At 66.5% G+C, this 55,284-nt stretch carries 54 protein-coding genes and 1 tRNA gene (1 of these 55 only partly in view); 25 read left to right on the forward strand and 30 right to left on the reverse strand.

Going from position 1 to position 55,284, the window contains the following annotated elements; translation table 11 throughout:
- Positions 1-167 precede the first annotated feature (167 nt).
- Positions 168-1,112: an electron transfer flavoprotein subunit alpha/FixB family protein gene (locus tag VE25_RS21295; protein WP_046110698.1), complete on the reverse strand. Its 945-nt coding sequence runs from the start codon at positions 1,110-1,112 to the stop codon at positions 168-170.
- Positions 1,112-1,873 carry an electron transfer flavoprotein subunit beta/FixA family protein gene (locus VE25_RS21300; RefSeq protein ID WP_046110699.1) on the reverse strand — a complete coding sequence of 254 codons (762 nt, stop codon included), beginning with the start codon at positions 1,871-1,873 and terminating at the stop codon, positions 1,112-1,114. Before VE25_RS21300 ends, VE25_RS21295 begins: the two co-directional genes overlap by 1 nt.
- 384 nt (positions 1,874-2,257) lie before the next feature.
- On the opposite strand from VE25_RS21300, the gene VE25_RS21305 reads away from it, so the two are divergent.
- The 3 genes from VE25_RS21305 to VE25_RS21315 are packed head-to-tail and all read left to right on the forward strand — an operon-like array spanning position 2,258 to position 4,847.
- Positions 2,258-3,427 (forward strand): M20 aminoacylase family protein, encoded by a 1,170-nt coding sequence (locus VE25_RS21305; protein ID WP_046110700.1) that lies wholly within the window; start codon positions 2,258-2,260, stop codon positions 3,425-3,427.
- 5 nt (positions 3,428-3,432) lie between these two features.
- On the forward strand, positions 3,433-4,491 hold the full coding sequence (locus VE25_RS21310) for an AbrB family transcriptional regulator (protein WP_046110701.1): 1,059 nt from the start codon (positions 3,433-3,435) through the stop codon (positions 4,489-4,491).
- 53 nt (positions 4,492-4,544) lie between these two features.
- Positions 4,545-4,847: a hypothetical protein gene (locus tag VE25_RS21315; protein ID WP_046110702.1), complete on the forward strand. Its 303-nt coding sequence runs from the start codon at positions 4,545-4,547 to the stop codon at positions 4,845-4,847.
- Positions 4,848-5,038: 191 nt separating this feature from the next.
- Here the strand turns inward: VE25_RS21315 and VE25_RS21320 are convergent, their stop codons facing one another.
- Complete coding sequence (locus VE25_RS21320; protein WP_046110703.1) at positions 5,039-6,679, reverse strand: alpha-glucosidase; 1,641 nt, start codon at positions 6,677-6,679, stop codon at positions 5,039-5,041.
- Positions 6,680-6,835: 156 nt separating this feature from the next.
- On the opposite strand from VE25_RS21320, the gene VE25_RS21325 reads away from it, so the two are divergent.
- Positions 6,836-7,207: a cupin domain-containing protein gene (locus VE25_RS21325; RefSeq protein WP_046110704.1), complete on the forward strand. Its 372-nt coding sequence runs from the start codon at positions 6,836-6,838 to the stop codon at positions 7,205-7,207.
- Positions 7,208-7,400: 193 nt separating this feature from the next.
- Here the strand turns inward: VE25_RS21325 and VE25_RS21330 are convergent, their stop codons facing one another.
- Entirely contained in the window at positions 7,401-8,330 is a 930-nt protein-coding gene (locus tag VE25_RS21330) for a 2-hydroxyacid dehydrogenase (RefSeq protein WP_046110705.1), read from the reverse strand.
- A 179-nt stretch (positions 8,331-8,509) separates the two neighbouring features.
- Here VE25_RS21330 and VE25_RS21335 point away from each other — a divergent pair, with 179 nt between their 5' ends.
- The 3 genes from VE25_RS21335 (at position 8,510) to VE25_RS21345 (ending at position 11,845) form a co-directional block, all read left to right on the forward strand.
- The gene (locus VE25_RS21335; protein ID WP_046110706.1) at positions 8,510-9,931 is read left to right on the forward strand and encodes a circularly permuted type 2 ATP-grasp protein; all 1,422 of its coding nucleotides are present in this window, start codon (positions 8,510-8,512) and stop codon (positions 9,929-9,931) included.
- A 173-nt stretch (positions 9,932-10,104) separates the two neighbouring features.
- Positions 10,105-11,049, forward strand: coding sequence for an alpha-E domain-containing protein (locus VE25_RS21340; protein ID WP_046110707.1), 945 nt, complete (start codon positions 10,105-10,107; stop codon positions 11,047-11,049).
- Between the two features lie 4 nt (positions 11,050-11,053).
- On the forward strand, positions 11,054-11,845 hold the full coding sequence (locus VE25_RS21345) for a transglutaminase family protein (RefSeq protein WP_046110708.1): 792 nt from the start codon (positions 11,054-11,056) through the stop codon (positions 11,843-11,845).
- A gap of 169 nt (positions 11,846-12,014) precedes the next feature.
- Here the strand turns inward: VE25_RS21345 and VE25_RS21350 are convergent, their stop codons facing one another.
- The gene (locus VE25_RS21350; RefSeq protein ID WP_046110709.1) at positions 12,015-12,950 is read right to left on the reverse strand and encodes an AEC family transporter; all 936 of its coding nucleotides are present in this window, start codon (positions 12,948-12,950) and stop codon (positions 12,015-12,017) included.
- A gap of 180 nt (positions 12,951-13,130) precedes the next feature.
- Here VE25_RS21350 and glpD point away from each other — a divergent pair, with 180 nt between their 5' ends.
- Positions 13,131-14,669: a glycerol-3-phosphate dehydrogenase gene (gene glpD, locus VE25_RS21355; RefSeq protein ID WP_046110710.1), complete on the forward strand. Its 1,539-nt coding sequence runs from the start codon at positions 13,131-13,133 to the stop codon at positions 14,667-14,669.
- 145 nt (positions 14,670-14,814) lie between these two features.
- On the forward strand, positions 14,815-16,305 hold the full coding sequence (glpK, locus tag VE25_RS21360) for a glycerol kinase GlpK (RefSeq protein WP_046110711.1): 1,491 nt from the start codon (positions 14,815-14,817) through the stop codon (positions 16,303-16,305).
- Positions 16,306-16,517: 212 nt separating this feature from the next.
- On the opposite strand, the gene VE25_RS21365 is transcribed toward glpK, so the two are convergent.
- From VE25_RS21365 to uxaC, 3 genes are all read right to left on the reverse strand, one after another.
- Entirely contained in the window at positions 16,518-17,024 is a 507-nt protein-coding gene (locus VE25_RS21365) for a CAP domain-containing protein (protein ID WP_052732149.1), read from the reverse strand.
- Positions 17,025-17,046: 22 nt separating this feature from the next.
- The gene (locus tag VE25_RS21370; protein WP_160300016.1) at positions 17,047-17,895 is read right to left on the reverse strand and encodes an aminoglycoside phosphotransferase family protein; all 849 of its coding nucleotides are present in this window, start codon (positions 17,893-17,895) and stop codon (positions 17,047-17,049) included.
- A gap of 253 nt (positions 17,896-18,148) precedes the next feature.
- Positions 18,149-19,567: a glucuronate isomerase gene (uxaC, locus tag VE25_RS21375; RefSeq protein WP_046110712.1), complete on the reverse strand. Its 1,419-nt coding sequence runs from the start codon at positions 19,565-19,567 to the stop codon at positions 18,149-18,151.
- Positions 19,568-19,732: 165 nt separating this feature from the next.
- Between uxaC and VE25_RS23085 the strand changes: the two genes are divergently transcribed.
- Positions 19,733-19,900, forward strand: a complete 168-nt coding sequence (locus VE25_RS23085; protein WP_160300017.1) for a hypothetical protein — start codon at positions 19,733-19,735, stop codon at positions 19,898-19,900.
- Here the strand turns inward: VE25_RS23085 and VE25_RS21380 are convergent.
- Entirely contained in the window at positions 19,897-20,574 is a 678-nt protein-coding gene (locus VE25_RS21380) for a hypothetical protein (protein ID WP_046110713.1), read from the reverse strand. The genes VE25_RS23085 and VE25_RS21380 overlap by 4 nt on opposite strands.
- A gap of 188 nt (positions 20,575-20,762) precedes the next feature.
- On the opposite strand from VE25_RS21380, the gene VE25_RS21385 reads away from it, so the two are divergent.
- From VE25_RS21385 to VE25_RS23135, 3 genes are all read left to right on the forward strand, one after another.
- A complete protein-coding gene (locus VE25_RS21385) occupies positions 20,763-21,437 on the forward strand; it encodes a response regulator transcription factor (protein ID WP_046110714.1) in 675 nt (224 codons plus the stop codon).
- A complete protein-coding gene (locus VE25_RS21390; protein WP_046110715.1) occupies positions 21,427-23,913 on the forward strand; it encodes a sensor histidine kinase in 2,487 nt (828 codons plus the stop codon). Before VE25_RS21385 ends, VE25_RS21390 begins: the two co-directional genes overlap by 11 nt.
- Before the next feature lie 318 nt (positions 23,914-24,231).
- Positions 24,232-24,405: a hypothetical protein gene (locus VE25_RS23135; RefSeq protein ID WP_169749441.1), complete on the forward strand. Its 174-nt coding sequence runs from the start codon at positions 24,232-24,234 to the stop codon at positions 24,403-24,405.
- A gap of 246 nt (positions 24,406-24,651) precedes the next feature.
- On the opposite strand, the gene VE25_RS21395 is transcribed toward VE25_RS23135, so the two are convergent.
- From VE25_RS21395 to VE25_RS21405, 3 genes are read right to left on the reverse strand one after another with little or no spacing between them, the layout of a single operon-like run.
- The gene (locus VE25_RS21395) at positions 24,652-26,196 is read right to left on the reverse strand and encodes a tripartite tricarboxylate transporter permease (RefSeq protein WP_046110716.1); all 1,545 of its coding nucleotides are present in this window, start codon (positions 26,194-26,196) and stop codon (positions 24,652-24,654) included.
- The gene (locus tag VE25_RS21400) at positions 26,196-26,708 is read right to left on the reverse strand and encodes a tripartite tricarboxylate transporter TctB family protein (protein WP_046110717.1); all 513 of its coding nucleotides are present in this window, start codon (positions 26,706-26,708) and stop codon (positions 26,196-26,198) included. The genes VE25_RS21395 and VE25_RS21400 overlap by 1 nt, the downstream gene beginning before the upstream one ends.
- On the reverse strand, positions 26,705-27,649 hold the full coding sequence (locus tag VE25_RS21405; RefSeq protein ID WP_046110718.1) for a Bug family tripartite tricarboxylate transporter substrate binding protein: 945 nt from the start codon (positions 27,647-27,649) through the stop codon (positions 26,705-26,707). Before VE25_RS21405 ends, VE25_RS21400 begins: the two co-directional genes overlap by 4 nt.
- A gap of 166 nt (positions 27,650-27,815) precedes the next feature.
- On the opposite strand from VE25_RS21405, the gene VE25_RS21410 reads away from it, so the two are divergent.
- From VE25_RS21410 to VE25_RS21420, 3 genes are all read left to right on the forward strand, one after another.
- Positions 27,816-28,205, forward strand: a complete 390-nt coding sequence (locus VE25_RS21410; RefSeq protein WP_046110719.1) for a PRC-barrel domain-containing protein — start codon at positions 27,816-27,818, stop codon at positions 28,203-28,205.
- A 160-nt stretch (positions 28,206-28,365) separates the two neighbouring features.
- Positions 28,366-29,295, forward strand: coding sequence for an ABC transporter ATP-binding protein (locus VE25_RS21415; protein WP_046110720.1), 930 nt, complete (start codon positions 28,366-28,368; stop codon positions 29,293-29,295).
- Complete coding sequence (locus tag VE25_RS21420; RefSeq protein ID WP_046110721.1) at positions 29,292-30,053, forward strand: ABC transporter permease; 762 nt, start codon at positions 29,292-29,294, stop codon at positions 30,051-30,053. The genes VE25_RS21415 and VE25_RS21420 overlap by 4 nt, the downstream gene beginning before the upstream one ends.
- A gap of 3 nt (positions 30,054-30,056) precedes the next feature.
- On the opposite strand, the gene VE25_RS21425 is transcribed toward VE25_RS21420, so the two are convergent.
- The 10 genes from VE25_RS21425 to VE25_RS21470 form a co-directional block, all read right to left on the reverse strand.
- On the reverse strand, positions 30,057-30,488 hold the full coding sequence (locus VE25_RS21425) for a hypothetical protein (RefSeq protein ID WP_046110722.1): 432 nt from the start codon (positions 30,486-30,488) through the stop codon (positions 30,057-30,059).
- Positions 30,489-30,498: 10 nt separating this feature from the next.
- A complete protein-coding gene (locus tag VE25_RS21430) occupies positions 30,499-31,332 on the reverse strand; it encodes a TIGR02587 family membrane protein (RefSeq protein WP_052732151.1) in 834 nt (277 codons plus the stop codon).
- Positions 31,333-31,522: 190 nt separating this feature from the next.
- Positions 31,523-33,217, reverse strand: coding sequence for an alpha/beta hydrolase (locus VE25_RS21435; protein WP_046110723.1), 1,695 nt, complete (start codon positions 33,215-33,217; stop codon positions 31,523-31,525).
- Between the two features lie 115 nt (positions 33,218-33,332).
- Positions 33,333-34,082 carry a FadR/GntR family transcriptional regulator gene (locus VE25_RS21440; RefSeq protein ID WP_046110724.1) on the reverse strand — a complete coding sequence of 250 codons (750 nt, stop codon included), beginning with the start codon at positions 34,080-34,082 and terminating at the stop codon, positions 33,333-33,335.
- Positions 34,083-34,110: 28 nt separating this feature from the next.
- The gene (locus VE25_RS21445) at positions 34,111-34,446 is read right to left on the reverse strand and encodes a cupin domain-containing protein (RefSeq protein ID WP_046110725.1); all 336 of its coding nucleotides are present in this window, start codon (positions 34,444-34,446) and stop codon (positions 34,111-34,113) included.
- 74 nt (positions 34,447-34,520) lie between these two features.
- Positions 34,521-35,309, reverse strand: coding sequence for an ABC transporter ATP-binding protein (locus tag VE25_RS21450; RefSeq protein ID WP_152664706.1), 789 nt, complete (start codon positions 35,307-35,309; stop codon positions 34,521-34,523).
- The gene (locus tag VE25_RS21455; RefSeq protein WP_046110726.1) at positions 35,306-36,160 is read right to left on the reverse strand and encodes an ABC transporter ATP-binding protein; all 855 of its coding nucleotides are present in this window, start codon (positions 36,158-36,160) and stop codon (positions 35,306-35,308) included. Before VE25_RS21455 ends, VE25_RS21450 begins: the two co-directional genes overlap by 4 nt.
- Before the next feature lie 3 nt (positions 36,161-36,163).
- Positions 36,164-37,081 (reverse strand): nickel transporter permease, encoded by a 918-nt coding sequence (gene nikC, locus VE25_RS21460; RefSeq protein WP_152664707.1) that lies wholly within the window; start codon positions 37,079-37,081, stop codon positions 36,164-36,166.
- Positions 37,078-38,160, reverse strand: a complete 1,083-nt coding sequence (locus VE25_RS21465) for an ABC transporter permease (RefSeq protein ID WP_046110728.1) — start codon at positions 38,158-38,160, stop codon at positions 37,078-37,080. The genes nikC and VE25_RS21465 overlap by 4 nt, the downstream gene beginning before the upstream one ends.
- A gap of 5 nt (positions 38,161-38,165) precedes the next feature.
- Complete coding sequence (locus VE25_RS21470; protein WP_046110729.1) at positions 38,166-39,767, reverse strand: ABC transporter substrate-binding protein; 1,602 nt, start codon at positions 39,765-39,767, stop codon at positions 38,166-38,168.
- A gap of 231 nt (positions 39,768-39,998) precedes the next feature.
- Between VE25_RS21470 and VE25_RS21475 the strand changes: the two genes are divergently transcribed.
- The gene (locus VE25_RS21475) at positions 39,999-41,279 is read left to right on the forward strand and encodes a Gfo/Idh/MocA family protein (protein ID WP_046110730.1); all 1,281 of its coding nucleotides are present in this window, start codon (positions 39,999-40,001) and stop codon (positions 41,277-41,279) included.
- A gap of 237 nt (positions 41,280-41,516) precedes the next feature.
- Here the strand turns inward: VE25_RS21475 and VE25_RS21480 are convergent, their stop codons facing one another.
- Positions 41,517-41,999: a RidA family protein gene (locus VE25_RS21480; RefSeq protein ID WP_046110731.1), complete on the reverse strand. Its 483-nt coding sequence runs from the start codon at positions 41,997-41,999 to the stop codon at positions 41,517-41,519.
- Positions 42,000-42,181: 182 nt separating this feature from the next.
- Between VE25_RS21480 and VE25_RS21485 the strand changes: the two genes are divergently transcribed.
- A complete protein-coding gene (locus VE25_RS21485) occupies positions 42,182-42,880 on the forward strand; it encodes a TetR/AcrR family transcriptional regulator (RefSeq protein WP_046110732.1) in 699 nt (232 codons plus the stop codon).
- 15 nt (positions 42,881-42,895) lie between these two features.
- Here the strand turns inward: VE25_RS21485 and VE25_RS21490 are convergent, their stop codons facing one another.
- Positions 42,896-43,786, reverse strand: a complete 891-nt coding sequence (locus VE25_RS21490) for an alpha/beta fold hydrolase (protein WP_046110733.1) — start codon at positions 43,784-43,786, stop codon at positions 42,896-42,898.
- Positions 43,787-43,905: 119 nt separating this feature from the next.
- Between VE25_RS21490 and VE25_RS21495 the strand changes: the two genes are divergently transcribed.
- The 3 genes from VE25_RS21495 to VE25_RS21505 all read left to right on the forward strand — a co-directional run bounded on the left by VE25_RS21495 (position 43,906) and on the right by VE25_RS21505 (position 46,255).
- On the forward strand, positions 43,906-44,496 hold the full coding sequence (locus tag VE25_RS21495) for a CGNR zinc finger domain-containing protein (RefSeq protein WP_046110734.1): 591 nt from the start codon (positions 43,906-43,908) through the stop codon (positions 44,494-44,496).
- A 190-nt stretch (positions 44,497-44,686) separates the two neighbouring features.
- Positions 44,687-45,046 (forward strand): hypothetical protein, encoded by a 360-nt coding sequence (locus VE25_RS21500; protein WP_152664708.1) that lies wholly within the window; start codon positions 44,687-44,689, stop codon positions 45,044-45,046.
- Between the two features lie 165 nt (positions 45,047-45,211).
- Positions 45,212-46,255: a hypothetical protein gene (locus VE25_RS21505; RefSeq protein ID WP_046110736.1), complete on the forward strand. Its 1,044-nt coding sequence runs from the start codon at positions 45,212-45,214 to the stop codon at positions 46,253-46,255.
- Between the two features lie 293 nt (positions 46,256-46,548).
- Here the strand turns inward: VE25_RS21505 and kdgD are convergent, their stop codons facing one another.
- The 4 genes from kdgD to VE25_RS21525 all read right to left on the reverse strand — a co-directional run bounded on the left by kdgD (position 46,549) and on the right by VE25_RS21525 (position 50,552).
- Entirely contained in the window at positions 46,549-47,484 is a 936-nt protein-coding gene (gene kdgD, locus VE25_RS21510; protein ID WP_046110737.1) for a 5-dehydro-4-deoxyglucarate dehydratase, read from the reverse strand.
- Positions 47,485-47,515: 31 nt separating this feature from the next.
- A complete protein-coding gene (locus tag VE25_RS21515; protein WP_046110738.1) occupies positions 47,516-48,664 on the reverse strand; it encodes a mandelate racemase family protein in 1,149 nt (382 codons plus the stop codon).
- 110 nt (positions 48,665-48,774) lie between these two features.
- The gene (locus VE25_RS21520) at positions 48,775-49,854 is read right to left on the reverse strand and encodes a mandelate racemase/muconate lactonizing enzyme family protein (protein WP_046110739.1); all 1,080 of its coding nucleotides are present in this window, start codon (positions 49,852-49,854) and stop codon (positions 48,775-48,777) included.
- Positions 49,851-50,552, reverse strand: a complete 702-nt coding sequence (locus VE25_RS21525) for a FadR/GntR family transcriptional regulator (RefSeq protein WP_052732152.1) — start codon at positions 50,550-50,552, stop codon at positions 49,851-49,853. Before VE25_RS21525 ends, VE25_RS21520 begins: the two co-directional genes overlap by 4 nt.
- An 83-nt stretch (positions 50,553-50,635) precedes the next feature.
- Here VE25_RS21525 and VE25_RS21530 point away from each other — a divergent pair, with 83 nt between their 5' ends.
- A complete protein-coding gene (locus tag VE25_RS21530) occupies positions 50,636-51,496 on the forward strand; it encodes an NAD-dependent epimerase/dehydratase family protein (RefSeq protein ID WP_046110740.1) in 861 nt (286 codons plus the stop codon).
- A gap of 107 nt (positions 51,497-51,603) precedes the next feature.
- Here VE25_RS21530 and VE25_RS21535 read toward each other — a convergent pair.
- Positions 51,604-51,678, reverse strand: a tRNA-Thr gene (locus VE25_RS21535).
- 126 nt (positions 51,679-51,804) lie between these two features.
- Here VE25_RS21535 and VE25_RS23140 point away from each other — a divergent pair.
- Together VE25_RS23140 and murA are read left to right on the forward strand one after the other, a co-directional pair.
- Positions 51,805-51,963 (forward strand): hypothetical protein, encoded by a 159-nt coding sequence (locus VE25_RS23140; protein WP_169749442.1) that lies wholly within the window; start codon positions 51,805-51,807, stop codon positions 51,961-51,963.
- Positions 51,964-52,180: 217 nt separating this feature from the next.
- Positions 52,181-53,473 carry a UDP-N-acetylglucosamine 1-carboxyvinyltransferase gene (murA, locus tag VE25_RS21540; protein WP_046110741.1) on the forward strand — a complete coding sequence of 431 codons (1,293 nt, stop codon included), beginning with the start codon at positions 52,181-52,183 and terminating at the stop codon, positions 53,471-53,473.
- Positions 53,474-53,507: 34 nt separating this feature from the next.
- Here the strand turns inward: murA and VE25_RS21545 are convergent, their stop codons facing one another.
- Positions 53,508-54,173: a DNA alkylation repair protein gene (locus tag VE25_RS21545; protein ID WP_046110742.1), complete on the reverse strand. Its 666-nt coding sequence runs from the start codon at positions 54,171-54,173 to the stop codon at positions 53,508-53,510.
- A 258-nt stretch (positions 54,174-54,431) separates the two neighbouring features.
- Here VE25_RS21545 and VE25_RS21550 point away from each other — a divergent pair, with 258 nt between their 5' ends.
- On the forward strand, positions 54,432-55,284 hold the start of the coding sequence (locus tag VE25_RS21550; protein ID WP_052732153.1) for a methyl-accepting chemotaxis protein. It continues 1,190 nt past the right edge of the window; only the first 853 of its 2,043 coding nucleotides appear in the window; its start codon is at positions 54,432-54,434; the stop codon falls past the right edge of the window.

The following is a 55,284-nucleotide window of genomic DNA, read 5'->3' on the forward strand; positions in this document are numbered from 1 at the left end:
GGTGTGGGGGGAGGTCAGGAGGGGAACCCGGCCCGACAGTCCGCACGAACTGCCCTCACCCACCGGGTCATTCCCGCGAAAGCGGGATCCTCTGTTCCATGCCACTGGTCCTGCCAACGGAGGTCCCCGCTTTCGCGGGGATGACCCGGTGGTGGGGGGGGCGTGTGTTAACGACGAACTCCCAGCCGATCCAATTCCCCGATCAGCGCCGGCACCACGGTGAAGAGATCGCCGATCAGCGCCACGTCCGCGAGCTTGACGAGCGGCGCTTCCGCGTCGGTGTTGATGGCGACGATCTTCTTGGCGCCCTGGATGCCGGCGAGGTGCTGCAGCGCGCCGGAGATGCCGATGGCGATATAGAGGTCGGGAGCGATGATCTTGCCGGTCTGGCCCACCTGCCAGTCATTGGGAGCATAGCCCGCATCGACCGCGGCGCGGGTGGCGCCGACTGCGGCGCCGAGCCAGGCGGCGAGCTGTTCCACCAGCTTGAAGCCCTCGGCCGAACCCACCGATACGCCGCCGCCGACGACGATCTGCGCCGTCGCCAGGTCCGGCACGTCGCCCTCCGTGCGGTGCGCGGCGACGAACTTGGCGACCGCCGCCACGTCCCCGTGCGGCACCGGCTCGATCGCCGCCTCGTTGCCGCGCGCGGCGGCGCGGAAGGCGGAGGCGCGGATGGTGAGGACGTGCTTGTCCTGGTTGGAGACCACCGTCTCGATGGCGTTGCCGGCATAGATCGGGCGCTGGAACCGGTTGGGTCCGAGAATGGCGACGACATCGGTCACCGGCATCAGGTCGAGCCGGGCGGCAAGGTGCGGGAAGACATCGCGGCCGACCGCGCCGGCCGAGCCGACGATGTGGGTGTAGCCTTCGGCTAGATCGGCAAGGATCGGCGCCAGGGCCTCGGCGGACTGGCCGAGGAGCCCGGCATCCTGCGCGACGCGCACCCGCCGCACGCCGGCGATGGCCGCGGCTTCCGCCGCCACCTCGTCGATGCCTTCGCCCAGCACCAGCACGTCGATGGGGCCGAGCTCGGCGACGGCGTGGACGACGCGGGGCGTCGCGGGCGAGAGGCGGCCGAGGTCGTGGTCGGCAAGAACGAGCACGGCCATCAGAGCGCCTCCATTCCGGCGATATCCTGCGCGATCGCGGCGGCGAGCTCGGGAACGGAGGCGACGATGCGCCCGCCTTCGCGCTCGGACGGCGGCGAGACGGTCTCGATGGTCAGGCGCGGCGCGAGGCTGATGCCGAAATCGGCGGCGGGCCGCACGGCCAGCGGCTTGCTGCGCGCCTTCATCACCATGGGCAGCGCCGCATTGCGCGGCGTGTTGAGGCGCAGGTCCGCCGTGACGATGGCCGGCAGCGGCACGGAGACGGTGACGCGGCCGTAGTCGACTTCGCGGGTCACTTCCAGCGCGCCCTCCTCGACCCCGATTTGCGAGGCGAAGGTCGCCTGGGCAAACCCGGTCAGGGCCGCAAGCATCTGCCCGACATGGTTGGAATCGTCGTCCACGGCCTGCTTGCCGAGCAGCACCAGGTCCGGCTGCTCCTCGGCGACGACGGCGGCAAGGAGCTTGGCGATGGCGAGCGTCTCGAGCGCCGCCTCGGTCTCGATGAGGATGCCGCGGGTGCCGCCCATGGCGAGGGCCGTGAGGATCACGTCGTTCGACGCCTTCGGCCCGATGGAGACGACCACGACCTCCTCGGCCTTGCCCGCCTCCACGAGCGCAACGGCCGCCTCGACCGCATGCTTGCAGAAGGGGTTCATCGACATGCGCACGCCGCTGGTCTCCACCCCCGACCCGTCGGGGCGCACGCGGATGCGCACATTGTGGTCGACCACGCGCTTGACGGTGACGAGGATTTTCTTCACCGGCCTCAAGCCTCCTCACAAACTCGTGCGGTTTCTGACAAATCGCGGGCGGCACGACAAGCGCGGGAGCGAAAAAATCGCCCATAGGGATGGTGGCGAGGGGAAAAGCCTGCTCGCGACATGGGAGTGTTCGCGCCTTATAGGAGGAATTGAGGACAGGAGCAGGTAAGCCACCGCAGTTTTCTCCAACCACCGGCTGTCATCCCGGCTTTTGCCGGGATGACAGCCGGTGGTTGAGGCGCCCTCGGCGGACTACCATCAACCCGCATCCCTCACTGGGCGCTGCGCGCAGACCCGTCCCAAAACAAAATCACCGCCCAAGTGTTGACGCCCTCCGTCCGGACGGCGACATTGGCGCCCATTCGTTTCCCCTTCGGATTTGTTATGCCCATCCTCAATCGCATTGCCGATTTCCAGGCCGAGATCGTCGGCTGGCGTCAGGATTTCCACGCCCACCCCGAACTGCTCTTCGATGTCAAACGCACCGCCGGGCGGGTGGAGGAACTCCTCAAGCAGTTCGGTTGCGACGAAGTGGTGGCGGGCATCGGGCGGACCGGCGTCGTCGCCGTCATCAACGGCAGGACCGAGGGCGCCGGCCGCACCATCGGGCTGCGCGCCGACATGGATGCGCTGCCGATCACCGAGCGGACGGCCAAGCCCTATGCCAGCACCACCCCCGGCAAGATGCATGCCTGCGGCCATGACGGGCATACCGCAATGCTCCTCGGCGCCGCCAAGTACCTCGCCGAGACCCGCAATTTCTCGGGCAAGGCCGTGCTGATCTTCCAGCCGGCCGAGGATGGCGGGGGCGGCGGGCGCGAGATGGTCAAGGACGGGCTCCTCGAGCGCTTCGGCATCGAGGAGGTCTACGGCATGCACAACATGCCGGGCATTCCGCTGGGACACTTCGCCATCCGCGAAGGCGGGATCATGGCGGCGACCGACCAGTTCGTCATCGACATCGAAGGGCGGGGCGGCCACGCGGCGCGCCCGCACGCGACCGTCGATCCGGTGATCGTCGCCAGCCAGCTGGTCACCGCCATGCAGACGATCGTCTCGCGCAACATCGATCCGCTGCGCCCCGCCGTCCTCTCGGTCACGGTCATCGAGGCGGGCGAGGCGTTCAACGTCATCCCGCGCACCGCCCGGCTCAAGGGCACCATGCGCACCCTCGACCGGGAAACGCGCGAGTTCCTGCCGGAAAAGCTCCGGCAGTTCGTTCCCGATTTCGCCGCAAGCTTCGGCGCCACGGCGCGATTCAACTACATGCCGGGCTATCCCGTGACGGTGAATACGGCCGAAGAAACGCGCTTTGCCGCGGCGGTCGCCGCCGACATCGTCGGCACCGACCGGATCGACGACGCGGTCGACGCCTCGATGGGCGGCGAGGATTTCTCCTACATGCTCGAGAAGCGCCCCGGCGCCTACATCTTCCTCGGCAACGGCGATTCCAGCGAACTGCACACCGACACCTACGATTTCAACGACGAGGCCATCCCGCTTGGCGCCAGCTACTGGGTGCGGCTGGTCGAGAGGGCGCTGCCGGCAGCGTAGAACCGATGAACGCACTCGCGGCGGCCACGGCGCAAACGGCACTGACGTTCGCCATTTCGGCGGCAGGCGGATTCGCCGGCCACGCGCTCGGCCTGCCCGCCGGCTGGCTGATGGGCGGGGCGCTGGCGGTGACGGTCGCGGCCATGGCCGGGGCGCCGGTCGGCATTCCGGACAAGGTGCGCGATGTCGCGTTCGTGCTCATCGGCATGTCGATGGGTGCAACGGTCGCGGCCGACAGCCTGCAGCTCATCGGGCAATGGCCGGTGACGCTGGCCGGGCTCGTCGTCGAGCTCGTCCTCATCATCGCCATCACCGGCTGGGTGATGGCGCGCTTCTTCGGGCTCGACCGGGGAACGGCCTATCTTTCCTCGTTTCCCGGCCACCTCTCCTTCGTCATGGGCATCGCGGCGGCGGGCGTCGGCGATGCGCGCCAGATCGTCATCATCCAGGTCATCCGCATCCTCATCCTCACCGTCGCCGTGCCCATCGGCACGCTCTTCCTGCCGATCGAGCATTTTCCGGCCCCGCCTGCGCCGCAGATCATGGACGTCACGACGCTCCTGCTGCTCGCTGCCGGCTGCACGGCGGTCGGCTGGGCGTTCGACAGGCTGAAGATCCCGGCCGGATTCGTCCTCGGGGCCATGGCGGCGGCGACGGCGGCCAAGCTCGGCGGCCTCTTCGATACGGCCATGCCGCCGCCGCTCGTCACCATCACCTTCGTCATGACCGGCGCGCTCATCGGCTCGCGCTTCACCGGCATCAGCCGCGGCGAGTTCGCCAGGGCCGCCGTCGGCGGGCTGGTCGCGACGGGGCTAACGGTGTGCATCACCACCCTCGTCGCCCTTGCCGTCAGCTTCTTCGTCGCCATGCCCTTCGGGCAGATCTGGGTGGGGCTGGCGCCCGGCGCGCTCGAAGGCATGGGCGCGCTCGGCATCGCGCTCGGCTACGACACGGCGTTCGTCGCCGCCCACCACGTCATCCGTCTCTTGCTCTTGAGTTTTGCTATTCCCGCAGTCGTCGTGCTCATCCGCCTCTCCGAGCGGCGCACGGCGCCGGGTGAATGAGCCGCACTTTGCCACAATTGCGCGCCAAGGTTCGCGCGCCGGAGGTTTTAGCCATGTCCATCAAACGTTTCGCCGTCGTTTCCGCCCTGGCGCTGCTCGCAGCAGCGCCCACCCAGGCCGCCCCCTTTTGCGTCGGGTACGGCGCCCCGGGGCTCGAGCTCGAATTCGGCCTCGAGTTCGGCAGGATGTCGACCGACCAACGCAACCTGTTCGACCTGATGGCGCTGCGCCGCCGCGGCGTCGATGCTTCGCGCGTCGACCGCTGGAACGGCTGCATCCGCGCCTATGTGCGCCAGCCGGGCGGCGGGGAGCGCATGGAGTTCTACGATCCGAACAACTACCAGCAGGTGTTTTGACCAGCCCCTGAAGGGCACGAGTTTACACCACCACCCGCTGTCATCCCGGCGAAAAGCCGGGACCCAGTACACACTGGTTCAACGGAGTGCGCACCGTTGCAACGCAGAAGCCCTATCTGCAGCGTTTACTGGATCCCGGCTTTCGCCGGGATGACAGTCGGGGATGTGCTGGCGATGCGCGCCGAAAGCCCTCAGCCCGCCACCCGCACCTTCACGGGCTTCTCCTTGCCCTCGGCGAGGAATGCATAGCCGTTCGGGCCGAGCGCCAGCGTCTTGCCGTCGAGGGTCGCGGCGTTCGAGACGGGCTCGAGCCCGTTTCGGACACCCGAGACCTGCAGCACCCTCGCCTCGGGCGAGAGGTTGAATAGGCAGAGCAGACTCTGCCCCTCCTCGTCCGTCCGGCGGAACCCCAGCAGCGGCTCGGGCAGGCGCAGGAACGTCGCGTCGCCGTCGACCAGCACCGGGTGCTGCTTGCGCCACGCGATCAGCGCCCGATAGAAGTTGAGGAGCGAGCCTTCGTCCTTCTCCTGCTCGGCGACGGCGAGGACCGAGTGCGGAGGCTTGACCGGCAGCCAGGGCTTGCCGGTGGTAAAGCCGTTGGGCGCCTTGCCCCGCTCCCACGGCATCGGGGTGCGACAGCCGTCGCGGCCCTTGTAGTCGGGCCAGAAGCGGATGCCGGGCGGATCGGTCAATTCCTCGAAGAGGAGCTCCGCCTCGGGCAGGCCCAGCTCCTCGCCCTGATAGATGCAGACCGACCCCTTGAGCGTCATCAAAAGCGCCGCCGCCTGCCGGCCGAGGCTCGCGGGATCGGCGCCGTGCTCGGCCCAGCGCGATATGTGGCGGATGACGTCGTGGTTGGAAAAACTCCAGCACGGCCAGCCGTCGCTCGTCGCCTTGAAGAACTGCTCGACACGGGTGCGGAAGTGCTTCGCGGTGAAATACTTGTCGAGGAAGGCGAAGGAATAGCACATGTGCAGCTTGTCGCCGCCCGAGGTGTACTCGGCCATGATCTCGACCGGCCGGTGGCTGTCGCCGACCTCGCCCACCGTCGTCGTGCCCGGATACTCGTCCATGAGCTTCCTGATGCGCTTGAGGAACGCGACATTGTCCGGCCGGCTCTTGGAATATTTGTGCAGCTGCATGTCGTAGGGGTTGACCGCGTACGGCAAGTGCTCGGGCTTCCTCAATGCGGGGTTCGAACGCAGCTTCTCGTCGTGGAAGTAGAAGTTGACGGTATCGAAGCGGAAGCCGTCGACGCCGCGGTCGAGCCAGAAGCGCATGACGTCGAGCACCGCGTCCTGGACCTTGCGGTTGTGGAAGTTGAGATCGGGCTGCGAGATCAGGAAGTTGTGCAGGTAATACTGCCGGCGCGTGGCGTTCCACTCCCAGGCGCGCCCGCCGAAGACCGAGGGCCAGTTGTTGGGCGGCGAACCGTCGGGCAGCGGATCGGCCCAGACGTACCAGTCGGCCCTGGCGTTGTCGCGGCTCGTCTTGCTCTCCATGAACCACGGGTGCCGGTCCGACGTGTGGCTCAGCACCTGGTCGATGATGACCTTGAGGCCGAGATCGTGGGCGCGGTTGACGAGGCTGTCGAAATCCTCGAGCGAGCCGAAGAGCGGGTCGATGTCGACATAGTTGGAGACGTCGTACCCCATGTCGTCCATGGGCGAAGGGAAGATCGGCGAGAGCCAGATGGCGTCTACCCCGATGCTTGCGATGTAGTCGAGCTTGGCGATGATGCCCGGCAGGTCGCCGACGCCGTCGCCGCTACTATCCATGAAGGAGCGCGGATAGACCTGATAGATGATGCCGCCCCGCCACCAGTCGCCCATGACCTCACTCCGGATTCATTGCTCAGCGGGGCGAGCCTAGAGGATCGCGCGGGCGCAATGGAACCCCGTGCACGTGCATAACCGGTTCCCGGGTGCTGGAATTGGTCGCAATTTGCGCCGAGACTGCGCCGATGCAACACAAGAGGGAGAAGCCCGATGATGCACGTGCTGCGCGCCGCCGAGAGGCCTCCAGCCAAGAGCCGCACGATCAAGTTCGAGGGCGGCGAATACGGCGCCAATGTCTCGTTCTTTGCCGTGGACAACGATCCCGGCCAGGGGCCGGGCCTGCACACGCACCCCTATACCGAGATCTGGATCGTCAAAGAGGGCCGCGCCCGCATCCAGGCCGGCACGCAGGTGATCGAGGCCGGCGTCAACGACATCGCCATCGTGCCCCCCAACGTGCCGCATGGGTTCAAGAACATCGGCGAAGGCCGGCTCGAGATCCTCTGCATCCATGACGCCGGGACGATCGAACAGACCTTCGTGGATGAAGAGGAGAACGCGCTTTACGGGACAGGACGATAGGGCTGGGCACGAAACTGTCCTCCCCTCCGATGTCACCCCGGCGAAGGCCGGGGCCCATCCTTAAACGCGTCAACGCGCCCGGAGGGCTCGGTTGTTGTTCCTGGCCCTTCGATACACCTTGCGGCTGACGAGGCATCTCAGGATGGGTCCCGGCCTTCGCCGGGATGACATTGGTGGTAGTTGAGCTTTTGCGCTACACCACCGCGCTCGGTAAGGGATCGCCGGCGAAATGGGCGTCGAGGTTGGCAACGACCAGCGCGCCCATCGCCTGGCGCGTCTGGTGGGTGGCGCTGCCCTGGTGCGGCGCGAGGACGACGTTGTCGAGCCTCATGAACCCGTCGCGGATGTTGGGCTCGTTCTCGAAGACGTCGAGCGCGGCGCCGCCGAGGGCGCCTGACTGCAGCATTTCCAGCATCGCTGCCTCGTCGACGAGCGTGCCGCGCGCGACGTTGACCAGCATGCCCTGCGCCCCCAGCGCCTCCAGCACCGTCCTCGATACGATCCCCTGCGTACCCTGCCCGCCCGGCGCGACGATCACCAGCCAGTCGCTGTCGCGCGCCATGTCGGCGAGGTCGCTGTAGTAGACGTAGGGCACGCCCTCCTGCCGGTGGCGGCCATGATAGACGATGCGCATCTTCATCGCGGTGAGGCGCGTCGCGATCTCCTTGCCGATGCGGCCGAGCCCCAGGATGCCGGCGGTCTTGCCGGTGAGCTCCGAAAAGAGCCCGAAGGTCCCGGACGGCCACTTGCCCTCGCGCACGTAACGATCGCCCTGCGGGATGCGGCGGGCGAGCGCGATCATCAGGCCCACGGTCATCTCGGCCACCGCGTCGTTGAGGACGTTGGGCGTGTTGGTCACGCGGATGTTGCGCGCCTTGGCGGCGGCGGTGTCGATGGTGTCGTAGCCGACGCCGAAATTGGCGATGATCTCGAGCTTGGGCAGCGCATCCATCAGCTTGCCGTCGACATTGCCGCCGGCGATGGCCCGCACCTTCGGCGCCACCTCGGCGATCAGCGCCGCTTTGTCTCTGGCCTCGTGCAGCTTGTGGACCGTGAAGCGCTCGGCGATGGCCGCCTCGCAGCTGTCGAGGAGCTTGTGGGTCTGAAGCAATTCGATGGGCATGGGCGAGGACCTCGAAGTGAAGTGGCGAACTTTGGTGATAACCTCCACTTCCATACAAGTCGACCCGCAACAAAGGCAAATCCGTCCAATCGCTTGACCGGCAGCGACCCGCTGGACGGCGCGCGACAAATGTGTAGCAATGATGAAGCGAATGGGAGCCGCAACAACATCGGAGCGGAATGGGCGACGCTACGCCGTTTGACGAAATGCACAATCCGGACGGGACAGTCCGCGAACCCTATCGTGCCCTTGCCCAGTGGATCGAGGCGCAGCCGGAAAACGGCCTCAGCCTCATGCAGGCGGATGCCGAAGGCATCTTCCGCAAGCTCGGCATCACCTTTGCCGTCTATGGCTCCGACGAGGGCACCGAAAAGCTCATCCCCTTCGATGTGATCCCGCGCATCATCTCGGCGGCCGAATGGCGCAAGCTCTCGCGCGGCATCGAGCAGCGGGTGCGTGCGCTCAACGCCTTCCTCCACGACATCTACCACCGCCAGGAGATCCTGAAAGCCGGGCGCGTGCCGGCAAAACTCATCCTCAACAACGCCGCCTTCTGCCCGGACATGATGGGCGTCGATCCGGCGCGCGGCGTCTATTCGCACATCATCGGCGTCGATATCGTGCGGGTGGGGCCTGACGAGTTCTATGTGCTCGAAGACAACCTGCGAACCCCGTCCGGCGTCTCCTACATGCTGGAAGACCGCGAGGCGATGATGCAGCTCGCCCCGGACCTCTTCCAGCGCATCAAGGTCGCCCCGGTCGAGACATATCCCGAAAACCTCAGACGCACGCTCGAAAGCGTCGCGCCCGCCAATGTGACGGGCACGCCAAGCATCGCGGTGCTGACGCCCGGCATCTACAACTCGGCCTATTTCGAGCACTCGTTCCTTGCCGACCAGATGGGGGCGCAGCTCTGCGAGGGGCAGGACCTCTTCGTCGACGGCGGCAAGGTCTATATGAGGACGACCACCGGCCCCGAGCGGGTCGACGTCATCTACCGGCGCATCGACGACGACTTCCTCGATCCCCTGACCTTCCGGCCCGATTCGATGCTAGGCGTGCCCGGGCTCTTCAACGCCTACCGGGCGGGCAACGTCACGCTCGTCAACGCGCCCGGCACAGGCATTGCCGACGACAAGGCGGTCTACACCTACGTGCCGGCGATCATCGAGTTCTACCTCGGCGAGAAGGCGATCCTTTCCAACGTTCCGACCTACAACTGCACCGACGACGACCAGCGCGCCTGGGTGCTCGAGAACATCGGCGACCTCGTCGTCAAGGAGGTGCACGGCTCGGGCGGCTACGGCATGCTCGTCGGTCCGACCTCGACCAAGGCGCAGCAGGCCGAGTTCAAGAAGAAGATCGAGGCGCGCCCCGACAACTACATCGTCCAGCCGACGCTCGCCCTTTCCACCTGCCCCACCTACGTCAACGCCGGCATCGCCCCGCGGCACGTGGACCTGCGCCCCTACGTCCTCGTCGGCGACGAGATCCGCATCACCCCCGGGGGCCTGACGCGCGTGGCGCTGAAGAAGGGATCGCTGGTGGTCAACTCCAGCCAGGGCGGCGGGACCAAGGACACGTGGGTGCTGGAGGATTGAGGATGAAGACGCTTGGGTCCTCCGTGCAGGAACGCGGCCGCGGCTCGCTGCACCATGCTGCCGCACTCACCGGAAGGCCCCCTCCCCCTTGAGGGGAGGGCTAGGGTGGGGGGAAGCCTCCGCATGGCAAGACTTCCCTTCCCAACCAGATCGTGGATGGCGGCCAATTGAGAATGCTTGGACGCACCGCACAGAACCTCTTCTGGCTGTCGCGCTATGTGGAGCGGGCCGAGAACATGGCGAGGCTCCTGGAGGTCGGCTACAAGATGAGCCTCACCTCGCGCCGCGAGGGCGGCGAGGCCGAGCATCTCGTTTCGATGATGCAGGCGGCCGAGGTCGACGAAGCCTTCGAAAAGACGGGCCGGGTCGCCGACGTCGACACGGTCGCGCACTTCATGGTGTTCGACGAGGAGAACCCCTCATCAGTCAAGTCGTGCCTGATGGCGGCACGCACCAATGCCCGTTCGGTCCGGACGGCCATCACCAGCGACATGTGGCAGAGCCTCAACGCAGCCTGGCTGGAATTCAGCCAAATCAAGCCGCGCGACGTGCGCGGCGCCCGGCTCCTTGGCCTGCTGCAATGGGTGCGCCAGCGCAGCCACGAGTTCCGGGGGGCGCTCTTAGGCACGATCCTGCGCAATGACGGCTTCGCCTTTTCCCAAGCCGGCAACTTCGTCGAGCGGGCCGACAACACGGCGCGCATCCTCGACATGAAGTATTTCGTGCTGCTGCCGCGCGCCGACCTCGTCGGGGGCGACCTCGACATCCAGCAGTGGACGCTGATCCTGCGAGCGGCGTCCGCCCACCGCAGCTACCGCCACGTCTATCACGACCGCTACAAGGCGCGGAACATCGCCGATTTCCTGATCCTCAAGCCGGAAATGCCGCGCTCGCTGATCTTCTGCGCCGGCATGATCAGGGACACGCTCGGCACCCTCGCCGACCTCTACGGGCAGCGGCTCGTCTGCCACGACGTCGTCGACGACCTCTGCGCCATGATCGAGAACACATCGATGGAGGAGATCTTCGCCCACGGCCTCCACGAGTTCCTGACCGAATTCATCGAACGCAACAACCGCGTGACCGAGTGTCTCTCCGAGAGCTACAATTTCTATTAGGCCCATGCGCATCGCCATCCGCCACACGCTCTCGCTGACACCGCCGCCGGACACCAACAACCTGGTGTTCCAGCTCTTGCTGACGCCGGGGAGCGGCGCGACGCAGAAGCTCGAGCGCTGGAGCGTCGAGGCGCCGGGCACCAGCAACGCGGCCCGGTTTGTCGACGCCTTCGGCAACCTCGTGCACTTCGTCAACCAGATGCGCCCCGACGGCCCCCTCGCCATCACCGCCTCGGGGATCGTCGAAACGTTCGACCGTAACGGCGTCCTCGGCAAGCCGGGCGGCGAGCCCGTGCCGGCGCTCTTCCTGCGCGCCACCACGCTGACCAGGGTGCCGGTGACGCTCTACGGCAAGTTCCGTAGCACCAGGGAGGACCGCATCGCGACGCTCCATGCGCTGATGGCGCGGGTCGGCGAGGTGCTCGGCGGCAGCGAAGCCGGTCAGCAGCAGAGCCAGGATGGGCAGAGCCAGTCCCAGACGAGTGGAGCGCCCAAGGCCGACGCCGCGCTCCTCGCCCATGGCTTCGTCGGCGCCGCCCGCGCGCTCGATATCCCTGCCCGATACGTCAGCGGCTATCTCTTCGGCGCAGACGAAAAGCCTGCGCCCCACGCCTGGGCGGAGGCTTACGATCCGGGCCTCGGCTGGATCGGCTTCGATCCCTCGCTGCAGCTCTGCCCCACCGAACGGCACGTCCGGCTCTCGGTGGGGCTCGACGCGCTCTCGACGACGCCGGTGCGCGCCGTGCCGGATGGCGAAGGCGTCAAGACGCTGGAAGTGAGAGTCGAGGCCGCCTAGAGCGTGTGAGGCTTTATTGGAATCTGCGGTTTCTTCGCCTCCCTCCCCCTTGAGGAGAGGGAATGAGGGTGGGGGTGGGTCCGTGAACCACGCAAGCTTCCCCCCACCCCCCGACCCCTCCCCTCAAGGGGGAGGGGAGCCTCCCGTTTCCGTCAAAACATGACAGAGACTAGAGGCTCAACAGGTAGAGCCACATGGCGATGGTCAGCGCCGAGCCGACCGTGCCGATGAGGATGGTGTTGGCCGCAACGCTGACGCCCCGATTGTAGTAGGTGGCAAAGACATAGGAGTTGATGCCGGCGGGCATGGCCGAGAGCAGGATGCCGTAGCGCGCGGTCTCGAGCGGCACGCGCAGCAGCCAGACCATCAGCACGTAGCAGATGGCCGGGTGCAGCACGAGCTTGGTGAGCGAGAGCACCAGCGCCTGCGACCAGTTCTCGGAGAGCTTGTATTCGTTGAGCGCCCCGCCGATGCCGAAGAGCGCGGCGGGCACCACGGCCGAAGCCATCATGGTCAGGAACGCATCGACCGGCTCGATGAGCGTCAGCCCCATGAAGTTGGCGATCAGCCCCAGCGCGATTCCCCAGAGCAGCGGATTGAGCGCGATGCGGCGCGCGGCGATCAGCAGCGCCTCGCCCAGGGGACGTCCGTCGCGCCGCATCAGCTCCATGGTCAGCATGCCCGCGGTGATGAGGATCGCCCCGTGGACGCCGATGATCGAGAACAGCACCGGCATCGCCCCCTCGCCATAGGCGCGCGCGACGATGGGCAGCCCGACCAGCACGGTGTTGGTGAACATGGCCGAGAAGCCGGAAGAAACGCCCTCCCCCTTCGTATTCCCGTAAAAGCGCATGGCAACGAAGATGCCGACGGCAAAGCACACGAACGCCCCGAAATAGTACGGCCCGATGATGGCGAGGTTGAACGCGGCGCGGAAGTCGCTCGTCACCATCGAATAGAAAAGGAGGCACGGGGTCGCGAAATTGTTGACGAAGGCGATGAGACTGTCGATGCCGCTGGCCGGGAAGAGCTTGAAGCGGACCGCGCAGTAGCCCAGCCCGATCAACGCGAAGATCGGGGCGATGACGTTGACGATGGCGAGCATGGGCCGTCCGCTTTCTGGTATGGTAGCCTTGGCCTAGACCCGGTAGCGGAAGGCGTCAATGGCGGGGCGGCGCATTTGCCTGGATCGCCGCCGGGTCGGCAATTGCACGGCCAGCCGAAAGCCTGTAAGGGTCAAACGAAAGACAATCGCGCACAAAACGAAACAAGGGACGTGCCCGCCATGGCCGAAGGAGAAACCGTCGACGTCTTCGTCATCGGCGGTGGCATCAACGGCGCGGGCGTTGCGCGCGACGCGGTCGGGCGCGGCTATTCGGTCATGCTCGCCGAGATGAACGACCTGGCCTCGGGCACCTCGTCGGCGGCGACCAAGCTCGTGCATGGGGGCTTGCGCTATCTCGAGCACTACGAGTTCCGCCTCGTGCAGGAGGCGCTGGCCGAACGCGAGGTGCTGTGGGCCATGGCCCCGCACATCATCAAGCCGCTGCGGTTCGTCCTGCCGCACCACAGGGGCCTGCGCCCGGCGCTGGTGCTGCGGGCGGGCCTTGCCATGTACGACTACATGGGCGGACGGCGCCTGTTGCCGCCAACCAGGACGCTGGACCTCAGAACCCATGAGACCGGCCGGCCGCTGAAGGACGGCTACCGCACGGGCTTCGAATATTCCGACTGCTGGGTGGACGACGCGCGTCTCGTCGTCCTCAACGCCCGCGACGCGGCCGACCGGGGCGCGACGATCAAGGCGCGCACCAGGGTCGTCTCCGCCCGGCGCGAGGCAGGCGGATGGACCATCGAGCTCGAAGGCGCGGCCGGACGCGAGACGGTCAGGGCGCGCATGCTCGTCAATGCGGCCGGCCCCTGGGTCGACGACGTGATCCGCGAGGCGCTGGGGCAGAACGCGGCGCACAATGTGCGCCTCGTCAAGGGCAGCCATATCGTGGTCAGGAAGCTCTTCGAGCACGACCGCTGCTACATCTTCCAGAACGCGGATGGACGCATCATCTTCGCCATTCCCTATGAGGGCGACTACACCCTCATCGGCACGACGGACGAGGACTATGACGCCGACCCGAAGAATGTCACCATCAGCGATGGCGAGACCGACTATCTGCTGGCTGCCGCCAGCGAGTATTTCGCCGATCCCGTGGCGCGCGAGGAGATCGTCTGGACCTATTCGGGCGTTCGACCGCTCTTCGACGACGGCGCCAGCGCCGCGCAGGAAGCCACGCGCGACTATGTGCTGAAGCTCGAGGGAGACGCCGAGACGGGCGCGCTGGTCAACGTCTTCGGCGGCAAGCTCACCACCTATCGCAGGCTCGCCGAATCCGTGCTGGAGAAGATCGAGAGCGTCCTCGGCAAGCGCGGCGAGACGTGGACGGCCGGCAGCAAGCTGCCGGGCGGCGAGTTCGAACCGCTGGCGTTCGACGCCGAAGTGCGGCGGCTGCACAAGGACTACACGGATTTCGAGGCCGGCTTTATCCGCCGGCTGATGCGCCTCTATGGCACCAAGGCCCGCGCAATCCTCGGCGATGCCCGCTCGCCCGGGGGCCTCGGCACCCATTTCGGCGCCGACCTCTACCAGCGCGAGGTGGATCACCTCATCGCCGAGGAGTGGGCGCGCTCGGCCAGGGACATCCTCTGGCGCCGCACCAAGCTCGGCCTGCGCATCACGCCCGACGAAGCCCAGCGGCTGGAGGGGTATGTGGCGCAAAAAATCGCCGTTTCCCCCGATGTCATCCCGGCGAAAGCCGGGACCCAGTAAACGCTGGTTTCAGTGCCTGACCCCTCTGCTCCCGTGCAAGAATCGCGCTTTCAGTGTGTACTGGGTCCCGGCTTTCGCCGGGATGACATTGAGGGGCGAGGCGAACTCGGGGCAAACCTGTAGCGCCGCAAGTGGAGGATCTTGAATGAGCGGATACGTGCTGGCCATCGACCAGGGGACGACCTCGACCCGGGCGATCGTCTTCGACAAGGACCAGAAGGTGAAGGGCGTCGGCCAGCAGGAGTTCACCCAGCATTTTCCGCAGGACGGATGGGTGGAGCACGATCCCGAGGAGATCTGGCAGAGCGTCGTTTCGACGGTGAAGGCCGCCCTGAAGAAAGCCGACCTTACCGCCGCCGACATCGCCGCCATCGGCATCACCAACCAGCGCGAGACGACCGTCATCTGGGATCGCGCCACCGGCAAGGCGATCCACAACGCCATCGTCTGGCAGGACCGGCGTACGGCCGCGACCTGCGCCATGTTGCGCAAGGCCGGCAAGGAGCCGCTCTTCACCAAGAAGACCGGGCTGCTGCTCGACCCCTATTTCGCCGGCACCAAGATCAAGTGGCTGCTCGACAAGGTGAAAGGGGCGAGGAAGCGCGCGCAAAACGGCGAGCTCGCCTTCGGCACCATCGATGCCTTCCTCGTCTGGCGGCTGACGGGCGGCAAGCTGCATGCGACCGATGCGACCAATGCGGCGCGCACGCTCGTCTACAATATCGGCACCAACGAATGGGACGCCGAGCTTTTAAAGCTCCTCGATATCCCCGCCGCCATCCTGCCGCAGGTCAAGGATTGCGCCGACGATTTCGGCGAGACGGACCCGGCGCTCTTCGGCGTTGCCATCCCCATCCGGGGCGTTGCCGGCGACCAGCACGCCGCGACCATCGGACAGGCCTGCTTCGAACCGGGGATGCTCAAATCCACCTACGGCACGGGATGCTTCGCGCTCCTCAACACCGGGGCCGACATGGTGCGCTCGAAGAACCGGCTCCTGACCACCATCGCCTACCGGCTCGACGGCAAGACGACCTATGCGCTCGAAGGCTCGATCTTCGTTGCCGGCGCTGCCGTGCAGTGGATCCGCGACGGGCTGAAGCTCGTCAAGCACGCCAGCGAAACCGGGCCGCTGGCGCGCAGCGCCGATCCCGGCCAGCACGTCTACATGGTCCCCGCCTTCGTCGGGCTCGGCGCGCCGTGGTGGGACGCGGAGGCGCGGGGCGCCATCTACGGGCTGACCCGCAACACGGGGCCGGCCGAGATCGCCCGGGCGGCGCTGGAATCGGTCTGCTACCAGACCCGCGACCTGTTCGATGCCATGCGCCGCGACTGGAAGGGCAAGGGCAACGACACGGTGCTGCGCGTCGACGGCGGCATGGTCGCCTCGGACTGGACCATGCAGTTCCTCGCCGACATCCTCGATGCGCCGGTCGACCGGCCGGAGATCCTCGAGACCACGGCGCTGGGCGCCGCATGGCTCGCCGGCATGAAGGTCGGCGCCTGGCCCAAGGGCAAGGACTTCGCCAAGCGCTGGGCCCGCGACACGCGCTTTTCCCCGCAGATGGACGCGGCGACCCGCAAGGCAAAGCTCAAGGGTTGGGACAGGGCCGTGCGGCGCACGCTTACGGAGTGAGTGAGCTCCAGTGTGGCACCCTCCCCTCTCCCCTTGTGGGAGAGGGGCAGATTTTCTGTGTCCAGCGGAAAATCAGGGTGAGGGGTCAGCAATGCCGCCGCAGACAAAGTGCCTGGGGAAGCATAGCTGACCCCTCATCCGCCCTTCGGGCACCTTCTCCCTCAAGGGGAGAAGGGAAACCGTGCCTCTCAATCAGGGGAGGCCACAGTTCCCTAGATCCACACCCGCCAGGGATCGAAGCTGCCGCCGGCGATGAGCGTCCAGTAGAGCTTGCCCTTTGGCGCGCGCGAGGCGGCGAGGCCGAATTCGGTGAACTTGTCGGAAAGCAGCGTCGAGCGGTGGCCGGGAGAGTTCAGCCAACCTGCGATGGCATGTTCGATGTCGCTGTGCCCGCCGGCGAGGTTCTCGCCCACCGCGCCGAGATACCCGGCCGCCGTGACCCGCTCGCGCAGCGTGCCGCCGAGCTCGTGGGAGAGCTTGTCGCTGGCCGCCATCAGGTTGGAATGGGTGCGGGCCGCCTGCTCGAGGCTAACGCTGTAACTCCAGGGCGCCAGGCCGTTGGCGCCGCGCACGGCGTTGATGGCGCTCATGATCTCCTGCTGCGTCATCTGCGTCGGGTCGCGCGGGGGAGCCGGCGCGATCGGCCCGGTCGAGGCGCAGGCCGAGAGCAGGCCCGCGGCGGAGAGCGCGAGGAAGGCGCGCCGGTTCAGTGCGTGCATGGAAGAATTCCGGAGGAAGGGCTCATGCCTGGTCGTAGGCGGCGAGCAGTTGCGGCAGCACGGCGAGCTGGCCGAAGATCGGGTTGCCATCCTCGATATCCCAGCAGGCCGAGAGCGCGGCGTGGGCGGCGGCCCAGCCGAGGACGCGCTTGCGGTTGAACCCCAGCCGGCTCGAGAACGCATCGGCGAGCGCGGCGATGCGCCTCGGCTCGGCGGCGAGCTTGTCGGCGCCCAAAGGGTTGAGGAACGTATTGGCGACCTCGTAGGCCGGATCGCCAATCAGCCCCTTGGGGTCGATGGCGAGCCATCCGCGCCCCGAGGAGATGATGTTGTCGTGGTGCAGGTCCCCGTGCAGCGGAATCTGCGCGGACGGCTTGTCGAAGAGCCTGATGGCGATGCCGGTGGAGCGGGCGTAGAGGTCCCGCGCCGTATGGGGCCACGCCCGCACGTCGGTCTCGAAGAGCGAGCGGAAGCGTTCGCGCAGCGGCGTCAGGTCCTCGGGCGCGTCGGGCCTGGGCTTGTGGAGCTGGGAGACGACCGTGGCGATCGCAATCGTCGCCTCGTCATCGCGTCCGTTCCGCGCCGCGTCGCCCAGCGGCACGCCATCCAGCCATTCCATGAAGACCGTGTCGCCATGGCTGTCGAAGACGGTCGCGGCACCCTCCCCGCCATACCAGGCGAGCAGCGCCCCGCCGCGCCGCTCGTCCTCGAAGGCGGCGGGCTTCAGGATCTTGAGGGCGGCGACGTTGCGCCCGTTCTGCTCGACGCGGAAAATCCAGCTTCGCGGCGTCTCGGCGACGGGCGTCGACTTGGTCAGCGACCAGCGGATCATGGCGCGGCTCAGCGCCGTTTCGAGGGGAGACTGATTCACCATCGGGTCAATAGAGCACAGGAATCGGGTTTCTTCGACACTGGCGCCATGGATTCGTGCCGATTTGATGGCGGCGCGGCCGAACATCCCCCTCATCCGCCCTGCGGGCACCTTCTCCCCAGAGGGGAGAAGGGCGGGTGGCCACCAGCTTGACCATGCGCAGTTCTGCACCGTGACATCGCATGAGACACCTCCCCTTCTCCCCTCGTGGGAGAAGGTGGATCGCGCTTGAAAGCGCGAGACGGATGAGGGGCTAATCGATCCTGTAGGCGTCCTTGGCGGCCTGATAGCTCAGGTGCTTGGCGAGCTCCGCGGCCGTCGCCTTGCTCAGGCGATGCTCGGCGACCCAGTTGCCGAGGAACCCGCTGACCTCGCGCCGCCATACGTCGTGACGGGCGGGAATCGAAAGCAGCGCGCGGGTGTCGTCGTTGAAGCCGGCTAGGTTGTAGAAGCCGGCGGTCTCGACCACCTGGTCGAGATAGCGGCGGATGCCCTGGGGTGAGTCGTGGAACCACCAGGGCGGACCGATCATCAGCGAGGACCAGTAGCCGGCCATGGGCGCAAGCTCGCGCGCATAGGTCGTCTCGTCGAGGACGAACATGATGAGCCGCAAATTCGGCTCGTTGCCGCAGCGCGAGAGCAGCGCCGAGAGGCCCCCGACATAGTCGGTCGGGCCGGGAATGTCGGCGCCCTTGTCGGGCCCGCGCTCGGCAAAGAGCGCCGGATCGGTGTTGCGGCGCGAGCCGGCGTGGATCTGCATGACCATGCCGTCCTCGACCGAGAGCAGCGCCATCTCAGTCAGCATCTGCGCGCGGAAGAGCTCGGCGTCATCGGCGTCGTGCCTGCCGGCCAGCACCTTGTCGAGCAGCGCCTGCTTCTCGGCACCCGAAAGATCGGCGGTTATCGCCGTCGGCACGCCGTGGTCGGTCGCGACCGCGCCGAAGCGGCGGAAATATTCGCGCCGGCGGCGGTGGGCGTTGATGAGCCCCGTCCAGCGGGTGATGTCCTCGCCGGTCAGCTCGCCGAACTTCTTGAGGTTCTCGGCGATCGCCGGGCGGCTGGCGTCGGTGACGTCGTCGGGCCGGTAGGTGGTGCGCACCCGCCCAATGAGCCCCTCGCCCGCCATCGCCTGGTGGTGCGGCAGGTCGTCGAGGGCGAATTCGGTCGTCGCGATCACCTCGACCCTGGCCTTGTCGAGCAGGGCGCGCGGCAAGAGGTCCGGGTCGGCGAGGCGAGCGTCGATGATGTCGTAGATCTCGTCGGCGGTCTCGGGCGACAGCTCCTTGTCGATACCGAAGGCCCAGAGGAACGAATGGTCGATCCAGGTCTTCGACGGCGTGCCGGCAAAGAGATGGTAGTTCCGGGCCAGGAGCCGCCAGGCGCTGCGCCCATCGGCCACGGGCTTGCCGTCGCGTCGCGGAACGCCCAGCGCGTCGTAGTCGATTCCCCGGCTGCGCAGCATGCGTAGCACGTAGTGGTCGGGCGTCAGGAACAGCGCCGCCGGATCGGCGAACCGCCCGTTGCTCGCGAACCACGCCGGATCGGTATGCCCGTGCGGGCAAATGAGCGGCAGGTCGCGCACGGCCCCGTAAATCTCGCGGGCGATGCCCCGGGCGGGCTCGGAAGCGGGCAGGAGACGATCGGGGTGGAGATGGGGAGCTGAAGCGGTCATGCCGACTTTGTGGCACGTCCGCCGCGAGGAGGCAATATCTACCATACAAGATTGGAGGCGGATGGAATTTTATGAAAGTTTTAACTGACTAGGCAGGAACTTCCGCCCTCCACCCCGGCTTCGATCTAAGCTCGTCTCGTGCTCATGCCCGTGAGGGAGGCAGAGATGGCCAACATCGATTTCGACGACATCCGCAACGCGGTCGCGGCAGCCCGCCGGCAGGCGCGGCAAACCGGCCGGATGCACGGCACGCAGATCATGCTGACGGCGGCCGGGTTCGCCGCGGCGACCATCATCGCCGTCGCGGCCGTGTTCCTCGGCCAGATGGTTTAAGGCCGCACCGCAAGTCCCGCCTGGGCGGCGACGGCCATGACGAGCACCGTGATCATCAGCGCCACATAGCTGGTGCCGGCGGCGGCGAACGGCGCCGCCCGCGAGCGCGACACCACCGAAAATCCAACCAGCAACAGCGCCAGCGTTCCCAGCCACCAGATGGACTGGGTCTGCGGCACGCCGCGCCAGACGGCGAGGTACGTCACCACCGCCGCGACGAACGCTCCGACGGCGGCGGGAAACCCCGGCAGGCGGTCGGTGCGGCGCAGCCAGAGCGAGAAGAGCGCGACGACGATCGCGATGGCAACGAGCAGCAACGGGCGCGGCACGTCGAGCCCCGTACTTGCACCCAGCGAAAGGAGCGGCACGCAGAACGCCACCGTCGCTCCGGCGATGACGATCTCGGCGATCGCCAGCCCCACCTGGTTGATGATCGCCCGATCATACAAGAGCCCGGCAAGCGCGACGGCCCAACCCCCGACGAGCAGCACGATGGCCGGATAGACCCCGCCGAAGAGCAGCACCAGCCCGGCGGCGCTTGCGCCGGCAACGATCGCCGGCGCCAGCGGCGCCATCGGCATGCGCCAGGCCAGGAACGCCGCCACCGCGCTCGCAACGACAATCGCCAGCACCAGCTCGGTCACGCCCAGCACGATCCAATCGACGGCAAACACCCGGCCTTGTCTCCTGTATCCCCCCACCTTCAATAGAAGGCCATGTCACAAGAAATTGCAAAGGGGACGGGAGGTTGTATTGCCGTAGGCGGCCGCTTGCTCCCCAGCAATTCCACTCCTGACAGCACTGCTGCGAACCCCTATCCTGTCGCGTCACCGCAACCGACACGGGAAAAGCGACAAGCCGCATGCGCATATTGCTGGTCGAGGACCACGAGGATCTGGGCGAAGCCATCGAGAAGCGCCTGCGCACCGCCGGCCATTCGGTCGAGTGGGTGCGCGACGGGGCCGATGTCATGGCGACGGCACGCAGCGAACCGTTCGACGCGGTGGCGCTCGACCTGACGCTGCCCGGCCGCGACGGCATCGCGCTGCTTGCCGAACTGCGCCGGGAGAAGTTCGCCGCGCCCATCCTCGTCATCACCGCGCGCTCGGAGATCGACGACCGGGTGAGCCTCCTCGACCTCGGGGCCGACGACTACCTCGTCAAGCCGTTCGACCTGCGCGAGCTCGAAGCGCGGCTGCGCGCCCTCATCCGCCGCACCGGCGGGCAGACCTCCAGCACCATCGCGGCGGGCAATCTCGAGGTCGACCTCGCCGGCCTTGCCGTCACAGTCGGCGGGCGGCACCTGGAGCTCGGGCGGCGCGAGTTCCGGCTCCTCGAGATCTTCGTCACCCACCTCAACAAGGTGGTGCCCAAGGAACGGCTGATGAACCAGCTCTTCAACTTCGACGAGGCCGTCTCGATCAACGCGCTCGAGCTCCACGTCTCGCGGCTGCGGCGCAAGCTCGAGGGCGCCGATATCGAGATCGGCACGGTGCGCGGCGTCGGCTACATCGCCAAGGCTCCAGATGACCGCTGAGGCGCCCGCCGCGACGTTTTCCATCCGCCGGCGCATCCTGGCGCTGGCGCTCGCCCTGCTGCTGGGGGCAGCAGCGGTGCTCATCGCCTTCATTCATGACTATGCGCAACGCGCGTCCGACCGGGCGTTCGACAGGTTGCTGGCCGCATCGGCCCTCACCATCGCCGGCGCGGTTCAGATCGAGGACGGCAGCATCATCGTCGAGCTGCCGGTAGCGTCCTTTGCCATGTTCTCCGGCCGCGACCGGGTGTTCTATGCCGTCGAGGATTCCGCCGGCCGGCTCGTCACGGGCTACGACGACCTCGCCGCCGCGCTCGGCAGCGTCCAGGGCACTGATCCGAGCTTTGCCGACATCACCTATCGCGGCGAGCTGATGCGGGTGGCGAGCGTCGGGCGGCTGACCTCGGCGGCGAATGCGGCCGACTGGGTCACCATCCACGTCGCCGAGACGCAGAGCGAGCGCGAGGCGCTTTCGGCCGAGATCCTCGGCAACGCCATCGTGCCGGTGTTCGCGCTGACGCTGCTGGCCGTCGGTCTCGTCTGGTTCGGCATCGGGCGCATGTTCGCGCCGCTGACTCAGCTCGAGGAGGAACTGCGCGCTCGCGCCCCCGACGATCTCTCGCCGCTCGCCGTGCCGGCGCCGAGCGAGGTCAGCCACCTCGTTTCCGCCCTCAATGCCTTCATGGCACGGCTCGGCAGCACCATGGAACGCCTCTCGGGGTTGGTCGCGGAAGCCGCCCACGAGGTGAGGACGCCGCTCGCGTCGCTGCGAGCCCAGGCCGAGATCGCCGTCGACGAGACGGACCCGCAGGCGCTGCGCCAGCGCGTGTCGCGCATCCACCAGGGCGCGGTGCATGCCAGCCAGCTCGTCTCCCAGCTCCTCATGGACGCGACCATCTCGCACCGGCTGGAATCGAAGGAAACCGATCCCCTGCCCTTCGGCGCGGTGGTCGACGACGTGCGCCACCGTCTCGACCCGGACGCGGCGCGGCGGCTGGTCGCCGACCTGACCGAGGAAGCGCAGGCCGCGTCACTGCGCGGCGACCGGGTGGCGCTACGCGAAATGCTGCGCAACCTCGTCGACAATGCGCTGCTCTATTCCACCGGTCCGGTCGAGATCGGCGCGCGGCTGACGGGCGGGAACCTGTCCATTTCCGTCTCCGATCGTGGCCCCGGTATTCCCGATGCCGAAAAGGACAAGGCCGTGGAGCGGTTCTGGCGCGGTGGAACGGGCGCGGGCAAGACCGGCTCGGGACTTGGCCTCTCCATCGTCAAGCGCGTGGTCGAGGCGCATCGCGGCACTCTGGCGCTCCTCGACCGCGACGGCGGGGGGCTCACCGTCGAGGTCGTGCTGCCGGTGGTGGCGAAGCGCCAGCGGCCGGCCGGCCGGAAACGGCCAGCTTCCGCGATGCTCGGGCTCCTCGCCGGCATGGTCCTCGCATTCGCGTCGGCGCCGGATGCGCAGGCCATCACCTCGACCTACCCCGCCCCGCGCCCGGACGGAGCCGGAACGACGCTCACCATCGTCGGCACGACCGACACCCCGCTCTTTGCCCGCTTCATCGCCGCCTTCCAGGCGCAGCGCCCGGAAGTCTCCGTCATCTACGAGGAGACCGAGACGCTGCCGATGTACGAGCGTTATGCCGAGGGCACGCTCACGCCGGTGCCGGACCTGATGGTCTCCTCGGCCGCCGACCTGCAGCTGAAGCTCGCCAATGACGGGCACGCCCTCGCCTATGACAGCCCCTTTCTCGACGACCTGCCCGCCTGGGCGCGCTGGCGCAACGAAGTCTTCGGCTTCACCTTCGAGCCGGCCGTCATCATCTACAACCCCGATCTCGTCTCGGCCGAGGAAGCGCCGCGCACGCACCTGCGGCTTGCCGAACTTCTCGAAACGCAGACGGAGCGGTTCTCCAGAAAGGTCGCGACGTACGACATCGCGGTCAGCGGCGTCGGCTATCTCCTCGCCGCGCAGGACCAGCTCATCTCCTCCAACTTCTGGCGCCTCGCCAACGCCTTCGGGCGCGTCTCGGCGCAGCTTTCGGGCTCCAGCCCGGCGATCCTCAACGGCGTCGCCGATGGAAGCCTCGCGCTCGGTTATAATGTGCTGGGCTCCTATGCCTTCGCGCGCCAGCAGGCAGGGGCGAACATCGAGATCATCGTGCCCGACGACTACGTGCTCGTGCTCACACGCGCCATGGTCATCCCGCGCGACGCGCGGAACCCGGAGCTCGCCAAGGCCTTCCTCGATTTCTCGCTCTCGCCCGCCGGACAGGCGGTCGCGGCCGGCGAGACGGCTCTCGGCGCGGTGATCGCCGGTGCGGAAGGGCCGTGGAGCAGCGAGGCGATCGCGGCGCGCGGGCGCGGTGTCATCCAACCCATCGCACTCGGCCCTGCCCTCCTCGTCTCGCTCGACCGGCAGCGGCGCACGAGGTTCCTCGAGACCTGGCAGGAGATCGTCTCGCCGAAGCCGTGAGACGGCGGATACAGCCCCCTCCCCTCTCCCCTTGTGGGAGAGGGACAGATTTTCCGCGTTCAGCGGAAAATCAGGGTGAGGGGTCTGCGATGCTGCCGCGCATGCCGGCGTCGATGGCCGCATGGCTGACCCCTCATCCGGCGCTTCGCGCCACCTTCTCCCACAAGGGGAGAAGGGAGCCGTGCCATATGCGATTTTCCCAGCGGGGGAGGATGGAGGGAGCCAAACCCGCACCCTGCGCATGGCTGGCGTGCACTCCGTGGCCTACCGCTCCGGGCCTTGCGAACCCATTTCTTGGGCATCGCAAGGAGACCCCAAATGACCACCCATCGCAAGACCACGCTTTTCGGCCGCGTCGGCGATTTCCTCGACGTCATCGGCAGCGCCGCGGCTGCGGCAGCCGCCGTCGAGAACGGCCGCGCGCCCCGCGCCCGCGATCTCAGGGTTCTCGGCATCGACGCCGACCAGTTCCGCTCGATCGGCAAGTTCTGATGGTCTCCCCGGGGCGCGTCGCTCCGGTTGCGTTTCCCTCCCGCAACTGTTGAGCGTGCACCCGCAGAACGCCTGTCGAGCGGTCAAAAGCCCGGATGCCTCACGGCATCCGGGCTTTTACTTTTCAGCTCCCCTCCCCCTTGAGGGGAGGGGTCGGGGGTGGGGGTCCATCGGTGACCTACTGAACCACCCCCACCCTCAATCCCTCCCCTCAAGGGGGAGGGAGGCGAAAGAGCCGCCGAAGGCCTAATCCTCGTCCGTCGCCAGCTGCCCCAGCAGCTGTCCCCTGCCCCTCAGGCGCAGGAACACGGGCAGCAGCAGCGCGAGGGCGGCCACGACGTAGAGGACGATCGCGACCGGCGAAGCGAAGAGCACCGCCGGGTCCCCCTGGCTGATGGCGAGCGCCCGGCGCAGCTGCTGCTCGGCCATGGGCCCGAGGATCAGGCCCACCACCACCGGCGCGATCGGGTAGCCGAAGCGGCGCAGCAGGTAACCGAGGATGCCGAAGGCGAGGAGCAGAAGCAGCTCGAATGAGAACGACACGCCCCAGATCCGCATCACAGCCGCGTTCGCACCGATGGTGCCGAGGGTGGCAAAACTCAGGATTCCCGCATAGAGCCAGGGCTTCGGGATGGTGAGGAGCCGCACCCACAGCCCGATCAGCGGCAGGTTCAGCACCAGCAGCATGAGGTTGGCGACCAGCAGGCTGGCGATCAGCGCCCAGACGAGCGTCGCGTTGTTGGCAAAGAGCAGCGGACCCGGCTGCAGGCCGAACTGCTGGAAGCCGGCGAGCATGATCGCCGCCGTCGCCGTCGTCGGCAGGCCCAGCGTCAGCAGCGGCACCAGCGTGCCGGCGGCCGAGGCATTGTTGGCCGCCTCGGGCCCGGCGACGCCCTCGATGGCGCCTTCGCCGAACTCCTCGGGGTGCTTGGAGAAGTTGCGCTCGGCGCTGTAGGAGAGGAAGCTCGCAACGTCCGCTCCCCCCGCCGGCATCGCGCCGATCGGAAAGCCGATGAAGGTGCCGCGCAGCCACGAGGCCCAGCTGCGCTTCCAGTCCTCGATCGTCATCCACACCGACCCCTTTATCGCCTCGACCTCCTCCTTGAGGTGCGTGGGCGAGCAGGCGACCTTCAGGGTCTCGCCGATGGCAAAGAGCGCGACGGCGAGCGTCGTCACCTCGATGCCGTCGAGGAGATCGGGAATACCGAAGGCGAGCCGGGTCTGCCCGGTCTGCAGGTCGATGCCGATGAGTCCGAGGCCGAGGCCGATGAAGAGCGCGGTGATGCCGCGCAGCGCCGAGTCGCCAAAGGCGGCCGACACCGTGATGAACGCCAGCACCATCAGCGCGAAATAGTCCGCCGGACCGAAGGAGAGCGCGAAGCGCACGACCCACGGGGCGATGAAGGCCAAGAGGAGCGTCGCGATTAGCCCGGCGATGAACGAGCCGATGGCGGCCGTCGCCAGCGCCGGTCCGCCGCGGCCCTTGCGGGCCATCTTGTTGCCCTCGAGGGCGGTGACGATCGAGGCGCTTTCGCCGGGCGTATTGAGCAGGATCGAGGTCGTCGAGCCGCCATACATGCCGCCGTAGTAGATGCCGGCGAACATGATGAGCGAGCCCGCCGGATCCAGCCGGTAGGTGACGGGCAAGAGCAGCGCCACGGTCAGCGCCGGGCCGATGCCGGGCAGGACGCCGACGGCGGTGCCGAGCGTCACGCCGATCAAGGCATAGACGAGCATCATCGGCTCGAGAGCCGCCATCAGCCCCTGCAGCAGAAGATCGAAGGTACCCATCAGGCGCCTCCGCTCATGCTGGAAAAGAGCGACATCGCGGCCGCTTCAAGCGGCCCGGAGGGCAGCGAGAGCTGGAGCCCGCGCGCAAAGACCAGCCAGATGAAGAACGCAAAGACGATGCCGACCGGCAGCGAGAACCAGAACCTGCGCTGGCCGAAGCCGGCGGCGGTCATGGCGAAGAGGATGCCGGTGGCGACGGAAAAGCCCAGCGGGAACATCAGGAACATCTGGGCGAGGAGCCCACCGACGATCCAGAACATCGGGCCGTGATTGTCTTTCTCGCGCGCCGGGAAACTGCCGCGCAGGGCCGAGAGCGCCGTCAGCACCGAGAGCACGGCAAGGCCCGTCGCCACGATATAGGGAAAGGTCGTCGGGCCGACGCGCGCATAGACGGCGACGACGCGCATCTGCGCGGTCTGCCAGAAGATCACCGCCGCGATGACGGCGAGCACGGCGGCAATGACGAGCGCCGCCCCATCGGGGCGGCGCGTGACATTGGCGCGATCGGTCATTGCACCAGGCCGATTTGGCGGAGGATCCCGTCGGTGGCGGCGATGTCCTCGGCGAGCTGGGCCTTGAACTCGTCACCGGCAAGATAGGTGTCGACCCATCCGCGGTCGGCGAGAGCCGTCTGCCAGCCGTCGGACTCGACCATCGCGGCGATGTCGGCGTTGATCTCGGCTTCCTGCTCCGGGGTGATGCCGGGGGCTGCCGCGACCATGCGCCAGTTCTCGAGCACGACGTCGACACCGGCTTCCGAAAGGGTCGGGGCATCGACGCCCTCGAGCCGGTTCTGCCCGGAGATGGCCAGGAGCCGCAGCTCGCCCGCCTCGACCTGCGAGGCGAATTCGCCATAGCCGGAAACGCCCACGGTCACCTGGCCGCCGAGAATCGCGGCCAGCGCCTCGCCGCCGCCCGAGAAGGCGATGTAGTTGATCTGGGTCGGATCGACGCCGACGGCCTGCGCGTAGAGACCGGCAAGAATGTGGTCCGCGCCGCCGGCCGAGCCGCCGGCCCAGGAGACCGCGCCCGGATTTTCCTTCAAGGCCGCAGTCAGGTCGTCGATGGTCTGGATCGGCGAATTGGCCGGCACGACGACGGCGACCGACTCGCCGGTCAGGCGCGCGATGGGCGTGACGTTGTCGAGCGTCACCGGCGACTGGTTGGTCAGGATCGCGCCGACCATCACGTAGCCGCCGACGATCAACTGGCTGGGATTGCCCTGCGCCTGATTGACGAACTGGGCAAGGCCGATGGTGCCGCCGGCGCCGGGAACGTTGGTCACCTGCACGTTGCCGGCGATGCCTTCGTCCTGCAGCACCTGCTGGATGGTGCGAGCCGTCTGGTCCCAGCCGCCACCCGGGGCGGCGGGCGCCATGATGGTATAATCCTGCGCGAAGACGGGTTGAGCCAGGGCGCCGGTCACCAGCGCCGCGAGAAGCAGCTTGTTCAATAGTTCCTCCCTTGAACAACAAGCGGGCGACGTTACGCCCGGAACTATAATGCTAGGTCGCGAGCCTGTCGCCGTCCTGTCACGGAGGGGCAATTTGTGATCGGCCGGCGCGGGAACTGGCGGGCCGTCGCATCGTTGCACGGATACCCAACCAGAGGAGACAGCCATGGCCTATTCTGACATGCCTGACCGCAGCGTCGACGCCACCGAGACGCACGACCTCATCGCCTCCGACAAGGTCGAGGGCACCAAGGTCTATGATCCGAACGGCGACCATATCGGCTCGATCGAGCGCATCATGGTCGAGAAGCGCTCGGGGCGCGTATCCTATGCGGTCCTCAGCTTCGGCGGGTTCCTCGGCATCGGCGACGACCACTATCCCCTGCCCTGGTCGATGCTCGAATACGACACGGACCTGGGCGGCTACCGGGTGAACGTCACCAAGGACCAGCTCGAGAGTGCCCCCCACTATGCGCGCGGCGAAGATTTCGACTTCGACGAGAAGCGCAGCCGCGGCATCTACGACTACTACGGCGTGCCGCCGTACTGGGTCTGACAGTTCACTGGCGGGCTTTCGACAAGGGAGGCCCCGGCCGGCGCCCAGGTGGCGCCGGTTTTTTGTTTCCGCTGCACTCTTGCCTTTGGCGGCTCGAACGCTCACATGCTCGCTCACGACCGCGTGACCGGAAGCAACCGGTCCGAACCGGAGGCGCGACATGCAGCAGCCGATCATCTCCATTTCCAACCTGTCCAAGACCTACGCTTCGGGCTTCACGGCCCTCAAGAGCGTCGACCTCGAGGTCATGCGCGGCGAGATCCTCGCGCTCCTCGGGCCCAACGGGGCCGGCAAGACGACGCTCATCAGCATCGTTACCGGCATCGTCAACGCCACGACCGGCACGGTCACCGTCGACGGGCACGACATCGTCAAGGACTACCGCGCCGCCCGCTCGCTCATCGGGCTCGTGCCGCAGGAATTGACCACCGACGCCTTCGAGACGGTATGGGCGACGGTCACGCACAGCCGCGGGCTCTTCGGGCTGAAACCCGATCCGGCCCACATCGAGAAGGTGCTGAAGGACCTCGCCCTCTGGGACAAGAAGGACAACAAGATCCTCGAGCTGTCCGGCGGCATGAAGCGGCGGGTGATGATCGCCAAGGCGCTCTCGCACGAGCCGCGCATTCTCTTCCTCGACGAGCCGACGGCCGGCGTCGACGTGGAGCTGAGGAAGGAGATGTGGGCGCTGGTGCGCGCGCTTCGCGCCTTGGGCGTCACCATCATCCTCACCACCCACTACATCGCCGAGGCCGAGGAGATGGCCGACCGCATCGGCATCATCGACAAGGGCGAGCTGCGGCTCGTCGAGAACAAGGACGAGCTCATGCGCAAGCTCGGCAGCAAACAGCTGCGCCTCGAGCTGCAGGAGCCGATCGAGGTCGTGCCGACCGGGCTCGACGGGCATAAGCTCGAGCTTTCCGGTGACGGCACGACATTGACCTATACCTACGACGCGCATGGCGCGCGCACAGGCATCAGCGCGCTCCTTGCCGACCTGTCGCGCGTCGGCATCCGCTTCAAGGACCTGCAGACCCACCAGTCCTCGCTCGAGGACATCTTCGTCAACCTGGTGAGGGACGGGAAATGAACTTCGAGGCTGTCAAGGCGATCTACAAATTCGAGATGGCGCGCACCTTCCGCACGTCCATGCAATCCATCGTTTCGCCGGTGATCTCGACCTCGCTCTATTTCGTCGTCTTCGGGGCGGCCATCGGCTCGCGCATCACCGAGATCGAAGGCGTCTCCTACGGCGCCTTCATCGTGCCGGGCCTCATCATGCTGATGGTGCTGCAGCAGAGCGTCTCCAACGGCTCATTCGGCATCTATTTCCCGAAATTCCTCGGCACCATCTACGAGCTCCTGTCGGCGCCCGTCTCGTCCTTCGAGATCGTCGTCGGCTATGTCGGGGCGGCGGCGACCAAATCGCTGATCCTCGGCGTGCTCGTGCTGCTGACGGCCGGCTTCTTCGTGCCGCTGCGGATCGATCATCCTGTCTGGATGCTGATCTTCCTCGTCCTCACAGCCATCACCTTCAGCCTCGTCGGCTTCATCATCGGGGTCTGGGCCAAGGGCATGGAGCAGCTGCAGACCGTGCCGCTGCTCATCATCACGCCGCTGACGTTTCTCGGCGGCACCTTCTATTCGCTCAACGTGCTGCCGCCTCTCTGGCAGACGATCTCGCTCTTCAATCCCGTCGTTTATCTCATCAGCGGCTTCCGCTGGAGCTTCTACGGCATCGCCGACGTCAACGTCGGCATCAGCCTCGCCATGACGCTGGCGTTCCTGGCCATCTGCCTTGCGATCGTCGCGTGGATCTTCCGCACGGGATACAGGCTCAAGGCCTGACGTTCAGGGATCGGAATATCCGATGACGTGCACCTCGATCTCTTCGGGCGGCGTCTCTCGCGGGAAGATCAGGGTGGCGGTGCGGCTGGCGCCGGCGGGGATGTAGTCGATGACGATCTGACCGCTGCCGCCTTCGAGCGGCGGCACGCCGGCGACCTCGACCGCCGCGGCCGCGGCGTGGCCGGCGTTCCTGATCTCGAAAGTCACCGCCAGGCCCGCCTGCGTCATGCTTCGATCGAGCTCCGTGACCGCGAGGTCGGCGATGCCGCCGCTCTTGACCACCGCCTCGAAGGCGAGAAAGCCCATCACGCCGAGGACGATCGCCGCCGAGGCGATCCCGGCGATCCATTCGATGCGGGCGGCCTGCGCGTTGGCGGGCTTTGGCGCTGGATCCTGCGGCGCGCGTTGCCTGCGTTTTGTCCTCGCTGTTGCCATCGCCGGCCCCTTAGAGGATCAGCCGCGCCGCCGCCGCGCCGACGGCGGCGGGGAAGGCGAGGACGACGACGATGCGTAGCGCCTTGGCCACCTCCAGGCCGTCGAAGCGGCCGAAGGTCCAGAGCACATAGGCCGAGACCGCGAGGGCCACCAGATAGCCGACGACGGTGAAGCGCAGGAACGCGCTCCACCAGGGCGTCTCCGGACCGATCTCGGTGCCGCCCTTGAAAGCGGCGGCGTAGACGAAGGCGTGCATGATGAGCATCGATATCGGCACGAGCAGCAGGCAGTGCAGCGCCGTCATCTTCAGCGAGATCAGCAGCATCTCCTCGGTCGGGGCGACGTTGAGCCCGAGAAAGAGCGCGCCGACCGCCATGACGAGGAGCTCGCCGCCATAGGTCTCCTCCTGCTCGCCCACGTGCCCGTCGCGCCCGAGCTGGCTGCGCCCGAGGAGGGCTCCAAGCGCCGCCGGCACGGTCTGCATCGCGATCTTGCCGACGATCTCGGATGGCGGCATGCCCGGTTCGAGGATGGCCAGCAGCGTAAGCACCACCGAACTCGACAGGAGCCCGATGCCGAGGGCGATGAAAGCATCGCGCACGTCCTCGGCCCAGTGCCGGGTCTTTTCGAACCCGCAATAGCGCGAGAGGAAGACGAGGAGCGGAACGGAGACCAGCATGAGGATGAGCAGCCGCCAGCGTTCGACCGTGAAGCCGAGCTGCCACATCTCCATGGTCATGAGCATGGGCAGCGAGAAAACGAGGGCGCCGCCGAACGCGCGCCCGAATCCGACAAGCAGCGGACGCAGGGTCCCGTTCGTCGCAAATGCCGCAGCCTCAGCCACCGGCGGCGCCCAGCACGACCATGGCCACCACCAGCAGGAAAGCCGTCGCCACCAGCGCCAGATAGAGCGTCAAGCCTGAACCGGTCACGTGCGGCCTCGACAAGCGGTTGGACATGGGGGCGAATGGCTTAACCCGCCGTCGCCCTTGCCTTTTCAACGCCGAGGCATTTGCCGCGGTTCCCCCGAAGCCTCAGCGGGCTTCCACTCGCACTTCCGGCCCCAGCGTCGTCGCGCTCTCCACCTGCGAGAGCACTTCCTTCAGCCGCGCGATGCCGGCGTCATCCCAGCCGGGCGGCTCGACCAGCGCCCGCCAGGCATCGGTGTAGTCCGCGGCCGAATAGACGTGGCCGTATCCGACCGGCGAGGTGAGGCCGAGGGCCATGTCCATGCCGAGCTGGAGGAAGGTGACGACCGGATACCAGTTGAGCGCCGGCGAGACCCCTGCCCCGCGCTCGCCGATCATCCAGTCCGGCGCCCGGTAGAGGATCGACCAGTCGAAGAACACGATCGGGTCGCTGGGGTATTGCAGGAAGGCGAGCCGCATCGGCCCCCACTCGGCATCCGCCTCGCCCAGCTGGCTGCCGCGGTTGGCGAAGCGGATGCTGGTGTCGTTGCCGAAGCGGGGCAGCCATTCGGGAGACCCGGGCTGCCGGTTGGCCGTCGCCCAGCGCCAGATCGCGCTCGTATAGGGCGGCCCGGCCCAGAGGGCGCCGTTGAACGGGTCGGCAAGGACGTCGAACACCTGCGTCGAGGCCTGGGAGCTGTGTGCGCCGAGGCTCAACCCGTTGAGGTAGAGGCGCGGCCGGCTGTCGGGGGGCAGCGCGGTCCAATACCCGTAGACGGTGTTGAAGAGCTCCTGAGCCGCTTCGATGCCGTAGTCGGGCTCGACGACGAGCGACAGCGGACTGGTGAGGTAGGAATACTGCAGCGCAACGCTCGCGACGTCCCCGGCCTGGAGATATTCGAGCGAGTCGATGCCCGCCGGATCGACCCAGCCCGTGCCCACCGGCATGATGATGACCAGCACGGAGCGATCGAACGCACCGACGCGCAGCATCTCGGCCAGCGCCAGGTCGGCCCTTTGCTCGAACGTCGGGGCGGACCGCAGGCCGACATAGACGCGCAGCGGCTCCATGGCCGGCCGGCCGATTACCGCCTCGATTTCCTCCTGCGAGGGACCGGATTCCACGTAGATGCGTCCGTCCCTGCCGATGGTGCTCCAGGGGATGAGCGAGGCTGCGCTTCCCGAGTGCAGCGGATCGGCCGGCGGCTCGCCATACTGCCCGGCCAGCCCGTCGAGCCGTTCGAAGAACGAATCGGCGGCGCGCAGCGCATTGCGCAACAGCACGCCGTTGACCAAGGAAACGGTGACGAACCCGACGATCGCGAGGCTCAGCACGAACGCCACGCGCCGCGGCAGGAAGCGGGCGAGCCGGCGCATGACGAAGCGTACGCCATGGACCAGCAGGGTTCCGAGCAGGATGAACAGTGCCGCCGGCGCGAGCGCCACCAGCAGCACGTAGAGCTGGTGTCCACCCTCGACCGGCTCGGCGCCCATCGCCTCGCGCACCGAGTTTTGCCAGGCCGGCAACTGGTAAAGGCAGATCGCCATCAGCAGCACGCAGCCGCCCGCCACCATCCACCGCAGCCAGCGGTTGTGCGGGCCCTCCGGCCACCGGATCTCCATGTAGTCCCAGACCCACTCGAGGAAGACGCCGATGGCATAGCCGGCGGCGAACGTGCAGCCCGAGAGAAACCCCTGCACCAGGAAGGTGCGCGGCAGTAGCGAGGGGGTCAGCGACATCGAAAAGAGCAGCGCACCGACGACGAGGCCCGGCATCGACAGGTGGCGATGGAAGAATCCGATCCAGCTCGAAACCCGCATGTCCGCCTCCCGCCATCGGCAAACCGATGGGTGAAGCTAGGAAGGGTGCTTTTCAGCCGTCAAGTTTTTCCGTCGCGGGCAAGCGAAATAGTTCCTGGCGCGGGAAATTCCACGATCACCTCGACGACGCGCTAGCACGGGATCCCTCGTCGCCGGTCTTGCCGCTCTCGAGCTCGCGCATCAGGCGCTGCTTGCTGTTGACGAGGTGCAGCCGCATGGCGCTGCGCGCGTTCTCGCTGTCGCCCGCCTGGATGGCGAGGAAGACGGCTGCGTGCTCCTCGTTGACCTTGTTGAGGTAGGCGATCCGCTCGTCCTGCGAGAGGCCGTAGGTCTTGAAGCGGGCGCGCGGGACGGAAAGCGTGCCGATATAGCCGAAGAGATTGGAGAAATGGACGTTGTTGGTGGCCGCGGCGACCGATCGGTGAAAGTCGAGGTCGGCCTCGATGGCGTCGCTGCCGGCGGCGATGGCCTCGCGCATGACCTCGAGGCTCCGCTCGATATTGGCGAGGGCCTGATCGCTGCGCCGCGCCGCGGCAAGGCCGGCGCCCTCGACCTCGAGGGCGATGCGCAGGTCGAGCAGCGCGATCTTGTCGGAAAGGGCGTCGATGTCCTTGGGCGTGATGACGAACCCTTGCGGCAACGACGCGCTCTGGACGAAGACGCCGACGCCCTGACGGGTCGTGACCATCGAGCCGGCCTTGAGGTTGGCGATCGCCTCGCGGATGACCGTGCGGCTGACCCCGAACTCGCCGATCAGCTCCTGCTCGGTCGGCAGCTTCGAGCCGAGCGCATATTCCCCGTCCTGGATGCGGCGGCGCATGACTTCGACGATCTGCTCGGCAAGATTGCCCCGACGGAGCTCCATCCCAATATCTCCAGGTGGCCGGACAAGCCTAGATGTAGTCTTCCCGCATGGGGGTGAAACTATCCACCATAGTCCCGGCCTCTATGCAAACGGCTCCGTGCAGTACTCCCCCGGCAACGACATAGCTGGAGCCGGGCCCGAGCCGCTGGGTATTGCCGTCGATGGTGACATCGAAGAGGCCGCTTTCGATATAGGCCGCCTGGGCGTGGGGGTGCGTATGCGGGCTGCCGACGGCGCCCGTGGCGAACTCCCAGCGCAGCATCATGAGCTCGTCATTGTAGCACAGCATCTGCATGCGCCGGCCTTCGCCCATCTCCTGCCATTGGGCATCGCGTCCGTGAAGAAAGGGGCCTGATGTGGGCATGTTCGTCTCCGGTTGAAGCGTTTTCAGGAAAAGTGGACACCACTTTTCCGGTTCGAAAACGCGATAAAGCAAAACTAGGCTTGTTCGGCTTCCGCCTGGCGCAGCGCCAGGTCGCGGTCGTAGCGTTCGCTCGCTTCGATGAGGGTGCGCGTATAGGGCGCACTGGCTTCGTTGTTCTCCAGCGCGTCGCGCGTCAGCACCTCGACGATCCTGCCGGCCTGCATCACCGCGAAGGCGCTGCACATGTGGTCGATGACCGAAAGATCGTGGCTGACCAGCAGGTAAGTGAGCTTCAGCTCCTCGCGCAGGTCCATGAAGAGGTTGAGGATCTCGGCCTGGATGGAAACGTCGAGGGCCGAGGTCGGCTCGTCGAGCAGCACGATGCTGGGGCGCAGCACCATGGCGCGGGCGATGGCGACGCGCTGGCGCTGCCCGCCCGAGAGCTGGTGCGGGAAACGGTAGCGGAACTTGCCCGGCAGCCCCACCTGGTCCAGCACCTTGCCGACGCGCTCGCCGATGTTGTCGAGCTTGTGGATGTGCAGCGGCTCGGCCAGGATATCCTCGATCTGGTGCTTGGGATGGAGGGACCCGTACGGGTCCTGAAACACCATCTGCACGTTCCGGCACCAGCCCAGCCGGTCCGCCTGCCGGAAGGTCTGACCGTCGACCGCGATGCCGCCGGTCCACTGGCGATAGAGGCCCGCGATGCACCGCAGCACAGTCGACTTGCCCGATCCGCTTTCGCCGACGAGCCCGTAGGTTTGGCCGGCTTCGACGGAAAACGAAATGGAATCGAGGATTTTCCGCCGGCGCGCGCCCTGGCCGAGGAAGAGCGAAAGGTCGTCGATATCGATCAGGCTCATTTCTGCCTCACGAGGTCCAGCGCCCACTCGCTGCGCCGGTTGAGGGTCGGCAGCCTCTCGCGCCGCGCACCGATCCGGGGGAGCGAAGCGAGGAGGCCCTGGCTGTATTCGTGCCGGGCCTTGTCCAGCTCGTCGGCGCGCAATTCCTCGACTACCTGCCCGGCATACATGATGAGCACGCGGTCGCAGAAGCTCTGCACGAGGTTGAGGTCGTGGCTGATGAACAAGAGGCCGATGCCGCGCTGCCGCACGAGGTCGTCGAGCAGGGCGAGGACCTGCAGGCGCACGGTGACGTCCAGCGCCGAGGTCGGCTCGTCGGCGATGATAAGGGCGGGATCGGGAATGAGCATCATGGCGATCATGATGCGCTGGCCCATGCCGCCCGAAACCTCGTGCGGATAGAGGCCGTAGACGTGCTCGGGATCGCGGATGCGCACCGCCGCGAGCTGCTCGATGGAGCGCCGGCGCGCCTCGGCCCGGCTGACGGGGAAATGGGCGAGGTAGGCTTCGCTCACCTGCTCGCCGACAGTCATCACGGGATTGAGCGAGAACTTGGGGTCCTGCAGGATCATCGATATGCGCCGTCCGCGGATGTCCTGCATGGCCTTCTCGCTGAGGGCGAGCATGTTGCGCCCCTCGAAATCGAGCGCATCGGCCTCGACCCTGGCCACATCGGGCAAGAGGCGCATGACGGCGCGGCCGACCGTCGACTTGCCCGAGCCGGACTCGCCGATGATCGCGACCTTTTCCTTGCCGACCTCGAAGCTGACGTTGCGCACGGCATGCATCGCCCCGCGCGCCCCGAAATAGCGCACGTTGAGGTTCCGGACGCAGAGGATGGGATCGCTCATGAGTTACCTCGACTGGCGCGGGTCGAGCACGTCGCGCAGGCCGTCCCCGAAGAGATTGAAGGCGAGGGCGACGACGAGGATGGCCATGCCGGGCATGGTCACCACCCACCAGCTGTCGATCATGAAGCGGCGGCCGGCCGAGGTCATGGCGCCCCATTCCGGCGTCGGGGGCTGCGCGCCGAGGCCGAGGAAGCCGAGGCCCGCGGCGGTCAGCAGCACGCCGGCCATATTGAGGGTGATGCGCACAATGACCGACGGGACGCAGATGGGTAGTATATGGCGACGCAGGATCCGCAGCGCCGAGGCACCCGAAACCTGCGCGGCGGCGATGAAGTCGGACGCGCGCATGGTGAGCGTTTCGGCCCGCGCCAGGCGCGCGATCGAGGGCCAGGCGGTCAGCGAGATGGCGATGACGGCATTCTCGATGCCCGGCCCCAGCGCCGCGGCGAAGGCGAGCGCCAGGATGAGGCTCGGGAACGACAGGAAGATATCGGTGACGCGCATCAGCACGCGGTCGACCCAGCCGCCGAAATAACCGGCCGCCATGCCGACGACGAGGCCGACCGGCGCCACGATCACCGACACCAGGATGACGATATAGATGGAGATGCGCGAGCCATAGACGATGCGGCTGAAGATGTCGCGCCCGAGTTCGTCGGTGCCCAGCCAGTTCTCCTCGCCGGGCGGCTGCAGCGCCCGCGAGAGGTTCTGGGCATTGGGATCGTGGGTCGCGATCCACGGCGCGAAGATCGCCGCGAGGATCATGGCGAGGATCACGACGAGCCCGAATACCGCCAGCGGATTGCCGAGGAACGCGCGCAGGCTCCAGTAGACGCGCTGGGCGGTGGCCTGGCGCATGCTGGTGACCGTGTCGCTGCTCAGGTACTCGCGCAGGCTCATTGAGGATGAATTCTCGCTCATGCGGATCGGGTCCTGGGGTCGAACACCCGGTAGAGGATGTCGGAGAGGATGTTGAGGGCGATGAACAGCACGCCGACCAGGAGCGTGCAGGCCATGACCGCGTTCATGTCGCCGATCATCAGATTGCTGGTGAGATAGCCACCGAAGCCCGGCCAGGAGAACACGGTCTCGACCAGCACCGCGCCCTCGAGCAGCCCGCCATAGGCGAGCGCCACGATGGTCACCAGTTGAACCCTGATGTTGCGGAAGGCATGCCGCCAGATCACCTGGTTCTGCGAGAGCCCCTTGACCCGCGCGGTGATGATGTATTCCTGGCTCAGCTGCTCCATCATGAAGCTGCGGGTCATGCGGCTGATATAGGCCATGGAGTTGAGGCCGAGGACGACGGCGGGCAGCCAGATGTTGCGCAGCGCGCTCCAGAACACGTCCCACTCGCCCACCAGGATGCTGTCGACGAGCAGGAACCCGGTGATGGGCTCGACGAGGCCGGTATAGAAGATCTCGACGCGCCCGCTGCCGCCCGACCAGCCGAGGAAGGCATAGAACACCAGAAGCCCCATGAGGCCGAACCAGAAGGTGGGCGTCGAATAGGCGATGAGGCTGAAGAAGCGGACGGTGTAGTCCGGCCATTTATTGCGCCGGACCGCGGCCAGCACCCCGAGCGGCACGCCGAGGCCGGTGCCGATGATGATGGAAATGGTGCCGAGCTCGATCGTGGCGGGAAAGACGCGGGCGATATCCTCGATGACGGGGCGCCCGGTCAACAGCGCGACGCCGAAGTCGCCGCGCAGGATATCCGAGACGAAGCGGAAGAACTGCACATAGAGCGGCTGGTCGAGGCCGAGCTGACGATAGACGCGCTCATAGGTGGCGCTCGAGGCCTCGTCGCCGACGATGGCCAGCACCGGGTCCACCGGCATCATGCGGCCGATGAAGAATGTGAGGACGAGGAGCCCGAACAGGGTGACAACCACCGAGCCCACGAATTTGGAGGCGTCGGTCAGTTGCGTTCGCAGTTGGTTGGCGTGCACGTTCGAGGATCCCCGGCATTTGGCGGGGCGGCGAGTCCGCCGCCCCATTTCAATCAGCGGTCCTTGGAGACGCCGTCGAAGCGCGTCGTCCAGCCGTAGTGGTTCTGGTAGCCCTCGATATCGGCGCGGAAGACGACGGTGTCGACCACGGCCGAGAAGGGCTGGAGGGCCGGCACGACCTCCTCGTAGAGCAGCTGGATATCTTCGTACATCTTCTGCTGGGCCTGCGGGTCACGCTCGAGAAGGGCGGCCGCCGCCATCTCGTTGAGCTCCTCTGACTGCCAGGCGGTGCGCCAGACGATGCCGCCGGCCAGGTGCTCGGCCTCGTCGCTGTTGTCGATGTTGATCGCCAAAGCCTGGAGGTTCGAGTGCGGATGCGGCTCGGCGCCGCCGCCGCCGCGGCGCACGATCATCTGGAAGGTGCGCTCGCGCATGGGCCCGTAGACCTGGTTGCCGGTGCCGGTGACGATATTGGCCCTGATGCCGGCCTGGGCGAGGGTGCCCTGGATGGAGGTCGCGGCGTCGAGGAACGGCGGCTCGTTGAGCGAGAGCAGCTCGACGGTGAAGCCATCGGGGTAGCCGGCCGCGGCCAGGTGTTCCTTGGCCTTTTCGACATCGAGCTCATAGCCCGGATCGGGCAGGCTTCCGACCACGCCCGGCGAGAGCGGGCGCTGATGCAGCACGCCGTAGTTCGGCATGATGGTGGTGTTGATGCCCTGGTAGTCGATGAGGTGACGCAGCGCCAGACGCACGTCGCGGTTGGCGAAGCGCTCGTCCTTCATGTTGACGCCGAGGTAGTAGAAGCCCGAGCTCGGCGTCGACTGCACGACGACATCCGGGTTGGTGCTCAGGGCCGAGATGTCGGGGACCGAGAGGCCGAGGCCGACATCGAGGTCGCCGCGTTCCAGCATCAGGCGCTTGGTCTGGCTTTCGGGCATGTGGCGGATGAGGACGCGGCGCATCGGCGCCTCGCCGCCCCAGTGGCCATCGAATCGGTCGAGGATGATCGTGTCGTTCGCGTTCCAGCTGCGCACGACATAGGGACCCGACCCGGCCGAGTTTGTGGTGAGCCAGGCGGCGGCGAGGTCGCCATCGACCTCGTTCTCGAGCGCGGTCCTGCTGTCGATGATGGCCGTATTACTAGGCTTACCGAACATGTAGAGCAGCAGCTGCGGGTCGCCCGGCTGGGCCAACTGCACAGTAATCGTATTACCTTGCGCGGTGACCAGCTCGTCGAAATTGTCGACCGTGTAGCCGGCGACCGCCCAGGGGCCGGCGCCGGACAATTCGAGCGACAGGACGCGGCGGAACGACCACAGCACGTCCTCAACCGTCACCGGATTGCCGGAGGCGAACGTCGCGCCCTCGCGCAGCTGGAAGGTGATCTGCGAGCCGTCCTCGCTGATCTGCCAGCTCTCGGCCAGCGCCGGATGCACCGTGGTGCGCTCCACCGCATCGAGGCGGATCAGCGTGTCGTAGACATTGTTGACGACGGCCATGCCTTCGCGCCCGGTGGTCGCCGCCGGGTCGAGGGTCAGGACGTTGCTCATGCTGAGCCCGATCACCAGCTGATCGTTCGGGGTGGCCGCGAGGGCCGACGGCAACGGCAAAGCAAGGACGAGCGCCGTCGCCGACGCAAGCAAAAGACTCTTCATGGGAACTCCTCCAACCACAACGGGTCGAGTGGTATGCTATGCGACATCATACAACTAGGTCAATGCCGATCCGGCGGAAAATGTGCGTTCTCCGCGCCTCCTTCGCGAAGAAGTAGTACTTTTCTTCGATCTTGTATGGTACTTCCGAACTTGTATGGTACATGAGCGGCGCGGCCGGATCGAGAGCCATATGGCCGCGCCCCTGACGATGAAGAGACTGGAGACAATGTGATGCCCAAGGCATATGCGATCGTTGGAACAGGTGGCCGCGCGCGGATGTTTTACGAGAGCATTCTCGGGCCGCACCGCGACCATGCCAAGCTGGTCGCCCTGTGTGATACCAACCAGACCCGCATGGACTACACCAACCGCGTGATCGTGGAGGAGCTGTCCGGCGAGAAGCTGCCGACCTACAAGGCCGACGCCTTCGCAACCATGATCGCCGAGCGCAAGCCCGACACCGTCATCGTGACGTCCATCGACCGCACGCACCACCATTACATCATCGCCGCGCTCGAGGCGGGATGCGACGTGATCACCGAAAAGCCGATGACCACCGATCCCGAGAAGTGCCAGGCCATTCTCGACGCGGTCGAGCGCACCGGGCGCAATGTGCGCGTCACCTTCAACTACCGCTATGCCCCGCACAATTCGGCCCTGCGCGAATTGATCGCCGAAGGCGCCATCGGTCAGGTCACTTCGGTGCATTTCGAATGGCTGCTGGATACGCGCCACGGGGCCGACTATTTCCGCCGCTGGCACCGCGACAAGCGCAACAGCGGGGGCCTCATGGTCCATAAGTCGACCCATCACTTCGACCTGGTCAATTTCTGGCTCGGCTCGCAGCCCGACACCGTCTTCGGCATGGGCGACCTCAAGTTCTACGGTCGCGCCAATGCCGAGGAGCGCGGCGTCTTCACCCCCTATACCCGCACCACCGGCGTCGCGGCCGCCAAGGGCGACAAGTTCGCCATCGACCTGACCGCCAACCCGGTTCAGAAGGGCCTCTACTGGGAGGCCGAGAAGGAAGACGGTTATCAGCGCGACCAGAACGTCTTCGGCGACGGCATTTCCATCGAGGACACCATGTCGGTCATGGTGCGCTACCGCAACAAGGCGGTGATGACCTACTCGCTCTATGCCTATGCCCCGTGGGAAGGCTTCAACGTCGCCATCAACGGCACCGGTGGCCGTCTCGAGCTCACCGTGCACGAAAATTCCTACATCAATGCCGGCGCCGGTTCGGAGACAGAAGGCGCCGCCAAAGGCGTCAAGCTCTACCACTTCCCGCTGCATGGCGAACCGCGCGTCGTTCCGGTCAAGCACGGCGAAGGCGGTCATGGCGGCGGCGACAAGATCATGCTCGAGGAAATCTTCGGCAACGCGACCCCGCGTCCCGGCTACGGCGCCAACCACCGCGACGGCGCTCTCTCTATCCTCACCGGCATCGCCGCCAACAAGTCCTTCGCCACCGGCCTGCCGGTGGACGTGAAGACGCTCGTCAAGCTGTAGCCATCCGAACCTGCCCGCAAGCAGGGTTATCGCATATACACCCACCCCTCTCCCCTTGAGGGAGAGGGACAGATTTTCCGCTCCAGCGGAAAATCAGAGTGAGGGGTCTGCGATGGTGCAACGAGCACCACGTTTGCGGCGGTAACCCCCTCATCCGTCTCGCGCTTTGCGAGCGCGATCCACCTTCTCCCACGGGGGGAGAAGGGAGCGGTGTCCTACGCGGGCCTCCGCCCCCGGCTAATCCAGCACGACGACGGCTTCCACCTCGAACAGCATGGGGTCGATGGCAAGCTTGGGAACGGGGACCAGGGTCTGCGCCGGCAGCGTCTCGCCGAACATCGCCGTGACGTTCTGCGTCAACACCCCGAGCTTCGACATGTCGTGGTCGACCACGAAGACGGTGAGCTTGGCGACCTGATCGGGCCTGGCGCCCAGGGCGTCGAGGGCGGTGCGCAGGTTTGCGTAGGCCTGCTCGACCTGGACGGCGAAGTCGGGCGACAGCGCGCCGGTGCTGTCCTGGCCGCCCTGCCCGGAGATGTAGGCCATCCGGGCGCCGGCGGGAACGATCACCGCCGTGCTGTAGCCGTTCGGCGTCGGGTCGCCGAGGTTCGGCGGGTTGACGATGGTCAGTTTGGACTCATTGGCCGTCGTCGCGGCGGGAACGCCCATGGTCATGATGATCAGCCCTCCGATAAGCAGGTTCTTGATTGCGCGTGGCATGATTTCTCTCGGCTCCGATGGCCGCGGGCTTCCCCGCGGCCAAGAGGATTGAACTTTGGTCCGTCGTCCGTATGATCGGACTCGTACGCTGTACGACAAAATCGCATCGTACAGCGTACGAGTCAATCGCCGAGAATCGACATTCGTCTTGGTGCCGGCGTGCTGACAAGCAAGGAAGACAGATGGCAGGCAAAGCTAGCGGTGCGCGGGGGAAACGCCCTCAACGGCCAGGTGCGCCACGCTTATCCGCAGAGGCGCAGAGCGGTGAACCGGCTCTTTCCCTCGAACGCATCGTCGCGGCCGCGGTGGAGCTGCTGGATGCCGAAGGGGTCGACGGGCTGACGATGCGCAAGCTCGCCGATCGCGTCGGCGCGGGCGCGATGAGCCTCTATTGGCATGTCGACAACAAGGAGGCCGTCTTCGACCTGGCGCTCGATTCGGTGCTCGAATATCGCGAACCGCCGCAGGCGGGCGAGTCCCAAGACTGGCGCGGCGAGGTCCTGCACATGCTCGAGGACTGGCGCGCCAGCATGCTGCGCCATCCCTGGTCGGCGGCGCTGCTGCCGCGCCGGGCCCTCGGCCCGAACATCCTCCTCCGCCTGGAGCTGCTGGGCAGGACCTTGTCGAGGGCCGGCGTGGCGGACGCCGATCTCAACGTCGCGCTATGGTCGCTCTGGAACCATGTCATGGGCGCCACCATCACCCGCGCGAGCTTCGAGCGCTCGGATGATGACCTGGCGGCCGCCCAGCAGCGCCTCACCGGTCTCAGCGAACGCTATCCGACGATCGAGCGCTCCCGCCTGCTGCTGGACAACGACTGGGACGGGACCTTTCGGGATGGTCTCGATTTCCTGCTCGACGGTCTCGCTCCGAAACGGTGAGCAGCATCCACCACGCTAGAGTTGGCCGGCCTCCACCTCGAGCATGAAGCGGCTCATCAGAGCCGCGCATTCCCTGTGATGGGTTTCGAGAAGCTGGTGTCCGCTTTCGAAGACATGGATCTCGAGGGTATCGAGAACACGGTGATAGGCCATGATCTCGTTGATATCGAAGAACGGATCGTGCCGCCCCCAGAGCATGAGGCACGGCGGCTGGTGTTCGCGGTGATAGGCCGCAATGGCGGGGAATCGCGCGATGTGTGCCCCGTAGTCGGAGAAGATCCTGAACTGGATGTCGGTATTGCCGGGCCGGGATAGCCAGTCCCAGTCGAGATGCCAGCCATCGGGGGGATAGAGACGCGTGATGCGCTCCGGCTGCTCTCCGACATATTGGTATCGGGTGGTCTCGAAATTCATCCAGTCGGGGAGCTTGGCTCTGTTCGCCTCGCTGGGGTCGGCAAAATACGCCCTTGAGGCGTCCCAACTCGGCCCCAGCCCTTCCTCATGGGCGTTGCCGTTCTGGACGATCAGGCCCCGGATGCGGTCGGGCCGGCGTGTTGCCAGATAATAGCCCACGGGGGTGCCGAAATCGTGGAGGTAGAGGAAGAACCTCTCAAGGTTGCGCGCAGCAAGAAACGCATCGATCGTGTCGGCAATGTTCTCGAACGTGTAGTCGTAGTCGTCGGGGGATGGCGCTGAGGAATAGCCGAAGCTCGGCAGATCCGGGGCCACGACATAGGCGGTTTCCGCCAACGGCTCGATAACGTTGCGATACATGTAGGACGACGTCGGATAGCCGTGCAGCAGCAGGATCGCCGGCCGCTCCGGGTCGCCGGCATGCCGGTAGAAGATGTCGAGGCCTCCGACATTGATGGTCTCATGGCGGGTCTTGTGATGATGGTTCTGCATCGCTCATTCCTCCTGTTCATGCCGGGCGCAAACATCGCCCTGGCGTTGACACCGAATTACCCTATTATACAGGTTACATCGTTTGTAACCGGATAACAGGCTAAAAAGGGTTAAGTTCCGTGGCGAACGCATATACGCAGTGGGTGCCGGAGCACTTCATCGGCGGACACCCCGCCCTCGACCTCGCCAACGCCGTGTTCAACCGGCGGGCGCCCGAACCCGACAACGAGCTGCTCAAATCCGCCCGCGACATCGCAAACTGGTTCAAGGCGTCGGGGCTTGCCGGCGCGCGCGAGGCGGAAGCGGTCGCCCGGATACCGGGCGAACCGTTCGTCGAACGGGTCCACGCGGTGCGGGAGGCATCGGCCCGGGTCTTCGGGTCGATCGCCGCGGACAAACAGCCTCCGCCGGAAGCGTTGGGTTTCCTGTTCAGGTCCGCCGCGGGCGGACTTGCCGATGGTGCCGTCGGGCTTGACGGCACGCGACCCGACCTCTCCCTCGCCCGCTGGTGGGATCCCGATGCGGTCACGGCTGTCCTCGCCATGCTCTCGGTCGAGGGCTTTTTCACCCTGCCGCGCGAAAGGCTGCGCGCGTGCCCCCGCTGCGACTGGCTCTTCCTCGACACCTCGCGCGGCGGCAAGCGCCGCTGGTGCAGCATGCGGACCTGCGGAAACCGCGAGAAGGTGTCGCGCCACAGGGAACATGCCTAGACCGACGGCTCACCGTGATGTCGCCATGATAGCCGCGCCGGACACGCCTTCGATCAAATCGTTCCTGGCGCCCATCTCGATTGTTAACCAGCCCGCGGTGGCGCAATTGAACTGACGCAAAACGCGCATATCGTCGCCCGGTCTACGCCTGCTGTTACTCGCATAGCGCACTCGACACGAGGGAGTTCCGATGCGTATTGCAAGGGTGAAGTGGTCTCAAGGTCTCATTGCTGCGATTTTGGTGCTGCTGGCGGCAGTCCAGCCGGTGCTGGCCGAGGTCTACGTGACCGGGCCGATCAAGATCCTGCGGACCGGGTGGAATTCGGACTCGTTCGGCCTGGAGCTCGAGGCTCCGCAACAAAATCCGGCCGGCTGTCCGAACCCGCTGGGTTACGTTTCCGAAAGTTCGCTGCCGGGCTACCAAACGTACTATGCCGCCGCCCTGGCGGCCTATGGCGCGGGAAAACCGGTGACGGCCGTGATCGACAGCAATACGGGAGTGTGCGTTCACGGCTACCCCAAGATCATCGGCATCAATCTGCCGGGCTGACGGCCGAGGCCGCACGCAGAACCTTGTCCCGTTTGATCGGCGTCTTTGATCGGGTGTGGTTACATGACAGACGTGAACACGCTCCAGGCCGCAATGAGACTCGCCCTGACCAGGGCCGTTCCATACGCGTTGGCCCTTGTCCTTTCGGCTGCGACGGGAACCGCCATGGCCGAGACCTATGCGACCGGCTCGATAGCCCTGCTGCGCACCGGATGGAACTCTGACGCCTTCGCCATCGTCCTCGACACGCCCATGCACAATCCTGCCGGGTGTCCCACTGCAGACGGCTACATCGCCCACGCCTCGCGGCCTGGATACCAGACCTTCCTCGGCATGGCCCTTTCCGCCTACAAGGCGGGACGCACGATTTCTGTGGTCCTCGATGACAGGGAATGCTTCGAAGGGCGACCTGCCATGATCGGCATCAACGCGGGGCCACCGCCCCCCAGGCCTGCGGAAACCCGGACGGTCGTTCTGAACGTCAGCGCATCCAACGAGAATTCCAGCCACCGATACTTTAAGGACATTCCGGTGATCGGCACTTTCACCGGGCATGGCATCAGCTGCTACGGAGGCACGAGGTCCCCCGACGACTCGGCCGGCTGGGGCCAGGTCGAAGGCACCGGGCATCCAGACGGCGGAACCGATCCCTGCGCATCCTGGATCTTGCGGCTTGCCTTCGATTTCGACCTGGCACCGATAACGAGCGTTGCGGGGTCGATGACGATCGACAGGGCAATCCTGCGCTACACCGAGAACGCGCTGCCGAGCGCCTTCTGTGCCCTCGTCTATACGCAGGGTGGTTTTCTTGTCGATCCGCTTCCATGCTGGAGCAATGGTCAAGGCGTGCCGGAGGAGAAGCCGGATGGCTGTGTCGTGCTACGTGTTCCCGACATAGACTGGCGAACGCTGCCCCACGACCAGCACATGCCGCTGACGCAGACGACGTTTTCCAAGGTCGAGCCCCGTGGCGCATGGGACGTCACCGACTTGCTGCACCAGCGCCTCAATCCCGGGCTCCAGCCCCCGCCTGAACTGGGAGGTGCCGTGTCGCTGGGCGTCGGCTACGTCTTGGTGGGAACACCGCTCGATACGGCGAACCTTTCCGGCGACGACAATACCCGGTGCTCGTCCCACATCAGCGACCTTCGGCTCGAAGTCACGTTCACCGTCCATCCCGACGGGGAACCAGGCCCGATCGTGCGCTAGACTATGTCATGTATTGACGGAAGCACGAGCCGGAGGGCTCCCCTCCCCCTTGAGGGGAGGGGTCGGGGGTGGGGGTCCATCGGTGATCCCCACAACGACCCCCACCCTCATTCCCTCCCCTCAAGGGGAGGGAGGCGAAGGAGCCGCCGATTCCGATAGAGCCTGATGTGCCCTAGCCTTCCGTCCGGTCGCCGGAAAGCGCTCGTCCTCTCGAACGGGCCCGCATTCATCGTCCCAAAAAAGACCCGGCGCTTTCGCGCCGGGCCATTCAACGCCTGGGAGGACGTTAGCGCCTATTGCGGACCGAGGGCGTCGACGAGGACCTTGAGGTCGGCGATGTCCTTCTCGGTGCAGTTCGAAAGCGGCGGGCGCACAGGTCCCGCGGACCGGCCGACGACCTTGGCGCCGGCCTTGATGATCGAGACCGGATAGCCGCCCTGGCGGTTGCGGATGGCGCTATACGGGATGAAGAAATCCCTGAGGAGCCGGGCGGTGGTCGCGCGGTCGCCGGACTGGACGGCGCGGTAGAATTCCATCGCCGTGCGGGGGATGAAGTTGAACACGGCCGAGGAATAGACCGGAAAGCCCGCGCCGTAATAGGCCTCGGCGAAGAGTTCGGCCGTGGGCAGGCCGCCGAGATAGGAGAGCCTGTCGCCGAGGCTGGCGCGCACGGCCGTCACTGCCTCTATATCGCCGATGCCGTCCTTGAAGCCGATCAGGTTGGCGTGCTTGTCGGCGAGGCGCCTGACCGTCGACGGCGCGAGCTTGCAGACGCCGCGGTTGTAGACGACGACGCCGATGCCCACCGCGCCGCAGACCGCATCGATATGGGCAAAGAGCCCCTCCTGGTTGGACTCGGTCAGGTAGTGGGGCATCAGCATGATGCCGGCGGCGCCCGCGGCCTCGGCGTTGCGCGCCATTTCCACGGCCATGCGGGTGTTGTAGCCGACGCCGGCGATGATCGGGGTCTGGCTGGCGCAGGTCTCGACCGCGGCGCGGATGACCCGCCTGTGCTCCTCGATGGTCAGCGAGAAGCCCTCGCCGGTGCCGCCGGCGGCGAACAGCACCTTGGCGCCGTAGGGGATGAGCCATTCGAGGCGGGCGCGATAGCCGGCTTCGTCGAACTCGCCGTCTTCGGCAAAGTCGGTGATGGGGAAGGACATCAACCCTTCCGTAAGCGCGCTTTTCAGCGCCTGAGGGTCGAGATCGGTTTTGCTGTGGGCGGTCATGGGAGCCTCCGGAATTTGCCGCTGGCCGGCGTCAGGCGACCAGGTTGTCGTTGATGAAATCGAAGTTGATGTCCTCGCCCATGCCGGGGCGATCGGACAGGTGCACGAAGCCGTCGGCGTCCATGGGGTCGGCCAGCGAATTGAGGTATTCGAACCCGTCGTCGTACTCGATGAAGGGATGGAGCAGCCCGCGCTCGTACCACTTGGTGTTCCTGGAGACGGCGGCCAGCACCAGGTTGGGGGCGCCGTTGCCGTGGATCTCGCAGTTCATGCCGAAGCTTTCGGCAAGGTGGATGCTCTTCAGCGCCGGGGAGATGCCGCCGACGTCGTGGGCGCCGGTGCGCAGGATGTCGCACGCGCCTGCCTTGATCCAGTCGGCGCGCGACCAGTGCTTGCCGGCCGCGCTTTCCGGCCCCAGCACGTCGATGTCGAGGTTTTCGGCGAGCCAGGCGTAGGAGGCCATGCTCTGCTCGTCCATCGGCTCCTCGATCCAGGCGAAGCCGAGCTTTTCGAGGCCCTTGCCGAGCTCCAGGGCCTCACTGCGCGAATACCAGTGGAACGCGTCGATCATCAGGGCGATGTCGGGCCCCACGGCCTCGCGCACGGCCGCGCAGGCCTTGAGGTCCATCCTGACGTCCGGCGCCCAGGAGACCGGCGGCATCCAGGTGTGGAGCTTGATGCCCTTGTAGCCGCGCGCCACCAGCTTTTCGGCAAAGCGCCCATAGTCCTCGGGCGTTGCGAGCCCGCCTTCCAGCTCGTCGCCGCACATGGTGCTGCCATAGGCAGGCACCTTGTCGCGATAGGCGCCGATCAATTTGTAGACCGGCACGCCGAGCGCGCGCCCGGCCAGATCCCAGAGCGCCACGTCGACGGCGCCGAGGGTGCGGTCGGTCAGCTGCGCGCTGCTGCCGCGCTGCCAGTGCGCCAGTTCCTGCCACAGGCGCTCGCGGTCGAACGGGTCCTGGCCGAGCACCACCTTCTTGACGAAGGTCTCGATCAGGTGCGGGCGGATGGTTTCGGGGGGCGTGAAGCAATGCCCTTGGCTGCCGTCGTCGGCGACAAGGGTCAGCAGGCCCTGCCTGACCCTGTGCGGGGGCCCCGGGTGACCGTGACCGGCGGAGTCCTGGTGCCGGCGGGTCGTATGCAGAAACACCCGGGTCTTCACGTCAACGATGCGCATAATCCCTCCTTGCTCGCCACCGGGTCTGCGACCGGCTCACCGGCCTATCATGTTGTATGATATCTGACAATGTTGGTTTCGGCGTTTGCGTGGTCCATTCTGCCTTTGCGTCAGGGAGCGTGGTGCCGCAGGCGGTCGTAATCGAGGGAAAAACCCCAGCCGGGCCGATCGGGGAGCACCGCCTCGCCGCCGACCAATTCCAGCGACTCGCGGTAGAAGGGCGCGAACCAGTCCACGTGCTCGAGCAGGGTGGCATTGGGCAGGGATGCCATCACCTGCAGGCTCATTTCCGGGAAAAGATGCGAGGAGACCGGCAGGTCGTAGGCCGCCGCCAGCGCGCCCACGCGCAGGAACTCGCTCGGCCCGCCGACGCGTTGCAGATCGGGCATCAGGATGTCCGCCGCCCGGGCCTCGGCCATGCGGCGGAAGCCGTGGATGGTGTATTCGTTCTCGCCCGAAGCGATCGGCACGTCCAGCGCCCGGGCCACTTCCGCCGAATGCGCAAGGTCATGGGCGGCGACCGGCTCCTCGAACCAGGCGATGCCGTATTGCTCCATCTGGCGTCCGAGGCGAATGGCAGCCTTGGCGTCGAGCCCCTGGTTGACATCGACCATCAGCGCGACGTCCGGCCCGATGGCCTCGCGCACGGCCTCGATCCGGGGCAGGTCGACGGACGCCTTTCCGGCAAGGCGCAGCTTCACCCCGCCAAAGCCTTCAGCCACGAGATCGGCCGCCTCGCGGGCGATCTCGTCGATGGTCTGGGTCAGCCACAGGCCGCCGCTGGCATAGGCGGGAACGCGAGCGCGCGCGCGGCCGGCGAGCTGCGACACCGAAAGCCCGGCGGCCTTGCCGCGCAGGTCCCACATGGCCCCGTCGATGGCTGAAATGCCCATGATGGAGACGCCGGAAAAGCCGATGAAATTGATGCGCCGCCAGGCATCGGTCCAGAAAGCCGCCGTCTCGTCCGGCCGGCGTCCGATGACCGCCTCGCGCAGCACGTGCACCATGGCGTCGAGCAGCGGAAGCTGTTCCGGGCGGATGGTGAAGATGAGGTTTTCCCCGACCAGCCCCGCGTCGGTTTCCAGCCGGATGGCGAGGTAGGACATGCGCGAGATGCGCGCGGTGGCGTTGCCGATGGGACGCTCGAGCGTCCGCACCGCGGGGATCGTGACGAGATTGGCGATCTTCATTTGCGGTCCGCCGCCTCGGCGGCCTGCTGGTAGCGCTGGATGCTGTTGGACAGGTGCATGCGCATGGCGTCGCGCGCGTAGGCGGTGTCCTGCGCGGATATGGCGTCGAGGATGGCGCGGTGCTCGTCAAGCAGCTGGGCGGCATAGGCCGCGTTCTGCGCCGCGTCGTCCGCACTGAGGCGGATGCGCGAGCGGGGAATGGCGTCGATGCCGAGCTGGTCGAGCAGATGGACGAACCGGTGGTTGGCCGTCGCCATGGCGACGGCCCGGTGGAAGGCGAAATCGGCCGCGCTCGCCGCCTCGCGGGTTTCGGCGGCGCCCTGGGCGGCAATGGCCGCCCGCATGGCCTTAAGATGATCGGGCAGGCGCCGGCGCGCCGCGAGCCCCGCCGCCTCCACCTCCAGGGCGACGCGAATCTCGAGGTCCGCCAGGATATCGGGCACCGCGGCGCGGTCGCCCAGCTCGAGCCGCAGCAATTGCCCATGCGGACGCGCCACGAACACCCCTGCCCCGCGGCGGCTGGTGAGCTCACCCTGCGCCTTGAGGCGGGCTACCGCTTCGCGCAGCACCGTCCGGCTGACGCCGAGGCTCGGCGCAAGGGCGTGCTCGGGCGGCAGCTTGTCGCCCTCGGCCAGGGCGTACTGCAAGATCCATTCGCGCAGCCTCGTGGCTGTGGCATCTGCCAGGTTGACGCTCACCTCGGCCCATCCCTCTTGCGGGTCAGAACTAATATGACTACTATCTTATCATACTAATTTCAGCGGGCAATGTCGAAAGCACCATGCGCATCGTCGTTTCGGGGGGAGCCGGCCGCGTCGGCAGGTTCGTGATCGAGGAGCTGGCGGCGGCCGGCCATGAAGTCACCAGCATGGATCTGGCGCCGGCGCCGAGCCGCAATCCGGATATCGGCTATATGCTCGGCGACGTCAGCCGCGCCGAGGACGTCTACGGCACGCTGGGCTTTGCCCGAGCGGAGGCGATGGTGCATCTGGCGGCGTGGTCGGACCCCGGCATCGTTTCCGATACGAAGACCTATGCCGACAATGTCGGGGCCACCTTCAACGTGCTCGACGCGGCCGAAAAGCTCGGCGTGCGCCGGGTGATCCTGGCGTCCAGCGCCCAGGTCTACGGCTTTGCCGAGCACGCCCCGGCCTTCGCGCCGGTCACAGAGGACCATCCGCTGCGCCCGCTCAACTCCTACGCCCTCTCCAAGATTGCCGGCGAGGACGCGGCCGCCTATTTCGCGCGCCGGGGCCTCAGCGTACTCTCCTTACGCATCATGGGGGCGCGCGCGCCGCAGGACATGAAAGCCGAGATCGCCCGCGCCCGCATGCAGCCGGCGCGCGAGCGCTTCCTGCTCTGGACGCGTGTCGACGCCCGCGACATCGCCATCGGCTGCCGCCAGGCGGTCGAGCAGGCGGACGTCGACTCCGGCGTCTACAACCTCTCGGGGGCAGAGAACGTCTTCGGGGAGGAAACCTGCGCCCTCTTCGCCGCCCATTCGCCCGGCACCGACCGCACCGCCCTCCCCCCCGGCACCGCCTCAGGCTTCAGCTCCGCCAAGGCCCGCAAGGCCTTCGGCTATGAACCCATATATGTGTGGGGCCCCGACGTGGATCATTGGCCGGTAGCAGAGAATTGAGCCGAGCTCGGCAAGCCCTCTCCGGCTGATCGAGTGTCGGGCCAAAGCAACATTACCCGCCACAGAGTATGCGGGGCTGAGCCGTACCGGCATATTGAAGGGTCGAATGGTGCTGCCGGTGAGGATTGAACTCACGGCCTCTCCCTTACCAAGGGAGTGCTCTACCACTGAGCTACGGCAGCAGGGCGCGGCGGCGCTGAGGGCCGCGCGGCGACGCGGGCTCTACTGCCATAGGGTCCGGCTCGACGCAAGGGCTAAAAGCGCCTATTAGGCGATGAACCCCATGTTCAACAGCATCCGTCCGCCCGATGCCCAAATCGCCCGAAACGCTGGCCCGTGAGCAGCGCCTTGCCGCAAAGCTGCGCGAGAACCTGAAGCGCCGCAAGGGCCAGGCGCGCGCCCGGGCCGAGGCGGATGTGCAAGCGCCCGACGGTCAGTCGTCCGAACCATCCGGAAAGAAGGCCTAGGCAAGCCGCCACCGGCGGGCGCGCAACACACCGTAAACCAATTTGGAGTGTGCTAGCGCGTGGCTGGGCGCGGCCCGAATCTCGACATGAAGGGCGAGCAGGTTCACGCGTCCTTTTGTTGCCGGCTTTGCCTGAGTCGGCTACGAGGGTTCCTTCGCGGCGGGCGGGCCGCGCATCCGGGCACATCGTCCGGTTCACTATTTCCAAGGATTTCGACATGGATCGCATTCGTTTGGTCGGCGGCAACGAGCTCAACGGCGAGATCGTCATCTCGGGCGCCAAGAACGCGGCATTGCCGCTGATGATCGCCTCGCTCCTCACCGACGAGCCGCTGGTCCTGACCAACGTGCCGCGCCTGGCCGACGTCAAGCAGCTCGAGCGCATCCTCGAGAACCATGGCGTCGACATCGCCGTGCATGGCCGCCGGCGCGGTGAGGCGGAGGGCGTCGGCCAGCGCATGACCTTCCATGCCGCCGACATCGTCGACACCACCGCCCCCTACGACCTCGTCTCCAAGATGCGGGCGAGCTTCTGGGTGATCGGGCCGCTGCTGGCGCGCGAGCACAACGCGCGCGTCTCGCTGCCGGGCGGCTGCGCCATCGGCACGCGCCCCGTCGATCTTTTCCTCTACGGCCTCAAGGAATTGGGCGCCGAAATCGACATCGACGAAGGCTATGTGGTGGCGCGCGCGCCCAAGGGGGGCCTCACGGGCGCCCACATCACCTTCCCCAAGGTTTCGGTGGGCGCGACCCATACGGTGATGATGGCGGCGACCCTCGCCCGCGGCGTCACGGTCCTGGAGAACGTCGCCATGGAGCCCGAGATCACCAACGTCGCCGAGGCGCTCAACGCCATGGGCGCGCGCATCTCGGGCCTCGGCACGCGCACCCTCACCATCGAGGGCGTCGACAGGCTCCACGGGGCGACGGTCGAGGTCATTCCCGACCGCATCGAGACCGGCACCTTCGCCATGGCCACCGCCATGACGGGCGGCGACGTGCTGCTGCGCGGCGCGCAGCCCACCCATCTGGAAGCCGCGCTCGAGGTCCTCGGCCAGTCCGGCGTCGAGATCACGCAGGAGCAGGATGGCCTGCGCATCCGGCGGAACGGCAACGGCATCCTGCCCGTCGACATCGAGACCAATCCCTTCCCGGGTTTTCCGACGGACCTGCAGGCCCAGTTCATGGCGCTGATGACCAAGGCCAACGGCACCTCGCACATCCGCGAGACCATCTTCGAGAACCGCTACATGCACGTGGCCGAGCTCAGCCGGTTCGGCGCCGACATCAGCGTCGACGGGCAGGTGGCGACCGTCACCGGCAAGCCGACCCTCAAGGGCGCCCAGGTGATGGCGACGGACCTTCGCGCCTCGGTCTCCCTCGTCATTGCGGGCCTTGCCGCCCAGGGCGAGACGGTCGTCAACCGCATCTACCACCTCGATCGCGGCTTCGAGCGGCTGGAAGAGAAGCTCTCGCGCTGCGGCGCCGAGATCGAACGCCTCGCCGGCTGAGACGAGACGAACGGCATCGCCGGAACTCAACGCGCTAGGTTAATGCCTCCCGGCGGCGGACCATCTCGGCGATCCAGATGGGGGCATAGGGCGGCGTGCAGCCGGGCGATGCCGGATAGTCGATGAGGACCTCCAGCCTTTCGCCGATACCGATGGCGCGGGCGCGATAGGCGGGATGTCGGATGCCGATTTCGGCAAGGCAGTGGTTCATCGGCCACTGCTTGGCCTCGGGGGTGTCCTTCATCTGCGCCTCGATCTCGTCGAGCAGGCCATCGAGGTCCAGCCCATCCGGATTTTTGACCACGCGCTCGGTCGTCAGGCTCCAGCCGGCCCGCCCGACGAGGCCTGCCTCGTCCTTCCATCGCAAGCGCAGCTCCTCGGCATGGCTGCCGGGTTTGACGATGTTGGTCACGAACCAGTCGAGGAGCTTGGGCGCGCCGATATCACGGATCATCGCGTCGAGCTCGTCGGCGGAGAAGGCCTTGGGCCTGGCGATCAGGGTCGCCAGCAGCCGCGCCGCGGTATCGCCGGTGGCCCAGAGCTCGCCCGCCAGCTCGTGCCGGATCTTGAGGCGCTTGGCGATCGCACGGACGGCTGACAGGTTGACGCCGTGATCGTCGCCACGCTCCGCATTGGCCGCCCGCAGCTTGGGATCTTCCAGGCGGGCGAGTTCGGCCAGGATATCGGTCGCTGCGGACATGCAGTTCCTCCATCACCCCCTGGGCACGGGAGCAGTCCCGGTTCCCGGCCAGACTAGCAGTTCGTGTCGGCAAGATAAGTCAGCCGTGTTGTCGCTAATTTAACCAGAATCCCTCAAGCATTCGCACGGGGAGGACTCCCCGGGTTTGACCGGCAGTCCTCGAGGCAAGCGTCGCGAGATGCCGCGGCGTGCTTCGACGGATCCGATCGAACTCTCAATCGCAACGAGTCCAGAAGGGCTCATCTCAAGAGTTTGATCATGCTCAAGATCGTGACCGGCAGTATTGCGCGCCGTCTGTCGTTTTTACTCCTCATGTTCGTCGCCGGCTTCGTCGGGCTGGCGAGTTTCCAACTGTCCAACACCCACTCGAACCTGATCGAGCTGAAGAAGGCCGAAATCCAGAGCGTCGTCGAGACGGCTGTCACGATGCTCGACAGCTTCCAGGCGCGGGTCGAGGCGGGTGAACTCACCCTCGAACAGGCCCAGGCGCAGGCGAAAGCCGCGCTGCACGCGATAAACTACTCGCAAGACGACTACGTCTTCGCCGTCACCCACGACTACATCATGATCGTCAATGCCAACCCGGACGTGGTCGACACTAACATGCGCGACCGCACGGATGGCAACGGCAAGCGGTTCATCGAGGAATATACCGATGGCGCGCGCCTGCAGGGCTCGATCTTCACCACGTTCCTCTTCAGCGGCAACGGGGCGCAGGAGCCCGTCGAGAAGCTGACCTACGTGCAGAACTACGCCCCGTGGTCGTGGGCGATCGGCACCGGCGTCCTGCAGACCGACATCGATGCGATCTACTCCAACAATCTCCTCTGGAGCGGCGGCATCGCGCTGGCGATCATCGCCGTTCTGGCGCTCGCCGGGTGGCTCCTCACCCGCAGCCTCACCCGGCCGATCAATGCGCTCAACGCGCAGATGGTCGAGATCGCCAACGGCCGGTTCGACATTGCCGTATCCGGCACCGAGCGGGCCGACGAGCTCGGCACCATGGCGCGCGCCGTCGAGGTGTTCCGCGACAACGGCATGAAGGTGGCGCAGATGACCGAGGCGGAAGCGGCCCGCATCATCAGCGACCAGGAGGCGCGCACGCAGATGA

Source organism: Devosia geojensis, assembly GCF_000969415.1.
Classification (GTDB): Bacteria; Pseudomonadota; Alphaproteobacteria; order Rhizobiales; family Devosiaceae; genus Devosia; species Devosia geojensis.

What these genes read in the sequence shown, in the direction of transcription:
- VE25_RS21490 (WP_046110733.1), bottom strand. Translation starts at nt 43,786, where the DNA reads ATGCAGAACCATCATCACAAGACCCGCCATGAGACCATCAATGTCGGA.
- kdgD (WP_046110737.1), bottom strand. Translation starts at nt 47,484, where the DNA reads ATGACCGCCCACAGCAAAACCGATCTCGACCCTCAGGCGCTGAAAAGC.
- VE25_RS21350 (WP_046110709.1), bottom strand. Translation starts at nt 12,950, where the DNA reads ATGCTCGCCATCGTCAACGTCATCGCCCCGATCTTCGCGTTGATCGGG.
- VE25_RS23140 (WP_169749442.1), top strand. Translation starts at nt 51,805, where the DNA reads ATGCCCAAATCGCCCGAAACGCTGGCCCGTGAGCAGCGCCTTGCCGCA.
- VE25_RS21545 (WP_046110742.1), bottom strand. Translation starts at nt 54,173, where the DNA reads ATGTCCGCAGCGACCGATATCCTGGCCGAACTCGCCCGCCTGGAAGAT.
- VE25_RS21435 (WP_046110723.1), bottom strand. Translation starts at nt 33,217, where the DNA reads ATGCGGGTTTCGAGCTGGATCGGATTCTTCCATCGCCACCTGTCGATG.
- glpK (WP_046110711.1), top strand. Translation starts at nt 14,815, where the DNA reads ATGAGCGGATACGTGCTGGCCATCGACCAGGGGACGACCTCGACCCGG.
- VE25_RS21365 (WP_052732149.1), bottom strand. Translation starts at nt 17,024, where the DNA reads ATGCACGCACTGAACCGGCGCGCCTTCCTCGCGCTCTCCGCCGCGGGC.
- VE25_RS21305 (WP_046110700.1), top strand. Translation starts at nt 2,258, where the DNA reads ATGCCCATCCTCAATCGCATTGCCGATTTCCAGGCCGAGATCGTCGGC.
- VE25_RS21400 (WP_046110717.1), bottom strand. Translation starts at nt 26,708, where the DNA reads ATGACCGATCGCGCCAATGTCACGCGCCGCCCCGATGGGGCGGCGCTC.
- VE25_RS21315 (WP_046110702.1), top strand. Translation starts at nt 4,545, where the DNA reads ATGTCCATCAAACGTTTCGCCGTCGTTTCCGCCCTGGCGCTGCTCGCA.
- VE25_RS21515 (WP_046110738.1), bottom strand. Translation starts at nt 48,664, where the DNA reads ATGCGCATCGTTGACGTGAAGACCCGGGTGTTTCTGCATACGACCCGC.
- VE25_RS21505 (WP_046110736.1), top strand. Translation starts at nt 45,212, where the DNA reads ATGGCCGAGACCTATGCGACCGGCTCGATAGCCCTGCTGCGCACCGGA.
- VE25_RS21330 (WP_046110705.1), bottom strand. Translation starts at nt 8,330, where the DNA reads ATGCCCATCGAATTGCTTCAGACCCACAAGCTCCTCGACAGCTGCGAG.
- VE25_RS21425 (WP_046110722.1), bottom strand. Translation starts at nt 30,488, where the DNA reads ATGGCAACAGCGAGGACAAAACGCAGGCAACGCGCGCCGCAGGATCCA.
- VE25_RS23085 (WP_160300017.1), top strand. Translation starts at nt 19,733, where the DNA reads ATGGCCAACATCGATTTCGACGACATCCGCAACGCGGTCGCGGCAGCC.
- uxaC (WP_046110712.1), bottom strand. Translation starts at nt 19,567, where the DNA reads ATGACCGCTTCAGCTCCCCATCTCCACCCCGATCGTCTCCTGCCCGCT.
- VE25_RS21485 (WP_046110732.1), top strand. Translation starts at nt 42,182, where the DNA reads ATGGCAGGCAAAGCTAGCGGTGCGCGGGGGAAACGCCCTCAACGGCCA.
- VE25_RS21480 (WP_046110731.1), bottom strand. Translation starts at nt 41,999, where the DNA reads ATGCCACGCGCAATCAAGAACCTGCTTATCGGAGGGCTGATCATCATG.
- VE25_RS21420 (WP_046110721.1), top strand. Translation starts at nt 29,292, where the DNA reads ATGAACTTCGAGGCTGTCAAGGCGATCTACAAATTCGAGATGGCGCGC.
- VE25_RS21320 (WP_046110703.1), bottom strand. Translation starts at nt 6,679, where the DNA reads ATGGGCGACTGGTGGCGGGGCGGCATCATCTATCAGGTCTATCCGCGC.
- VE25_RS21520 (WP_046110739.1), bottom strand. Translation starts at nt 49,854, where the DNA reads ATGAAGATCGCCAATCTCGTCACGATCCCCGCGGTGCGGACGCTCGAG.
- VE25_RS21440 (WP_046110724.1), bottom strand. Translation starts at nt 34,082, where the DNA reads ATGGAGCTCCGTCGGGGCAATCTTGCCGAGCAGATCGTCGAAGTCATG.
- murA (WP_046110741.1), top strand. Translation starts at nt 52,181, where the DNA reads ATGGATCGCATTCGTTTGGTCGGCGGCAACGAGCTCAACGGCGAGATC.
- glpD (WP_046110710.1), top strand. Translation starts at nt 13,131, where the DNA reads ATGGCCGAAGGAGAAACCGTCGACGTCTTCGTCATCGGCGGTGGCATC.
- VE25_RS21465 (WP_046110728.1), bottom strand. Translation starts at nt 38,160, where the DNA reads ATGGGGCGGCGGACTCGCCGCCCCGCCAAATGCCGGGGATCCTCGAAC.
- VE25_RS21470 (WP_046110729.1), bottom strand. Translation starts at nt 39,767, where the DNA reads ATGAAGAGTCTTTTGCTTGCGTCGGCGACGGCGCTCGTCCTTGCTTTG.
- VE25_RS21530 (WP_046110740.1), top strand. Translation starts at nt 50,636, where the DNA reads ATGCGCATCGTCGTTTCGGGGGGAGCCGGCCGCGTCGGCAGGTTCGTG.
- VE25_RS21390 (WP_046110715.1), top strand. Translation starts at nt 21,427, where the DNA reads ATGACCGCTGAGGCGCCCGCCGCGACGTTTTCCATCCGCCGGCGCATC.
- VE25_RS21345 (WP_046110708.1), top strand. Translation starts at nt 11,054, where the DNA reads ATGCGCATCGCCATCCGCCACACGCTCTCGCTGACACCGCCGCCGGAC.
- VE25_RS21335 (WP_046110706.1), top strand. Translation starts at nt 8,510, where the DNA reads ATGGGCGACGCTACGCCGTTTGACGAAATGCACAATCCGGACGGGACA.
- VE25_RS21415 (WP_046110720.1), top strand. Translation starts at nt 28,366, where the DNA reads ATGCAGCAGCCGATCATCTCCATTTCCAACCTGTCCAAGACCTACGCT.
- VE25_RS21450 (WP_152664706.1), bottom strand. Translation starts at nt 35,309, where the DNA reads ATGAGCCTGATCGATATCGACGACCTTTCGCTCTTCCTCGGCCAGGGC.
- VE25_RS21340 (WP_046110707.1), top strand. Translation starts at nt 10,105, where the DNA reads ATGCTTGGACGCACCGCACAGAACCTCTTCTGGCTGTCGCGCTATGTG.
- VE25_RS21395 (WP_046110716.1), bottom strand. Translation starts at nt 26,196, where the DNA reads ATGGGTACCTTCGATCTTCTGCTGCAGGGGCTGATGGCGGCTCTCGAG.
- VE25_RS21455 (WP_046110726.1), bottom strand. Translation starts at nt 36,160, where the DNA reads ATGAGCGATCCCATCCTCTGCGTCCGGAACCTCAACGTGCGCTATTTC.
- VE25_RS21500 (WP_152664708.1), top strand. Translation starts at nt 44,687, where the DNA reads ATGCGTATTGCAAGGGTGAAGTGGTCTCAAGGTCTCATTGCTGCGATT.
- VE25_RS21445 (WP_046110725.1), bottom strand. Translation starts at nt 34,446, where the DNA reads ATGCCCACATCAGGCCCCTTTCTTCACGGACGCGATGCCCAATGGCAG.
- VE25_RS21295 (WP_046110698.1), bottom strand. Translation starts at nt 1,112, where the DNA reads ATGGCCGTGCTCGTTCTTGCCGACCACGACCTCGGCCGCCTCTCGCCC.
- VE25_RS21385 (WP_046110714.1), top strand. Translation starts at nt 20,763, where the DNA reads ATGCGCATATTGCTGGTCGAGGACCACGAGGATCTGGGCGAAGCCATC.
- VE25_RS21475 (WP_046110730.1), top strand. Translation starts at nt 39,999, where the DNA reads ATGCCCAAGGCATATGCGATCGTTGGAACAGGTGGCCGCGCGCGGATG.
- VE25_RS23135 (WP_169749441.1), top strand. Translation starts at nt 24,232, where the DNA reads ATGACCACCCATCGCAAGACCACGCTTTTCGGCCGCGTCGGCGATTTC.
- nikC (WP_152664707.1), bottom strand. Translation starts at nt 37,081, where the DNA reads ATGAGCGAGAATTCATCCTCAATGAGCCTGCGCGAGTACCTGAGCAGC.
- VE25_RS21310 (WP_046110701.1), top strand. Translation starts at nt 3,433, where the DNA reads ATGAACGCACTCGCGGCGGCCACGGCGCAAACGGCACTGACGTTCGCC.
- VE25_RS21325 (WP_046110704.1), top strand. Translation starts at nt 6,836, where the DNA reads ATGATGCACGTGCTGCGCGCCGCCGAGAGGCCTCCAGCCAAGAGCCGC.
- VE25_RS21410 (WP_046110719.1), top strand. Translation starts at nt 27,816, where the DNA reads ATGGCCTATTCTGACATGCCTGACCGCAGCGTCGACGCCACCGAGACG.